This window comes from Winogradskyella tangerina (genome assembly GCF_003260205.1).
GTDB lineage: Bacteria > Bacteroidota > Bacteroidia > Flavobacteriales > Flavobacteriaceae > Winogradskyella > Winogradskyella tangerina.
In genome coordinates, this window is record NZ_QERF01000002.1 from 115,344 (window position 1) to 173,014 (window position 57,671).

A 57,671-nucleotide genomic window follows, 5' to 3' on the forward strand; every position below is an offset into this window, starting at 1 on the left:
ATTGTAGCCTTTTTAGAAGGTACATCGTATATCCTTCTTTTGTTTATTGCTACACCGTTAAAATATTTTGCTGACGATCCACAATATGTAGGGATGCTTGGCATGCCTCACGGGGTTTTATTCTTAGCTTATATAGCAATGGCGATATTTATCAGTAAGGACATGAAATGGTCTAATAAAACGCTATGGACCGTTTTAATTGCTGGTATTATTCCCTTTGGAACATTTTATGTTGATAAAAAATATTTAAAGAACGCCCATGCATAATTTAAGACATACGATTTATGATTGGTTGATCGAAAATGGCATTGCTGCAGACACTGCAAAATACCTGAATATGATCATACTTTTGGTCGGGTTATTGCTCATTGCATTTATTGTAGACTATGTCACTAAACGTCTACTCTGGAAATTTTCTTCAAGTTTAGCTAAGCGCACAAAAACTAATTTTGACGATATCCTGATCAAGAATAAGCTACCGAGAAATATTGCGCATATTATTCCGCTAATGTTGCTTATTGAATTTGTGCCTGATGTGTTTTCCGACTTTCCATACATCGAAAATATCATCGAAAAGACCTTAAAGGTTATTGCCATATTGCTGACGCTTCGCATTGTGAAGAATTTCTTGTATTCGGTGCGAGATTACTTGAAAACCTTACCACAATATAAAGACAAACCTCTGTACAGCTATATTCAGGTATTTATGATCTTCCTGTGGTTACTGGCTATTTTTTCAATATTTGCTATAATTACCAGCATAACCTTTTGGGAATTCATAACGAGTCTTGGTGCCGCATCAGCAATAATTTTGTTAGTATTTAAGGATAGTATTCTTGGATTTGTAGCGAGTATACAGGTTACCGTAAACGATATGGTACGTATTGGCGACTGGATTACTTTCGAAAAATATGGCGCTGATGGTGATGTTGTTGAAATTACTCTAGCAACTGTTAAAGTGCAGAATTGGGATAAAACCATTACAACCATTCCTACCTATGCACTTATTTCGGATTCTTTCAAGAATTGGAGAGGAATGATGAATTCTGGAGGCAGACGTATTAAGCGTTCAGTGATCATAAAAACTTCTACAATTAAATTTCTTACGGATGAAGATATAGAACGTTTCAAAAAAATTGAACTCGTTACAAATTATATGAATAACGCTTCTGAAATTATTAAGAAGCATAACGCTGAACGTGGTATAGATAAATCAGTTTTAATAAATGGTAGAAATCTGACCAATTTTGGTGTATTTAGAAAATATCTTCAAACCTACATGGATAATCATTCGGCGATTAATAAGGATATGACCTTAATGGTTAGACAGCTAGAGCCTACACCACAAGGAATACCTATGGAAATCTATGCGTTTAGTAGCGATATCAGGTGGCAGAATTATGAATTTATAATGGCAGATATTTTTGATCATGTACTTGCATCAGTAAAGTTCTTTGATCTTGAAATTTACGAATTGGCAGTTGCCACAACTGACTAATCCTTTTTATTTAACCGGTCGCTAACGTATTCTACTTTAGTTTTGCCATGAGGCTTAGGTTGCCCGTCTTCACCAAGATTTACCATTGTAATGTTATCAACGGTTAGTATGGTTTCGCGAGTCATTTTATTTCTGGCCTTACATTTCATGGTCATAGATGTCTTGCCAAATTTTATAACTTCAATACCAATTTCTACAATGTCACCTTGTTTCGCTGATGCCATGAAGTTAATTTCAGAAATGAACTTGGTTACCACTCTAGGGTTTTCAAGCTGAATAATAGTATAAAGTGCTACTTCTTCATCGATCCAAGCCAATAACTCACCTCCAAAAAGAGTACCATTAGGATTCAGGTCTTCGGGTTTTACCCATTTACGTGTATGAAATCTCATTTAAAATAATTTCTGTTGTTGCTCTGCGTTGGGTATTTTCAAATTCATACCCAATTCAGAATTTAATTGTTCTATAAAATAGTTTGAAAGCATTGGCTTGTCCTTTTGAACATCTTCATGAATAAAGAAGTTAACATGATGTATTCCGTAAGATTTCCATAGTGCAAGTCGCTCAACCCATTCATCTAATCTTTTGAAATCGCTTTGATGATTAGTCGCTACGTAGCGCACAAATACTCTAGAATTGGTGAGCCGCATGTGCATGATATCTCGTCTTCCAGGACTATCAACAATAACGTTCGATATGTTGTTCGCTTCTAAAAGTTGATACAAATCTTCAGAAATTGAATCATCACTAAACCAAGCTGTATGTCTAAATTCTGCAGCCAATGGAATTTCTTTTGGCCAGGACTTCATGAAATTCACCACACGGTCAAAATCCTTAGGCGCAAAATTTTCTGGCATCTGTAAAAAGATACATCCCAATTTTTCCTTTAGATTTATGGCGCTATAAAGAAAATTATAGACTACCGGAGCAACGTCTTCATTCAAACGTTTCCAATGACTAATCTCCTGATTTAATTTTGGGAAAAAACTAAAGTCTTGCGGTGTTTTATGATACCATTTTTCAAATTGCTCTGGTGGAAAAATTCTATAGAAAGTGGCATTAAGTTCTACTGCGTTAAACTGTCGCGAATAGTATTCTAGTTCATCTTTAATGCCTCTAGGATAAAATCCCTTTAAACTGGCTTTGTTCCAACTTGGGCAACCAATAAAAAATTGGGTAGTTTCAGAAGGATCAACTAGCAAGATTTCTTTTGTAGACGGATGATCTTCAGGTAATGTTAAATCAACAAGCTCTGGATGTTCTACTTTTCCGAATTTCACTAGATTTCTTTTACTCAAAGATAAGGTTAATAGGTCTGTTTTTCAATCTCGAATTAATGAAATGTTAATAACACCGTTAACAACATAATTACTGTTTTATCTTTGTGCCTTGGTTTATATTTAAATTTAATTCCAAGTTAATCCTAAATTCTTAACCATGGCTACACGTTCTGAGCAATTACTGGCAATTAGACCAGTAATATCTTCTGCAAAAATTTATGATTCTATGAGTCCTGACGAGTTATTTCAGAACAAAACACTTCGTCCTATAATTAAGATGCAACACGATCTTTTTATTGCTGTATTCAAAAATTATATTGGAAAACGAAAGAATGTATTCTACGAGCTAAGTCTAACCAAACAATTGGCCTATATTGATAATGCCATTCATAAAGACATGAAGTTCAGAAATTCTGTCAAAGGAATGATCATTGGGCAATTTACGGAGGAAGAATATACAATTTACATTCAAAATTCATCAGCACTGAATAAGCGTATGATGAATATTGTGAAGGAACGCCTACTTGATAGTATTCAGGCCTTTACAAATCCGCAGGTGCTTAAAGCCATGTAAACAATTTCAATCTATCAGTAGTTGAATTGCTGCTCCTTATAGTAATGACTCACCATTGAGATTCGTGGTGAGTACATCGCTCATATAATCAAAGTACGGACGCACATTTTTAAAGGCCGAATCGACGTTTTCTAAAAAGTCATTCGCTAACACTTCTTTGTCCGTGTATTTCTTAATGAAAATGAATTGCTTTTTTCTTATGAGATCGATAGCAGGATGCTCCTTATCAAAGCCTTTAGGAGCAGTTTTAAGCTCCTCGCCAACAAATTCACCCCAAGTTGATTTGAATGTCTTATCGTTTAGAATTTCACGCATTTCACTATCATCCATTTCAAATTCTTTTCTAATGCGAAACAGATCTTCTTTGTTGGGTTCCCAAAATCCGGTTGCAATAAAAGATTCATTATTTGGTTGAATATGCAAATAGTAGCCACCTCGTAGTTCTGGTTTTTTACGTGCGAAAGACCCTCCGAAATGGGTTTTATAAGGCAGTTTATTTTTTGAAAATCTGACGTCGCGATAAATTCTGAAAACTTTGGTTTTTTCGATTTGATCATGACTATTCATAAGTTCGCCTAGATAATTATAAGCTGATTTTACCTCAGATTCTATGGCTTTAAATTCAGGTTTATGTTCATTGAACCAATCTCTATTGTTGTTTTTTGAAAGCTTCTTTAAAAATGTAAGGGTTTCGGCTGGTATACGATTCGACATGTAAATTTTATTTGATATAAAAGTATAAAATTCATTGTTTCAATTTTGTTAAAATACCTTAAGGTCTTTGATGTTCACAACTCAGTTTAGAATAGTTACAAATAAACTTGTGATTTGACGGAATTTTCAGTATAATGCGGTACATTTAAAAACACACACTAATTTTATGGGTAGACCAGCAACAAGACCAACAAAGCTTAAGGATGGTTTCTATATTGAAATCAGAAACAAAGGTTCAAAATCCGGTGTAAAACTATATAGTGGCACCAAATTACAAATGCATCGTGCCATTAAAATGTACGAACGCTCGAAAGAGGTTCTTATTTTAGGTGAGTCCATAAACGGTAAGTTTGTTGATAAAGAACCTAAGCTTCATGTTGTAGAATAATACAAATACACAGTATATTAAAGGGTAAGAATTACGATTCTTACCCTTTTTTTATCGCACTATTTTAATCCTAAATTTTAACACTCTATTATTTTTTTTATACATTGTTGATTAAATCAGCAGGTAAAAACTGCAAAAACTAACTAATATTAAATCGACATTATTATGACTACAACTGCAAACAAGCCCCCAATTTGGTTTTGGATCGTTAGTGTAATTGCTCTACTTTGGAATGCCATGGGCGTACATGGATATATAAGTCAGGCCTACCAAACAGAAGCGCATACAAGTGCTTACACTCCAGAACAATTAGATGTTATGAATGGTTTACCAGCATGGTATACTGCTTTATTTGCTATTGCAGTATTTTCTGGTGCTTTAGGCTGTTTACTGCTTTTGCTAAGGAAGAAATTTGCTAAGATCTTACTTATCTTATCATTTTTAACCGCCACAGTAATGATGGTGTATTTCTTATTTATTGCTGATCTAAAAGGCGTTGATTTCAGCGCTAATAAATATATGGCCTATGCTGTCATTGCCATTGCAGCATTTTTGGTATGGTTCTCGAGAAAATCACATGCCAATGGCTGGATCAATTAAATTATAACCAACCAATCTTAAAGAAGGAATTAGTTTCGGCTGATTCCTTTTTTTTATTCAAATTTTAAAGCATGAAGAATTAGCCCTGAAGCTGGCGCGATATAATCCATAGGTTCAGTGTAATCACTTTTTAGAGTTTCTTCTATGTATTCTAAACTGATTTCACCTCGGCCGAGTTTTATAAGACAGCCAAACATTAAACGTATTTGATTGCGCATAAAACCCTTCCCTCTTATTTTGAAAACATAAGTCTGATCAGGAAAAAAATTAGCTTGATAGATATCATTATCCACAATTTCACAATAATCTATTGTTCTGGTATACTCACCGTTTTCGGTAGCTTTATAGCAATAGGCTCTAAAATTATGAGTTCCTTCAAACAGTTTGGCGCCAATTTTCATTATATCGACATCAAGAGGTTCTAGTATGGTTGTTAAAATCGGTGCACAAAAAGGATGATTCTTTTTTCCTTCAGAAAATAAGTAATGGTATTCTTTGAGTTTTGAATCTTGTATGATATTGAAATCCTTATCTACTTCAGAAATAGATAATGCTCTTATATCTTGAGGTAAATTCAGATTGAATTCCGCTAGAAAATCCTCAAAATCTGTAATAGGATTATTGTAGATAAATAATTCTAATGCTGCTTCGTTAGCTGATACCATGGCGTCTGTGCGTCCCGCGCCTAAAGTCTTAAATTTAGTATCACCTAAAATGTACTTAAGCGTTCGATCTATCATAAGATGAATAGTCTTCACGTCTGGCTGCTTTTGCCAACCGTGAAATCGATAGCCTAAATACTGAATTTTAATAAGATAATAATAGCGTTTATCAAACATAGTGGCAAGAACGCCATTTTATAGAAATTGACAAAGTAAAGGTTCGTTTTATCCCTAGTACGACCAAAATAAAAAGGCATTAATACAGATTCTATATTAATGCCTTTCGTTTATTTTATTTGATAATTCTAATTGATAATTAGCTTCTTGGAAATAATTTGAGAATTATATTCTAATCTTACGATATAAACACCGCTACTAAAGCTTGATACATCAACTGTATGCGTCGTAAAGTCTTGGTCTAAGTTGTGATTTAGAATATTTCGACCTTGAATATCATATAAACTCAAAGCAGTATCGCCTAATAGTTGACCTTTAACAACGATTTCTTTTGGGTTCGTAGAACTATAGATACTAAGATTATTTAAAGCATTATCTTCAATCGATAAGGTCGCTGGTTCAACATAAACCACATAATCTTCAGATTGCCCGTAAACTAATGATGAATAACAAGCAGAATTAATCAGATTAACTCCAGAAAATCTATCGTCTACATCAGTGATCAGTCGCATTCTTACAAAACTATCATAAGGCACTGTAGATGGATTAGTAATCGTAATTCCGGTCGTAGCACCACCAACAATATCATCATTTAGACCTTGTTGCTCAGCATCATCGTTAAAATCTCCATCGTTATTCCAATCGATCCAGAGACCAACTTGATGGAAGTTACCAGGCGCAACAGTTACATTAACAGTGTTTGTGCCATCAGCGTCTATTTCAAACAGACCAGAACAATCCTGACTACGATCTAAATTCCCGCCATCAATTCCTGTAGTTGAAGAGCCTATTGATGTTCCGTTTAATTCAACACTCATTATACCAGAAAAATTATTACCGGTAGGTGAATTAGTAGAACATACCGAGTTAGGCGCTGTGAATCCAGCAAGTGGCGCTTCATCTCCTTTTGAATTTGCGATCAAAGTTCCGTCCATTGCTGCTCTTGCTCGCGTTCTTTGGTCATTAGTTAGTCTGTCTGTACAATGGTAATAACTCATTACATTGTAAATGGTATTATTATCTACCCATGCACTTCCAGTACACGTGTTATTTGATGGACATGTACTTGTTTCACGTTGATGCGGTACCGTATCGGCACAACCATCACTATTGTTTCCAACCGTAGTATCAGCCGGACAAGCATCAGAAACACCATCGTTATTGGTGTCGTCACCTTGGAAGGTATGATAAAGATTGAAATAATGACCAACCTCATGTACTACTGTACTATTGTCACCGTTTGAATTGAGTCCCCATCCATTTGTATTACCAGGGTCATATCCAAAAACAGTAGACATCATTACTGAACCGTGAGTACTACTAACTTCACTATAAAAATAGGCGTAACCTTGAAAGCCAAAGCCACCGTTATTATTATCAAGCTCTGTTACGATCCAGATATTAAAATATTCAGTTTGTGGCCAGCTGCTTAATCCTACAATATCATTGTAGCTTGCACCATTGGAATTCAGAACGTTTACGCCGTAATTGGCATATCCTGCCAAACCTGAGGCATCAATACGATTAATTCCTGTGGTAGCATTACAATTAGGATCGCGTTGTGCTAATGCAAATTCAATTTCAAAATCTACAGGACTGTTGGGTGTAAGTCCTCTATAAAAATCATTTAAGTTATCAATACTACTTTGAATTTGAGCATCTGAAATATTCGAACCAACACCTACGGCTTCACCAAGATGTAAAACGTGAATAACCACAGGAATTGTAATAACTGTTCCATTCATTCTTGAAGCATCACTATTTTGAATTATACTCTGAATGCGGGCTTCATTTTCTTGTTCTAATTGAAGGTAATTGGGGTCTTGTTGTAATTTTGCTCTTTGTGAATCAAATCCACACTGTTGAGCGTTTGAGGAACTAAATGAAATGCAGAATAGCATTACAAGTAGGAAGGTAAAGTTTTTCATGGATAATAGGTTAATATGATTTGGTTGTGCAATATACACTTTTAAATCAAAAATCCACACTTTAACGTATAAAATTACTCTTTATCGATAAAATCTAAGAATTATGCCGTTCCTGAAGCACTGAAACTACATCATTTAACTGAAAACCTTTTGCCTTTAAAAGCATTAAATAATGGAACAAAAGATCGGCACTTTCATTCAAAAATAAATCATCGTTATCATCTTTGGCTTCAATGACGACTTCTACAGCTTCCTCACCTACCTTTTGTGCAATTTTATTGATACCCTTTTCGAACAATGAAGCCACATAAGATTTTTTTGAATCAGCATTTTCAACTCGTGAGGTGATTATATTTTCCAATTCGGTTAAGAATCCAAAAGATTGTTTATTGTCTTCATTCCAGCAGGTATCTGTTCCTGTGTGGCATGTTGGTCCGATTGGATTCACCTGAATTAATAAAGTATCTTTATCGCAATCATTTTTAATACTCACAAGTTCCAAGAAGTTGCCACTAGTTTCACCTTTAGTCCAGAGACGTTGTTTAGAACGGCTAAAGAAGGTGACTTTTTTAGTCTCGAGTGTTTTCAGATAAGCCTCATCATTCATGTAGCCTAACATTAATACCACTTTAGTCTCAACATCTTGAATAATCACTGGTACTAAACCATCTTTATTTTTATTGAAATCTATTTCCATTTTAATTTGTTTATCAATCTTAAGGAGTTTGAGAATCTATTCTAAATATTACAGTCTAACGGGAATTCCCTGTTGTTTTAGTTCTTTTTTTAAGTCTAGTATTGGTATTTCTCCAAAGTGAAATACACTAGCAGCCAAAGCCGCATCGGCCTTTCCGTCTTTAAAGGTATCAACAAAATGCTGCACAGTCCCTGCGCCACCTGAAGCAATAATTGGAATGTTGACTAATTCCGATAATCTTGCCAATGCCTCATTTGCAAAACCAGATTTTGTACCATCGTGATTCATGGAAGTAAAGAGAATTTCGCCTGCGCCACGCTCTTCAACCTCTTTTGCCCATTCAAAAAGTTTAATTTCAGTTGGAATTGTTCCTCCTGCCAAATGTACAAACCACTCACCATTGATTTCTTTAGCATCAATAGCTACCACCACACATTGGCTTCCAAATTTTTCTGATAGTTCATTGATGAGTTCAGGACGTTTTACTGCGGAAGAGTTTATAGATACCTTATCGGCACCGCAATGTAACAAATCATCAACATCTTCAACAGTTGAAATTCCACCTCCTACTGTAAATGGTATATTCACTTGTTCAGCAACTTTTAAAACCATATCGTGCATAGTTCGGCGTTTTTCTTGAGTTGCACTAATATCTAAAAACACCAATTCATCGGCACCCATTTCAGCATATTGTCTTCCTAAAGCCACTGGATCACCAGCATCCCTGAGATCAACAAAATTCACACCTTTTACGGTGCGTCCGTCTTTAATATCTAAACAAGGAACTATACGTTTTGTGAGCATAACTAATTGTTAATTATAAACTGTTCAAGTTGTTTAAGTGAGATCTTATTCTCGTAAATAGCCTTTCCAATAATAACGCCTTCGCAGCCTAACTCTTGTAACTTAGGTAATTCCTCAAGTTTTGAAATTCCACCAGAAGCAATTAGCTTCAAAGAGTCTTCGCTTTGCTCTAATTGACACAGCTTTAAAATCTTGTCGTACAAACTAAATGAAGGTCCTTGAAGCATACCATCTTTTGAAATATCTGTGCATATCACGTATGATATTCCCTTAGACTGATAATCTTTAATAAAAGGAACAACCTCTAGGTCGCTTTCCTCCTGCCAGCCAGAAATAGCGATCTTTTCATTAGTACAATCGGCACCCAAAATGATCTTTTCTGAGCCGTATTTTGAAATCCAATTTTGAAAAACTTCAGGGTTTTTAACAGCGATACTTCCTCCGGTAATCTGATGTGCACCAGATTCGAAGGCTATTCTCAGATCGTCATCAGACTTAAGTCCACCACCAAAATCGATTTTCAAATTAGTTTTGGTAGCAATGGCATCTAACACCTTGTAATTAACAATATGACTGGCCTTCGCACCATCAAGGTCAACGACATGGAGGTACTGAATTCCGGCATCTTCAAAGGCTTTGGCCACTTCAACCGGGTTTTCGTTATAGACTTTTTTCGTGTCGTAATCGCCCTTGGTGAGACGAACACATTGTCCATTTATTATATCTATTGCAGGAATGATTCTCATTTCTATAATTCTAAAAAGTTTTGTAACAAACGCTCACCAACCTTACTACTCTTTTCAGGGTGAAACTGAACACCGAAAAAATTGTCATTTTCTAAAGCAGAAGCATATTCAATCTCGTAATCCGTTGTGGCAATGGCTTCCTCACAGGTTTCAGCATAATAACTATGCACTAAATACATATAATCACCTTCATTAATACCTTTAAACAAGTCAGACTTTAGATTTCTAACAATATTCCAGCCCATTTGTGGAACTTTGACTTGGTTTGAAAAACGTTTTACATCAGCATCAAAAATGCCTAATCCTTTGGTATCGCCTTCTTCAGTATGTTTACACATCAATTGCATGCCTAAGCAAATACCAAGAACAGGTTGCTTTAATTCTGGAATAATGGTATCTAATCCACTTTCCCTCAACTTTGCCATTGCTGAGCTAGCTTCACCAACACCAGGAAAAATAACCTTATCCGCTTTTATTAAAGCGTTTGGATCATTGGTGAGAACCGCATTATATCCTAAGCGTTGAAAAGCAAATTGAATGCTTTTAATATTACCGGCACCGTAATTAACGATTTTTAAGTCCATTAGAGCATTCCTTTTGTTGATGGTAAAATCATCTTTTCTACATCTTGTTTAACCGCCATTTTAATTGCTTTGGCAAATGCCTTGAAAATAGCTTCGATCTTATGGTGCTCGTTAGTACCTTCAACCTTAATATTCAGATTACATTTAGCACCATCAGTAAACGACTTAAAAAAGTGGTAAAACATTTCGGTTGGCATTTTACCAATCATTTCGCGCTTGAATTCAGCGTCCCAAACTAACCAGTTTCTACCTCCAAAATCAATTACTACCTGAGCTAGACAATCGTCCATTGGTAAACAGAAACCATAGCGTTCAATACCTAATTTGTTACCTAATGTTTTTGCAAATACCTCACCTAGTGCTATTGCTGTATCTTCGATAGTATGATGTTCATCCACTTCGAGGTCACCATCTACTTTAATATTCAGATCCATTTGTCCATGGCGTGCAATTTGATCTAACATATGATCAAAAAATGCTATGCCTGTATCTATATTGCTCTTTCCTGTACCGTCTAAATTGAGGTCGATCTTGATTTTCGTTTCATTGGTGTTACGCTCAATAGAACCAACACGTTCTGTAGTTTTTAAAAATCGATAAATAACCTCCCAATCGTTTGATTCTAATGCAATAAAGTCTTGTAATTCAGAATTACTAACAGTTACTTCATCGGTACCTAGATTGGTGTTGTCATTTATAAAAATACCTTTTGCTCCTAAATTCTTGGCCAATTCAATATCTGTGAGTCGGTCTCCGATCACAAAAGAATTCGCCAAATCGTAATCCTCAGAGAAATACTTGGTTAATAAGCCTGTGTTAGGTTTGCGCGTAGGCGCATTGTCCTTAGCAAAAGTTCTATCAATAAATTGTTCTTGAAACACTACTCCTTCTTGTTCGAAGGTTTTGATCACAAAATTATGTACTGGCCAGAACGTGTTTTCTGGGTAGACTTCGGTACCCAAGCCATCTTGATTAGTGATCATCACGATCTCAAAATTCAATTCTTTAGCTATTTTGCTCAAATATTGAAACACCTTTGGGTAGAATTCCAGTTTTTCAAATGAATCGATTTGTTCATCCGCTGGCTCTTTGATGAGGGTTCCGTCTCTGTCTATGAATAATACAGGTTTCATGAGAGTTCTTTTAAAGTCTTAATTAGGTTTTTATTTTCAGCTTCAGTCCCAACTGTAAATCGCAGGCAATTTTCGCAAAGTGGCTGTGTGGTTCTGTTTCGTACCACAATACCCTTGTCAATCAATTCTGAATAGCGCTTAGAGGCATCATCAACGCGCACCAAAATGAAATTTGCATCTGAGGAAAATACAGTTTCAATAAAGGAAATTGAATTCAAGGCTTTTTCTAATATCTGTCTTTGCTCTAATATTTTTGAAACTTCAAGAGTTACTTCATCTGTTCGATTTAGTCGTTCTAGAGCCCTTTCTTGTGTCAGTTGATTAACATTATAAGGCGGTTTGATCTTATTCAAAATTGAAATAATAAATTCTGAAGCATAACAAACACCTAATCTTATCCCAGCTAAACCATAGGCTTTAGAAAGCGTTTGCGTAATTATAAGATTTGGAAATTCGTCTAAGCGACTCAACCAACTTTCCTGTTCAGAAAAATCAATATAAGCTTCGTCTATGACCACAATACCTCTAAAATTCTTAATCAGTTTTTCGACTTTCTGTGCTTCAAAACTATTGGCAGTTGGATTATTAGGTGAGCAAATAAACAATAACTTAGAATTGTCATTCTGAAGTGCTAGAACCTCCTCTACTTTAGGTTGAAAAGTTTTATCTAATTCAACTTTTACAATTTCAACGGCATTGAGATCCGCTAAAACACTATACATTCCGTAGGTTGGCGGTAATGTAATGACATGGTCTAAATTAGGTTCACAGAAGGCCCTGAAAATAAGATCTAAAACTTCATCACTGCCATTACCCAGTAAGATTTGTGATGTTGGCACTTTCTTAATTTCGGAAAGTTTAGTTTTTACTTTGGTCTGCTGTGGATCTGGATAACGATTCACATTGGTTTGATAGGGGTTTTCATTAGCATCAATGAACACCATATCGGCCGATGCGTCCTTATACTCATCCCTCGCAGATGAATACGCTTTTATCGTTTTAATATTTTCTCTTAAAAGATTCTCTATATTCATGATTTCAAATCTTTTAAGCGCAATGTTACTGCATTTTTGTGTGCATGAAGACCTTCAGCTTCGGCCATAAGCTCTATGGCCGGACCAATTTTCTTTATGCCTTTTGGACTTAATTTTTGAAAGGTCATGCTCTTTTGAAAGCTATCTAAATTAACACCTGAATACGCCTTTGAATACCCATTGGTTGGCAAGGTATGGTTGGTGCCCGAAGCATAATCTCCGGCACTTTCAGGCGTGTAATTTCCTATAAACACTGAACCTGCATTTCCAATATTATCTACGAAATAATCGTCATCCTTTGTTGCAACTATGAAATGTTCTGGGCCATAAGCATCAATGAGTTCTAAAGCAATTTCAAAATCTTCAACTACAATAATTCTTGAATTATTGATAGCGTCTGCGGCCATGCTTCGTCTCGGAAGTTCTTCTAATTGCCTACCAACCGCATTACTTACGTTTGCAGCAAAATCTTTTGAAGTTGTTACTAGAATCACCTGACTATCTGAGCCATGTTCTGCCTGACTTAAAAGGTCTGAAGCCACATACTCGGCATTCGCAGTCTCATCTGCCATAACTAATAACTCACTAGGACCTGCAGGCATATCTATTGCCACACCGTATTTTGTTGCAATTTGTTTTGCTACGGTGACATACTGATTTCCTGGTCCGAAAATCTTATATACTTGTGGGATCGATGCTGTGCCAAATGTGAGTCCAGCAATAGCTTGTATACCTCCAACTTTGCATATTTTGGTAACCCCACATAATTTAGCAGCGTATAATATTTCATCGGCTATTTTTCCTTCAGTATTTGGCGGAGAACATAGCACGATATCCTTGCATCCTGCAATCTTGGCTGGTATGGCCAGCATTAATACCGTTGAAAATAAAGGTGCAGTTCCGCCAGGAATATACAATCCAACTTTTTGAATTGGTCTCTTTTCTTGCCAGCATTTTACACCTTTCATGGTTTTTAAAAAAACCTTTTCAGTCTTCTGTGCCTCGTGGAACTTTTTAATATTGTTCTTTGCCAATTTTATGGCTGACTTAAGTTCTTTTGAAACTCGATTTGAAGCGGCCTCAATTTCTTCGTCGGATACTGTGATATCAGTAAGATCGACTTTATCAAACTTTGACGTGTAGGTATTTACCGCTTCATTACCTTGACTCTCAACATCTGAAAATACCGTATTCACTATAGCTTCAATATCATCAACTGTTTTGGTTGGTCTTCTCAATAGTTCTGACCAATCTTCTCGCTTAGGATTTTCTATTAGCTTCATATTACAATACCATATTTTCGATTGGACACACTAAAATACCTTCGGCACCATTCGCTTTTAATTCATCTATCACATTCCAAAAATCATTTTTATTGATCACAGAGTGCAATGAACTCCAACCTTCTTTTGCTAGTGGCAAAATCGTAGGACTGTTCATTCCTGGTAGAATGGCACAGATCTTATCGAGTTTGTCGTTAGGTGCATTTAAGAGTACATATTTATTTTCTCTACCTCGTAAAACGGATTTCAATCTAAACTGAATCTTATCAATTAGAGCCTGATTGTCTTCAGAAATCTGAGGCGAAGTCGCTAAAACGGCTTCAGATTTAAGTAGCACTTCGATCTCTTTTAATCCATTTTTGAATAAGGTACTTCCACTTGAAACAATATCACAGATACCATCGGCCAATCCTATGTTTGGCGCAATTTCAACAGATCCATTAATAATGTGAAGATTTGCAGACACACCAGAATTTTTCAAAAACTGGTTTACGGTGTTTGGATAGGATGTAGCAATACGTTTTCCTTCAAGATCTTTCAAACTCTTAGCGCTCGAAGATTTAGGAACCGCAATAGATACACGACATTTTGAAAAGCCTAATTTTTCAACTACAGTAATGTCATGTCCTTTTTCAATTAGTACATTTTCGCCTATTATGGCTGCATCTACAACACCATCGCGCAAGTATTGAGGTATATCACCATTTCGAAGATAAAATACTTCCAGAGGGAAATTTCGTGCTGAAGCTTTTAGTTGATCCTTTCCATTGTCGATAGAAATACCGATTTGTTTTAGTATCCTAAGCGAATCTTCATTTAATCGTCCAGATTTCTGAACTGCAATTTTTAAAGTACTCATTCTAGTTTTAGTTAGTTGAGAATATGCATGAGTTCCATAAAAAAACCCATTTGATATTCTCAAACGGGTTTAAAATTATATGTTGAAATTAATCAATACATCTTCACCTCGCTTGAGCGATTACCTGAAAATGATGATGTAATTGATTGTTATTCATGTCTTATTTTGATAAATAAAGTTTTGTAAAATTATTTTACAATTCCAAGTGTTTAACAAATTTTTTATTGGTTGCCTAAAATTATTGGCATTCCTGTGTCCCCAGAACCGATAATCACCACCTTACTATTAGGTGATTCAGCCAACTTATTAGTGGCTTCAATTCCTTTATCCTGAAGGATCTTATCTGTTAAAGACGCGCTTAAAATTTTGTTGGCATCTGCTTTACCTTGCGCCTCGATTCGTTGACGTTCTGCTTCTTTTTGAGCTGTAACTAAACGGAATTCATACTCAAGAGACTCTTGCTCCTGCTTTAATTTACGTTCAATAGCATCTTTAATTGTTGGTGGTAAGGTTACATCTCTAATTAAAACACTGTTTAATTGGATATATTGACTTTCAACAATTTTTTTGGTCTCTTCAAAAATTTCTGTTTGAATAGCATCACGCTTGCTTGAATACAATTGCTCTGGTGTATAACGCCCTACAACGCTTCGCGCAGCAGAACGAATTGCAGGCTGTAAAACTCTACTAAGATAGTTTTCGCCTTTTTCATTGTGCAGCTTACCTAAGTTCTTTTCATCTGGCTCGTAAAGCACAGATGCATCAAGTTTGATATCAAGTCCATTTGATGATAGAACAGACATTTTTTCTGGAATTTCTTGTTGACGAGTTTCATAATCGATCACTCTATTCCATGGTGCTATAATGTGAAAACCTGGACCAAGAGGTGGTTTCTCTGAGTCTACACCATCTTTTAAAGTTTCGTACAATACAGCCGCATGACCAGCATCTATAGTTACCGCTGATTTAAAAAGGATAATTAAAAAAATAATTATTCCTATTAAAATAGGTAGTCCTATTTTAGGTAATTTCTCCATGTTATTTTCTTTTAAATTAAACCGTTATATTTTCTAATAAACCATTCTGAAAATAGGCTTAGGGCTATGATTCCCAGCAAGTATTTCCAGTCGATCAAAGGTACGACATTTTTAGTGCTTTTTTGTATTGTAGCATAGCGATTATCGGTGATAAGATCATTAATTAGATCTGAATAATTAGAACCGAAAAACGCTTTACCTGCACTGCTACTAGCTAGGGATTGTAATTTATCGAGGTCGGCATTTAAGAATTGCTGCTCAACATTATATTCTAAGATTTCAAAACTGCCTGACGCCGCGATAGATTCAGTGTTATGCTTAACAGTGAAATCGTACGATCCGGCTGAAATACCGCTAAGGTCAACTCGGTAATTTCCATTATTCAAAAGCAATGGTACCTCTCTAACACTGTCATCTTCCTTGTTTCTGATGATTATCGTTAATGCTGCAGAATCATCAAATTCAAAATTCTTATTGAAATACTGTGCCGAAATGATCACATCGTCATTACCGTTGTAAAACGACTTATAGTCTATATTTAATCGATTGCGCTTCTTATTAGAACTTAAATACTGCACAAGCTTTCCCATAAAGTTATCGAAATCATTAAAGCTTTCCGTTTCTAAAAAAGACTGTGCTCGCCATCGCCATATGCCTTCTCCTGATAAAAAAGCGTGCTTGGAACTATTGATCTCAAAAGTTGAAAGCATCACCTGGTCTGTTAAAAACCCATTAACCGTTTTATAAAGAATAACATCATTTGGTACTAAGAATTCTGTGTTGCCAAATTCTGATTTTAACGGAGGATAATCACTAAAATCGAGATTATCGATAATAAAAGTGCTATAATTTCGATTTATGTTTGGCTGAAAGTCTTCAGTCTGATTTGTTATGACTTGATTGAAATATCCTTGCGTATTGTTGAGTAAACTCCAGTTTGTACTGGCTCCTGAAATCGTAAATGTATTTAGATTCTGCTTGCGAACCTCATTTAGAACCGAATTAAAGCTATTATTTGGCTGGTATAATATAACTAATTGATAATCATTAATTTTTGATAAATACTCTTGCGGCTTCAATATTGAAACACTTCGCTGCTCGTTGCTCTCGATTGACTTTTTTATTGCTCCAAGATCGGGATGCAAAATATCTGAGACCAGAGCTATATTGGTTTTTTGATCGATGACCTCTACTCCAAAATTCTTCGAATTGTTTACCGTATTTTTTTCGTTGTTCAGTGGAGACAACTCAACACGATAAGTTTTAACACCAACACTATTAGCTGCTAAAGTTGTTGAAATGATCTCAGAGGTTTTAGAGGCGTTAAATTGAATTGGTTTTCTAAATATAACCGAATTACCTGACCAAATTAAAAGTTCTGTATTAACGACTTCTGTGCCATTATAATTGGCGATAATTTCAACTGGAAATCTATTCTTTAGAAACACATAGCGATTTACATTAAGCTGTTTGATATTCAAATCTGAATATACTGTTGAATCCCCAAGAATTATAGGATAAATCGGTTGTTTAATTGAGTTTGAAAGGAAACTGTAATCGGAACCATATGTTTGATTGCCGTCGGTTAACATTACTATTGGCGCCGTCGTATTGGCAAATACTTCACCAAGTTGTTTTAATACTTGTGAAATATTGGATTGCCGATCGGTAAAATTCAAACTATCAAGGCTATTCACAGATCTGCCAAAACTGTAGGTTTGGATATCAAAGCGTTCATTTAAATCAGAATTATCGCGAATGGCATTAAGAGCAGTATTGGCTGTGCTATCTTGCCCTAAGTATTTTACCGATTCAGAATTATCAACAGCTACGACGAGCGTTGGTTTTTTATCGTAGTATGTATTTGATTCGAATTTTGGGTTTATAAGCAGCAGTAATATTCCAAAGATGGCTAAAGTCCGAAGAATGATTAAGCCATAGCGAAGCTTAGATTTTAGTTTCGATCTGTATATATACTGAAACAGCGCTAATGAAAGCGCTGCTATTCCAGCAATAATAATATATACGATCGTTTCTGTTTGCATTTATAATTTATGTCAACATCCCGCCGTCAACGTTTATTGTTTGTCCGGTTACATAAGCACTCATATCACTCGCTAAAAACACGCAGGCGTTTGCTATATCTTCAGGTGTACCGCCGCGTTTTAAAGGTATAGCAGCTCTCCACCCTTTTACGGTTTCTTCATCGAGCTTAGCGGTCATTTCAGTTTCAATAAAACCTGGAGCAATCACATTACTTCTAATGTTTCTCGAGCCTAATTCTAAAGCGACCGATTTAGAAAAACCTATGATTCCTGCCTTAGATGCAGCGTAGTTTGTTTGTCCGGCATTACCCTTCACACCTACTACAGAGCTCATATTGATAATTGATCCTTTACGTTGTTTAAGCATCGTACGCTGAACAGCTTTGGTCATATTAAAAACAGACTTAAGGTTAACTTCTATAACCTTATCGAAATCCTCTTCACCCATACGCATTAAAAGATTGTCTTTAGTAATCCCTGCATTATTTACGAGTATATCAATAGATCCAAACTCGGCTAACACATCTTCTGCAAGTTTCTGAGCTTCTTCAAAACTAGCTGCATTACTTTGATAGCCAACAGCTTTAACGCCTAGTTCATTTAATTCCTTTTCTAAGGCCTTTGCAGCATCTACAGACGAACTGAATGTAAAAGCTACGTTAGCACCATGCTGAGCAAAAACTTCAGCAATTCCTTTACCTATACCACGACTAGCTCCAGTAACTATGGCCGTTTTACCTTCTAATAGTTTCATAATTTATGTGTTGGTTTAGTTAGTTTATTTATTTGATTAATACTCAAATATAGCAATTACAAGTTGCAAGAAATAAAAAAACCTCACAACATTTTGTAAGGTTTTTAACAGTTTTATAGAAAGCGATTAGCCTAATACTTCTGCGACTTTCTTTCCTATTTCCGCAGGTGAATCCACAACATGAATACCACATGCTTTCATAATTTTCTTTTTAGCCTGAGCTGTATCATCACTACCACCTACGATTGCACCAGCATGCCCCATAGTTCTACCAGCCGGAGCAGTTTCTCCTGCTATAAATCCAACGATTGGCTTAGTACTTCCACTCGCCTGATACCAATTAGCAGCATCAGCTTCAAGTTGCCCACCGATTTCACCGATCATAACTACAGCTTCAGTTTCTGGGTCATTGATCAATAATTCAACAGCTTCTTTTGTAGTTGTACCAATAATTGGGTCACCACCGATACCTATAGCTGTTGTTATTCCTAATCCTTGTTTCACTACCTGATCTGCAGCTTCATAAGTTAATGTACCAGATTTTGAAACGATACCAACTTTACCTGATTTGAAAACAAAGCCTGGCATGATACCAACTTTAGCTTCACCTGGAGTGATAACTCCTGGACAGTTTGGTCCTACCAATCGGCAATCTCTATCTCTAATGTAATCTGCAGCTTTAATCATATCAGCAACAGGAATTCCTTCTGTAATGGTAATGATAACTTTAATACCTGCATCCGCAGCTTCCATAATAGCATCCGCAGCAAACGCTGGCGGTACGAATATAATAGTAGTATCAGCACCTACTTTTTCTACGGCTTCTGATACCGTATTAAATACAGGTCTATCAAGATGAGTTTGCCCACCTTTTCCTGGTGTTACGCCACCAACTACATTTGTACCATATTCGATCATTTGACCTGCATGAAATGTTCCTTCACTACCTGTGAAACCTTGTACTATGATTTTAGAATTCTTGTTAACTAAAACGCTCATGTGATAGTATTGTTTTTAATTTTTAAAAATTTCAGTGCAAAAATAAGGGATTTGATACGTATAAACGAGCCCTTTTAAATTTATTTTTTTGAATAGGAAGCCATGCTTTTTGAGTTACTTTCATCTGCTGGCTGACTGATCTCATAGCCACGGTACAACTTACCATCTTTGACTTCCCAAATTGTTGAAAAATGGCCAAGGGCAGTTTCATTTTTTGAGTCTTCTATGGCAGAGCCAAATAAAGTATGTCTGGTAACGACGGTTGAATTAGACTCAATCAAATGGGTGAATTCGAATCTTAAGTTTTCGAAGGCTTTTCGAGTTTCAGAAAAGAAGGATTCCAAGTCATTGTGATTTAAAACTCTAAATCCTTGACTGCTCGTCCAGTGCAACTCAGCATCTTCATGAAAAAATTTAGAAATGACATCAGCATCATTTGCTACATCAGAAGCATAAAATGCTTTTACAATTTCTAGTGGAGACATTTATAGATCTTTTAATTTTTCGAGGATTTCAGGAATTTTACGGATGGAAGCAATTTCTTTATACTTAGATCTGAAATCGTCGGCAGGTATTCCGAAGTAGTGCTTCCCTCCTTCTAGAGACTTACTTACACCAGCCTTGGCAGAAATGACAGTTTTTGCGCCAATCGTTATACCACTTGTTATCCCAACTTGACCCCAAATTGTAACTTCGTCTTCTACAATTACACAACCTGCAATTCCAACCTGTGAAGCAATAAGACATTTTTTGCCAATAACGGTGTCGTGCCCTATTTGCACCTGATTGTCAATTTTAGCACCTTCTTTTATAGTTGTATCGCCCGTTACTCCTCTATCGATCGTACATGCAGCACCAATATCAACATTATCTTCTATGACAACTCTACCACCAGATAACAACTGATCAAATCCTTCAGGTCGCTTTTTGTAATAAAATGCACTTGCACCTAAAATGGTTCCGGCATGGATAATCACATTATCACCTATGACTGCGTCGTCGTAGATACTAACATTTGAATGTATGACGCAATTCTTTCCGATAGTAACATTATTACCAATAAAACAATTTGGTTGAATTATGGTTCCTTCACCGATTTTCGCATCATCAGCAATAGCAACATGAGACGATTTAAACGGTTTGAAATAGGTTGTTAGTTTATTAAAATCTCTAAACGGATCATCTGATATCAGTAAAGCCTTGCCTTCAGGGCACTCAACTTCCTTATTAATAAGTATTATGGTTGCTGCAGATTGAAGTGCTTTATCATAGTATTTTGGGTGATCTACAAAGACAATATCTCCGGGTTCTACAACATGAATTTCATTCATGCCGAGCACAGGAAAGTCATCAGCACCGACATATTCAGTACTTATTATATCCGCGATCTCTTTTAAAGTATGTGGCTTTGGAAATTTCATTTATTCCTTAATACGTTCTTTATACGTACCTTTTTCTGTTTCGATTTTTATCTTATCGCCTTCATTAATAAACAAAGGAACATTAACCGTTGCACCTGTCTCTACAGTTGCAGGTTTAGTAGCGTTTGTTGCCGTATTGCCCTTAACTCCAGGTTCAGTGTGAGTTACTTCTAAAATAACACTTGCAGGCATATCGACAGAAAGTGGCATGTTGTCTTCAGTATTAATTAGAACTGTTACAACTTCACCTTCTTTCATTAAATCTGGACGGTCTAGTGCGTTTTCAGTGAGTTGAATTTGTGTGTAATCAGACTCATTCATAAAATGATAGTATTCACCATCATTGTATAAATATTGAAACTTGTGAGTTTCTACACGAACATCATCAATCTTGTGTCCGGCAGAAAAGGTATTATCTATTACCTTTCCGGTAGTAACACTTTTAAGTTTTGTTCTCACAAAAGCAGGTCCTTTACCTGGTTTAACATGAAGAAATTCAATGATTTTGTATATATCGTGGTTGTATTTTATGCATAAACCATTTCGTATATCTGAAGTACTTGCCATTATTGTGTTTTGTTTATTTATTAATTTGATTTGAAATAACCTTTCATGATACCACGATGAGAATTCTTAATGAATTGCAGAATTTCATCACGCTCAGGAGTGGCTTGCATTTCGGCTTCAATAATCTCTGAAGCTTGGGTATTATTGTAATTCTTTTGATAAAGTATTCTATAAATATCTTGAATTTCACGAATTTTCTCAGTTGTAAAACCTCTTCGTCTTAGACCAACGGAATTAATTCCAACGTATGACAAGGGTTCTCTAGCAGCCTTCACATAAGGTGGTACATCTTTACGCACCAATGAACCTCCGGTTACGAAAGCATGGTTACCAACTGAACAGAATTGATGTACAGCAGTCATCCCAGCCAAAACCACATAATCACCTACTGTGATATGGCCGGCCAATGTGCTGTTATTAGAAAAAATACAGTTATTACCAACGATGCAATCGTGTGCAATATGGCAATAAGCCATAATTAAGCAATTGTTACCGATTACGGTTTTCATTTTATCTGTAGTTCCTCTGTTGATAGTAACACATTCTCTAATGGTAACATTATCACCGATCTCTACTGTAGTATCTTCATCGTTGTATTTAAGATCTTGAGGTACGGCTGAAATTACTGCGCCAGGAAAGATGTTGCAATTCTTACCAATACGCGCACCTTCCATTATGGTCACATTACTTCCTATCCAGGTTCCTTCACCGATCTTTACATTATTATGAATGGTTGTAAATGGTTCAATTACAACATTCTTGGCGATCTTGGCGCCTGGATGTACATATGCTAAAGGTTGATTCATTGTTTACTTTACTTTTGAAATTTGTGCCATTAACTCAGCCTCAGCGCATAACTTTCCGTTGGCGTAGGCATACCCTTGCATATGGCAAATACCTCTTCTTATAGGAGTGATTAATGTACATTTAAATATTAAGGTGTCACCCGGAACGACTTTCTGTTTGAATTTCACATTGTCGATCTTCATGAAAAACGTGAGGTAATTCTCTGGATCAGGAACAGTACTCAACACCAATATTCCACCAGTCTGAGCCATGGCTTCAACAATTAAAACACCCGGCATAACTGGTGCTCCAGGGAAATGCCCTCGGAAAAACTCTTCGTTCATCGTCACATTCTTCATACCAGTTACAGAACTATCAGTGAGCTCGTAAACTTTATCAAGTAACAAGAATGGTTGTCTATGCGGAAGCATATTCATAATTTGATTTACATCCATTAATGGCGGTGCATTCAAATCTATTTGAGGTACATTATTTCGTCTTTCATTCTTAATGATCTTAGACATCTTCTTTGCAAACTGGGTGTTTACAAAATGGCCTGGTTTATTGGCAATGACTTTTCCGCGAATGCGAGTGCCTATTAATGCCAAATCACCGACAACATCCAACAGCTTATGACGTGCTGCTTCATTTGGGTGATGTAAGGTTAGATTATCTAAAATGCCATTAGGCTTAACTGCAATATTGTCTTTCTTGAAAGCTGTTCTTAAACGATCCATGGTTTCAGGAGATAGCTCTTTATCCACATAAACAATGGCATTATTCAGATCACCGCCTTTAATGAGGCCGTGTTCAAGAAGCATTTCTAATTCGTGTAAGAAACTAAATGTTCTGGCATCTGCTATTTCCGTTTTGAATTCATCTACTGAATTCATCGTAGCATTTTGCGTACCTAAAACCTTGGTACCAAAATCTACCATCGTCGTAACCTTGTAGTCATCCGAAGGCATAAGAATGATCTCACTTCCGGTAGTCTCATCTGCATAAGACACCACCTCTTTTATGACATATTCTTCTCTGAATGCCTCTTGCTCAATGATTCCGGCTTTTTCAAGTGCTTCTACAAAAAACTTTGACGACCCGTCCATTATTGGTGGCTCGGATGCATTGAGTTCAATAATGGCATTGTCAATATCTAGTCCGACTAAAGCTGCCAATACATGCTCGCACGTTTGAATGGTTACCCCATTTTTCTCAAGACAAGTTCCTCTTTGTGTATTTGTTACATAGTTGGCATCTGCTTCGATCTTAGGGTTTCCTTCTAAATCAACACGTTCAAATAGAAAACCGGAGTTCTCAACACCTGGTTTAAAAACTAAGGTGACATCCGCCCCTGTATGAAGTCCGACGCCCTTTAGCGTCACTTCTTTTTCAATGGTCTTTTGTTTTATTTCAGTTTTAACTATTGCCATCTACTTTCTTTTCAATTTCACTAATATTTTTAATGATCTTAGGTAAGTTTTTAAAGTATACATAAGATTTATTGTAATCGCCATAGGCTAAAGCTGGTGAACCTTGAAGTACTTCATTATCTTTCACATGTCTTCCGATACCCGATTGTGCCTGAATCTTAACGTTGTTGCCTATAGTAATATGCCCTACGATTCCTACTTGCCCACCAATCTGACAATTCTCTCCAATTTTGGTGGAGCCTGCAATCCCTGCTTGAGCCGCAATAACAGTATTGCGTCCTATTTCAACATTATGAGCGATCTGAATTTGGTTATCGAGTTTTACACCACGTCTTATAATAGTTGAACCTAAAGTTGCTCTATCGATTGTGGTTCCTGCACCGATGTCTACAAAATCCTCTATGATAACATTTCCTATTTGAGGGACTTTAGAGTATTCGCCTTTTTCATCTGGCTTGAATCCAAATCCATCGGCACCAATAATAGCACCTGAATTAATGACACAATTAGCACCAATAACACATTCCGAATAAATCTTTCCACCTGAAAACACAACTGTGCTATCTCCAATTACCACATTGTCTCCAATATATGAGTTGGGAAATATCTTTACATTATCCCCTAAGGTGACATTATCACCTATATAGGTGAACGCTCCGACATAAACATTTTCGCCAAGCTTGGCTGAATCAGAAATAAAACTTGGTTGTTCTATACCTGTTTTATTTAGTTTGATCTGATTGTAATATTCTAGTAGCTTAGTGAACGCCCCATAGGCATCTTCTACTTTTATGAGTGTTGTTTCTAAGGTGTCTTCAGGTTCAAAATCTGAATTAACGATAGTAATGGATGCTTTAGTGGTGTATATATAAGGCTTGTATTTTGGATTCGCTAAAAACGTTAGCGATCCTACTGTACCTTCTTCAATTTTAGCAAGCTTTGAAACTTGTGTATTTGGATCACCAACGACAGTACCTTCTAAAATACCTGCGATTTGTTCTGCTGTAAATTCCAATTAAATGATTTTAATAAATGTTGGTTTCCGCAAAAATAGAAAAAATGTATTACATTTTGTTTTTAGGATAGCACATATAATACTTCGTTACCGGTTTGCTCAGGGCTTTAAGATTTAACTGATCCGATGCTTTAACGATATCCTTTATTTTACCATTTTTTAAAAGGATATTAATGTGCTTGTTTTTATTCTGATAGGCAACATTGGTAATTTCCCCATTGAAAACAAAGTAATCCGCTTCATCCTTAGAAATTGAATATTTGGCCATTAGTGCCTCGACATGTGCAACCAGCTCTGACTTTTTTATAGGCTTGTTCTTAATTTTGATCTTTAATAAATCTCTATTAATGATCATTTCACAAAGATTACGCAATACAAAATCATCATGATATTGCCATTGCTTCATCGCTGCAACAATATCGTAATCATCAAGTTTTGAAAATATATTCAGCGTTTCCTCATTGAAGCTTTCGGCATTTACTTCAGAATTCAGAAAATAAAATAATGGTGCACTGCAATCTAATTGTACTTTATTTTGAACAAGCTCTTTCGCCCTTTTTAAGGTGCGCGTAAGTAGTTGTTCTGCAACCACTCCTGTTTTGTGCAAATACACTTGCCAATACATAAAGCGTCTTGCTACTAAAAACTTTTCAACGCTGTAAATTCCCTTTTCTTCAACTACAAGATGATCATCAACAACATTCAACATGGTGATCAATCGTTCACTATTAATATTTCCTTCGGCAACACCAGTATAAAAACTGTCGCGTTTCAGGTAGTCAGCTCTATCCATGTCTAATTGACTAGAAATAAGCTCGCACATGAATTTTCGCTGATATTCACCTTTAAAAATTGATATCGCTAACGTTAAACTTCCGTTAAACTCTTCGTTAAGTGCTTCCATAAAACGCAATGAAATCTCTTCGTGAGACACATCATTAACAAGGCTGTGCTCCATAGCATGCGAGAAAGGTCCGTGACCAATATCGTGCAAAAGGATGGCAATAAGTAAACCATTTTCTTCCTCTTCGGAAATGCTAATGCCCTTAAAACGAAGTACATTGATAGCATTTTGCATTAAGTGCATACTCCCTAAGGCATGATGGAAACGCGTGTGATGCGCTCCTGGGTAGACTAAATAGGAAAGCCCCATCTGGCTAATTCGTCGTAATCGTTGGAAGTATTTATGCTGAATAAGGTCGAAAATTAACGAATTCGGAATCGTAATAAATCCGTAAATTGGATCGTTAAATATTTTAAGTTTATTACTAGACTTCAATTAGAATAATTCATTAATTAGAAAACAAATATACATGAACAACATAAATATTCTCTGGGTAGATGACGAAATTGATTTATTGAAGCCTCATATTCTTTTTTTAGAACAGAAACAATATGATGTTACGACCTGTCAAAGTGGAACTGAAGCCTTAGAAATTATTGACGATACCAATTTTGATATCGTTTTCTTAGATGAGAATATGCCAGGTCTTACCGGACTAGAAACACTAAATGAAATTAAGGAGCGACGTGCTAATCTTCCTGTGGTTATGATCACCAAAAGTGAAGAGGAATATATTATGGAAGAAGCCATTGGGAGCAAAATCGCAGATTACCTTATTAAACCTGTAAACCCAAATCAGATCTTATTAAGTTTGAAAAAGAACTTGGATCACTCAAGATTGGTGTCTGAGAAAACGACTTCTAATTATCAGCAAGAATTTAGGAAGATTGCAATGGATCTTTCCATGGTGAACTCTTATGAAGAATGGGTAGACCTTTATCAGAAGCTTATTTATTGGGAACTCCAATTAGAGGATATTGAAGATGTTGGCATGACCGATATCCTTGAATCACAAAAGACCGAAGCTAACTTGCAATTCGGAAAATTTATAGAAAAGAATTATGCAGATTGGTTTGAGCCTAATGCTGATGCTCCAATTATGTCTCATACCCTTTTTAAAGAAAAAGTGGTCCCTGAACTAAGTGATAAGCAACCTACTTTAATGGTGGTTATTGATAATTTGCGTTACGATCAATGGAAAGCCTTTGAACCCACAGTGATCAACTACTATAAAAAAACGTCAGAACTGTCATTTTATAGTATCCTTCCAACGGCAACACAATATGCGCGTAATGCCATATTTTCTGGTCTTATGCCTGCAGATATGGAGAAACTATATCCGCAATACTGGAAAAACGACACCGATGAAGGCGGTAAAAACCTTCACGAGGATGATTTCTTAAGAGAACAAATTAAGCGATTAGGGCTTAATCATTTAAAGTACGAATATCATAAAATTACCAATCTTAGATCAGGAAAAAAACTTGTAGAGAATTTCAGAACACTAAAAGACAATGATCTTACTGTTGTAGTTTACAACTTTGTTGATATGCTATCGCATTCAAAAACTGAAATGGAAGTCGTTAAAGAGTTGGCATCAAATGATAAGGCATACCGATCATTGACACAAAGTTGGTTTAAGAATTCACCGTTACTTGAAATGATTCAGTTATCACAGCAGCTTGGCTTCAAGCTTATCCTTACTACAGATCACGGTACCATTAATGTTAAAGCACCTACTAAAGTTATTGGTGATAGAGACACAAGTCTCAACTTACGTTATAAAACGGGTCGAAGTTTAACTTATCAGGATAAGGATGTAATTGCTGTAAAGAATCCAAAATCAGTGCATTTGCCGGCGCTGACGATGAGCAGCTCCTTTATTTTCGCTAAAGGCGATTTGTTTTTGGCATATCCAAATAATTTCAACCATTATGTGAGTTACTACCGAAATACCTACCAACATGGAGGTGTTTCATTAGAAGAAATGATAATTCCATTCGTGGTTTTGGACCCTAAATAAATCCTTTAAAAGCATAAAAATCCGATGAAATGCATAATTTTCTAGGTTTTTCCAATATTAATTCCTATAATTGTAGTCTATTTTACAGTAGATTACGGTGAATATTATTGAGTTTACATACAACTTAAGAGATATTGATGCTATGGCTCATAGGGTTTTGGATCATTTAGATACTAAAACCATATTGTTCTATGGTGAAATGGGTAGTGGTAAAACAACATTCATTAATGCTTTATTGCGAGCAATGAATAGTAGTGACATAGCCACAAGTCCAACATTCTCTATTGTGAACGAATATATATTGCCAAATGATAAAATTTATCATTTTGACTTTTACCGTATCGAAAGTATAGAAGAAGCTTATAATTTTGGAGTTGAAGATTACTTCAACAGCGATCATTGGTTATTTATTGAATGGCCAGATCGCGTAAATGATTTGCTTCCAAAAGAAGCGCAATCCATCACTATTACTAGTGTGGACAATAGTACAAGATCCCTCAAATTAACTATAAACAATAAATTATTAACCGAACAGAACGCTATGACAGAACCAAAATTTTGATCTAAATTTTGATCGCATCCCACTGAAGTAAGTATTAGAGTTACGGGAAAACCGTAACTAAAACCTTCAAATTTCTCGGATTTTAACACCAATTGATTTTAGCAGGCTGCTTATACGCCATAAATTTGCTGTAATTAATTAATTAAATCCCTTGAAATTATGAAAGCTAAAAAACTAGTATTGGCAATTGCAATCTTCGGAGGAATGTTATTTACGGTTCAAGCGACTAACATTATCGACTTAGATGGACAAGCAACAACGAAAATCGAAAAGAAGAAGTTTAAAGTTCCAACCAACGGTTAAGACGAGCTTAAAACAAGGTACAATTGTCGCTATTTTATTGGCAATTATTCCTTACTTATTTTCATTATATCAAAGTGTTCCGAGAAGTAAGACTTGGAACACTTTTTTATTTACTTACGATAGTCAGGTATGGGAAGATGCGAACCTTGCAATGTGGATTCTGACAGGTAAGGCTATTCCTTTACTCATTTTATTCCTTTGGTTTTTTACAAACCGTCACTGGTGGTATCACGCGTTATTGGTACCAATCGTTATGTATATTTATCAAATTTTCAGTCTATTCAACGAAGACCAAGGAAATCTTGACGAATCACAGATCATTTACTTATTACCGATCATGGCAGTTGTAATCCCATCAATCTATTTAGTTAGAGCAAAGATCTTTAACAAAATTAATGAAGCCGATAAAACGATGGAAGAGCTCGAAAAAGAATTCATGATTAGGCCAAAATCGTTTTTTGGGAAGGTGAAACAGTATTTTTAGGACTCTTTTTTATTCATTGAGATATTATTCGTAATTTGAAGTTAGATAACTTTAGTCTTGCTTGATTCTGATTTATTATCTTGCAGCGACTAAGTCAATGCACTAACTTAATGAGTAAGTCTTTATCACCATTTACTAAAGCCCAATTATTACCACAAGAAGAAACCTTAGAGATCCTTAAACAAAAAGGTGAACTCTTCATTGGCATACCGAAAGAAACCCATTTTCAGGAAAGACGTGTCTGTTTAACACCCGATGCTGTTTCTGCTTTAACAGCTAACGGACATCGTGTATTATTAGAATCTGGCGCAGGTGAAGGCGCAAATTTTAAAGACAAAGATTACAGTGAGGCTGGTGCTGAAGTATCGAAGGATACAGCAAAGGTGTACTCCTGCCCTATAATTCTTAAAGTTGAACCACCTTCGTTAGATGAAATAGCGCTTATAAATCCGCAAACAATAATTATTTCAGCTCTTCAAATTAAGACCCAAAGTAAGGCCTATTTTGAAGCTTTGGCTAAAAAACGTGTCACTGCCCTAGCATTTGAATATATTAAAGATGAAGACGGTGCCTATCCCGCCGTGAGATCCTTGAGTGAAATCGCAGGGACAGCATCGATCTTGATTGCTTCAGAGCTATTATCAAATGTTAATGGCGGTAATGGGTTAATGATGGGTAATATTAATGGTGTACCTCCTACCGAAGTACTCATTTTAGGAGCAGGAACTGTGGGTGAATTTGCCGCCCGTTCTGCAATTGGACTGGGTGCCAATGTGAAAGTGTTCGATAGTTCTATAACCAAGCTTAGATGTATTCAGAATAATCTAGGCCGCACAATCTATACCTCGACGATGCAGCCTAAAAATCTTTTAAAGGCATTGAAACGTTGCGACGTAGCTATTGGTGCCGTAAGAGGTACTAATCGATCACCAATCGTTGTTACTGAAACTATGGTAGAACATATGAAAGTTGGTTCGGTAATAATTGATGTTAGTATCGATATGGGTGGCTGTTTTGAAACTAGCGAAGTAACAACTCACGATCATCCAACCTTCGAATATAAAGGCGTAACTCACTATTGTGTGCCTAATATTCCGGCAAGATATTCAAGAACCGCTTCAGTGTCAATAAGTAATATCTTTACTCCTTATTTATTAGAAATTGGCGAGTATGGTGGCTTAGAAAATGCCCTTCGATTTGATAGAGGTTTGAAAAATGGGTTGTATTTTTACCACGGCATTTTAACCAATAAATCAGTTGCAGAATGGTTTGGTTTAGATTATAATGATGCCAACTTACTGATATTTTAATTAGCTTATAAGTATGAAATTTACTCAGCGTCTGGCTTATTACCTCAGTGGTTTTGCCATAGGTCTTGTTATATTAATGTTTTTTCTAAACGGTAAAGACGCCTCTTGCGACTATGGCCCTAATGCCAGAACCGTAAAAAATATTAGCTCTAAGCCTATCGCCTATTCTGATGAAGTTTCAGACTTTATAACAAATTATAATTTAGACTCAACTACCGTTAAAAACCTTATAAAATTTGGTAATGTAGACTTTTCTAAGAGCAATATAGAGTTAGATTCTTGTAAGGTTTATCATATCGATAACAGCTATAAAGATAGAGCTATTGAACTGAAGGTAGAAAATTGCGATTCTTTATCGTCTATTCTGAAAATTAACTACCTCAAGTAGCGTACTACTTAATAATTAGCTTCTTTGAAATATCTCTATTGATATCAACCATTTTTACATAGTAGATGCCAGGAACCAGATTACTCACATCGATTTGTCTTGTAGCAGATACGCTAAGATTTTCGTTAGATATCATATCTGAAAATATCAGCTTTCCGGTAATATCATATAGATAAATTCTACTCAAGGCCATTGTACCCTGAAGTCTTATATTAACTTGATCTGTCGCTGGATTAGGATATACCGTAAAATCGAAATCTAATTCTGATCCATCAGTTGGTCCTGGCGGATCATTATTTTCGTCACATTCATCATCAACAAATACTATTACCGAATCCTCGTCGTAATCGAGTTCGTTGAATACGGTAACTGTATATTCGGTTGTTTCTTCAGGTGAAACCTCAATAGATTGTGTTGTTTCACCAGTACTCCATAAATATTCGTCTCCACCTGTCGCAAAAAGTGTTACAAATTCACCTTCACAAATTTCTTTATCATCACCTGCAGAGGCAATTACCGCCGGGATTACATTAACTGTTACTTGTTTCTCGTCGTAACAATCATTTATATAACCTCTTACCTCATAAGTAGTAGTTACTGTAGGACTAACAGCAATATTAGGTTGTGTTGCACCGTTGTTCCATAGGTAAGAATTAGCACCTTCAGCCGAAAGCGTTACGAAATCACCACTCATAATATCAACACTGTCACCATTTAATATAACTACGTTCGGATTAGGATCAACATACACTGTTACATCATCTGTATCCTGTTGACTACCCTGAGTAACAGTAACTGTATATGTACTTGTAGAGATTGGACTCACTGTAATACTCTGTGTGGTTGCACCAGTATTCCATAGATATGAATCTCCTGGCGTAGCAGTTAAAACGATCTCATAGTTATCATTCTCGCATACACGTTCATCTTCACCTGCAGAAACTACTAATACTTCTTCAACTGTAATGGTTACCTGAGCTTGCTCAATACAACTTCCATTTGAAGCTGTTACCGTATAAGTCGTAGTCACCGTTGGACTCACAACGATACTTTCAGTAGTTTCTCCAGTATTCCACACAATCGATTCTGCTGCAATGGTGGTAGCTGTTAAAGTAATACTATCACCATTAAGAATGGTTGTGTCTTCAGTTAAAGTCAGTTCTGGAGATGCTGTAACATCTACAATTACAGAATCTGAATCGGTATATCCGTATGCATCTTCTACGGTTACAGTATAAGTTGTCGTGTTTGATGGTGACACCTCTATTTGAGCGGTTGTTTCACCAGTATTCCAAAGGTAATTTACACCACCTGACGCTGTTAAAGTAATTACTTCACCACTACATATAAATTCATCTGATCCTGCATCAGCAACAACTTCAGGAATGATGGTTACAACAACTTGTTCTATATCTGCACAACCACCAACAGCTGTGGAAATAACTGTATATGTTGTGGTTGCTGTTGGAGTTACAGTTATTGATGATGTTGTTTCACCAGTGCTCCATAAATAGTTATCACCTCCAGTAGCTGTAAGAGTTACAGTTTCTCCCTCTAAGATCGCTACATCAGCGCTGACAGAAATATCAGGGGTTTCGTTTACTGTAACAGTTACACTATCAGTATCCGTATAACCATAGGCATCTTCTACTGTTACTGTGTATGTTGTAGTAACTGTTGGTGATACAATAATTTCTGCTGTTGTTTCACCGTTATCCCATGAGTAGGTGTTCCCACCGGTAGCTATCAAAGTAACATTCTCACCTGCACAAATAGTTACATCATTACCAGCATCGGCAACAACTTCAGGAATTACTGTTACTGTTACTTCTTGTGTATTTGAACAACCATTAGCATTGGTCGATGTTACGGTATACGTTGTTGTTACTAAAGGCGAAACTGTAATGAAAGGTGTAGTCTCTCCTGTACTCCACAAGAAATTATCGCTTCCAGAAACACCAAGCGTTGTTGAATTTCCTTCTACTAGAACAACATCGTCACTTACAATTATTGATGGTATCTCTTCTACTATTACTGTAACGTTATCAGTACTTGAACAATTATTCGAAATGGCTTCAACAGTATAGATAGTATCTTCATTAGGACTTACTTGAATCGATTCGGTAGTTTCGCCATTACTCCACAAATACGTTGTACCACCACTTGCTGTTAGTGTAACTGTTTCTCCTTCACATATAGTTTGATCATCGCCAGCCTCTGCAACTGGAATTGCATTTACAGTCACTATTACACTATCTTCATCAAAGTTACCTTCGTTGTCAAAAACTGTCACTGAATAGGTAGTAGTCGTTGTTGGACTTACTTCAATCGAAGCTGTTGTTTCTCCAGTATCCCATAAAAAGTTTGGTCCACCAGAAGCAGTCAGTGTTATGGTATCGCCCTCGCAGATATCTTGGTCTGGACCAGCATTCGCAACTGGTAAAGTGCTGAAAAAAAAAGTTAATGAAAAATTATCTACTGCTACAACATCGCCAGATGCGCCATTATTGCTATAATAGGTCACTGTAAAATTATAGGTGCCTTCTTCAACGGCATAGGGTTCAAAATCATTACCTACGTGTCCGTTTGGTAAACCTGCATAAATAGCACCGCTTTCAACCCAGATACCACTCGTTGGGCCTGTCCAGATTACTTCAACACTTTCTACATCAGGGTTATTATCTCCACCTTGAGGAATACATCTAAAATTGATATTACTACTTTCATCCGCCAGATTGATTGAATCATCACCTACGATATCTTGAATAATAATATCCGTGTCTGCGTTGAAAAGTTGGTATGTTCCGAAGAAGGTATCAACAACAGTAACTAAAGAACTGGCTGTAAATCCGCCATCATTTGCTGTGAATGTGATTGTAGCTTCGCCTTCATCAATCGCCGAAACTAAACCAGTTGCACTAACTACTGCAATAGATTCATCACTACTCGTCCAGATACCCGTTGTATCCGTTGTGTTAAGAGGAACAAAAGCTGTATTTAATTGGAAATTTTCTCCAAGATCTAAGGTTACAGCATTTGGAGTTAAACTTACTGATTCTAAAGGAATTACAACATTAGTTACTGTTATAAGTGCAGAATCACTTAATCCGCCATCGCTTGTTGTAAATGTGATTGTAGCAGTTCCTTCGGCAACAGGTGTAACTAAACCAGTGTTGTCTACAGTTGCAATAGCTTCATCACTACTGCTCCATGTGCCAGTTTGAAAAGTTGCATTATTTGGAAGAACTTGAGCCGTTAATTGAACTGTATCAGGAATATTTATTGTTGCAGTTTCAGGAGTTACGTCAACACCAGCCACATCAATGATCTGTGCTGAATTAAGATCGATCTCATTTAAGTATTCTTCAACACCTACATATCCACTTGGCCAAACATAACTTGATAGGTCATCATCAGGCTGAAACCCTCTAGAGATCTTCCAAACATCCGGCATTCCATCATTATTAGTATCAAAATCGGCAGGCCTTACATTTTCAGGGATAGTAGGATACGTTAAATTCGCCAAAGGTTCATAAAATGAACCATCGTAAGAATCATTGATGATCATATTTAAATGCTCGGTATCATAGCTATCTCGCATTATATTAATAGAACCATCAGCATTTAATGTCTGAAAAGCACCTACATTTCCGTTGATAATAAGTTCGTTGTAATAATCCTCTGCAGAATTTACTGGGAAACTCGCTCCTAGAAGTGGAAATGGATTTGCCTGAAAAAAACTAGCAGGCACAGGGTCTCCAATAGAATACCCAGATAAATTCGTTCCTGCGAATAATGCCCACATATCACTATCATCAGCCTGTGGAACTTCGCGCTGACCTACAATATAACTACCTGAACTATGTATAGTTCCTGTACTCGTGTTATTGACCTGTAATTGGTGTAGTCTGGCAATTGGCACATTATAATTAGAAAACCAACCAGGTCTGTGTAGTCCTGCTGCAGATCCTTTATAATAATTATTTATGACGTTCGTCTGACCGTCATAAGACCCAATATCTCCTAGTCTAACGAGACGCTGTTTCCAGTTGTAAACCACATTACCAATAATATCTGCTCTTCCATCTCCTTTATAATTAGGGAATCTGTGGGAGATATTACTAAATACGTTATTTATAAAGCTGAAATCACCTTCTTCACCTTTAATACCTATGATTGACCCGGTTTTACTATCCTGAAAGAAGCAATTCTGAATGGTAATATCATCCATTGTATTCACACTGGATGCAAAAGAAGCTGATTCATCATTTCCATGACTAAATGCACAATGATCTATAATGAAATCATTATTTTCCATCATCCAAACGGCATCCTGAGAATATGGCCCTCCTGGTAAGGCTGTATTAACTCTTCTAAAACTGATATAACGTATTATTACATTGTCTACATTTCTAAAACGAAATTCTGAAGTAAGTATCGTAATACCTCCTGGAGGTGCAGTCTGACCTGCGATAGTAATATTATCGAAATTTGGCCCATTAATTACATTGCTAAAACCACCTTGACCAGTAGCGTCAATAACTCCACTAACATCAAACACGATTATTCTTGGTCCTGGTGTTTGAATCGCTTCCTTTAATCCACCTGGTGCATCCCAGTCTAAAGTAGTAACATGGATTACCTGACCTCCTCTACCACCAGTTGAATAGGCTCCAGCACCTTTTGCTGATGGAAAGGCCAATTGTTGCGCACTAATTTGAAATGAAACAAAGAGTGCTAAGAAAATATATAAAAAAGTATTTTTACTAAATAACTTAGTTTTAGGGTTTGGGGCTTTCATAAAATCTTTCTTGCAATTTTTTTGCAACACAAGGCGAATCTAAAAAATAAATTTTCCAAATATTGCTAAAATACCTAATTATTCGATAAAATGCATTTATTTGTAAGTATATATTTACCTTAATGTATTATTAATCAAAAAACAACCTATATACGTACAAAAACTCCGATTAGACGTCGTATTTTAGAAAAAATGACCATTCATCGATATAAAGTGCAAAAATATCTATGAAAAAGCGCTATTTGAAAAAATTAAGGAAGCTTTTATCAACAAGTTATCATTACAGAAAACCATTACAAGAATAAAATTACCTTCTTCTAATCTTAAAGGAAAAAACAGTCATAATGGTATAAAAGAAATATTAGCAGTGTTTTGTGGAAGAATATTATTAAAATTGCATCCATGAATAGAATGCCAAATATATATTCAATCTAAATTTTTTCAAACGGAAATAATGAAGGATAACACAAGAATCTTAAAAGTTGCTATTACAATTGATAGACGATCTTTCTTTAGTTGGCAAAAGGAGGTTGTTGAGCAGATTCAAAAAACCCCTAATATTCAACTCGCTTATGCAATTAGCGACTTAAGTCAAGATCCACCTCAAAAGAATCCTTTATTCTGGAAACTTATTTCAAAATTAGACAATAAGTTATTCAATCCTCATCCATATGCATTAGTAAGTCGAGATTTTGCAAATGAATTTTCTGAATTACCAATTATTGAATTTACAGAGGACGGAACCTCAAAGCAGATTACTGAGCAAGATCTTGATGTGCTTATAGATCTAACAGATTCTGTTGCTTCTAAGAAACTTGCTAAATATGCTAAGTATGGTGTATGGTTCTTAACGCATTGTGATCTCGAAAACGTTAATAAAAAACCAATTGGGATTTGGGAGATGATACAGAAACATCCAAAATCCGTGGCCGTATTAAGATATATCAAAGACGGCATGGATTTCCCTCTAACTATAGACACAACAAGTAGTTGTACTGATATTCTCAGTTTTAAGCGTAATATCAATAGTTTACTTTGGCAATCTCACCTTCTCATTATTAATAATTTACGTCTTCTTTCTATAAATGAGGCTCTTTTTCAAAAAAAGCTAACTTCATTCGAGAGTATATTTTCAAACAAAAATATTACGGTTGAATACGAACCTCCAAAAAATGGTACCATTGTTAAATATGCCTTATCACTATATAGTAAAAAACTGATTCAGCAAATAAGAAGCATTTTTTATTTTAATCAGTGGGCACTTATTTTTTTAAATACGGAGGGTACAAAAGATCCGTTTAATTTAAGCTCGTATATTAAGATTTTACCGCCAAAGGATAGATTTTGGGCTGATCCATTTCTTATTAAAGAAAAGGACAAGTATTATTTATTCATTGAAGAATTAATCTATAAAAATAAACTAGGTCATTTATCAGTTATGGAAATTGCGGCTGATGGTAGTTATAAACAACCGAAGACCATTCTCGTTAAAGACTATCACCTCTCCTATCCCTTTGTCTTTAAGGATAACGGTGATTATTATATGATTCCTGAAACCAGCGGAAATAAGGATATTCAGTTATATAAAGCTAAAAACTTTCCTTTGGAATGGGAACTACATCAAACCTTAATGACAGATGTCGTTGCTGTAGATACCACCATTTACAAAGAAAATGATACCTATTGGATGTTTACCAGTCAAAAAAATCATAAAGGCACCTCAAAGAATGCCGAACTGTTTCTGTATTCGTCAAATACACTTAATTCAACAAATTGGAAGCCTCATCCATTAAATCCAATAGTTAGAAATATTGAAACAGCACGACCTGCAGGAGCTATTTTTCAAAAGGATGGTCAGCTATTTAGGTCATCACAGGTCTGTTCTCATCATTATGGGTATGGTTTAAATATAATTGAGATAACTCAACTTTCATCAACTGAATATGAAGAAAATGTTGAGTTAAGACTCTTGCCAAATTGGGATCAAAAGATCAATGCTGTTCATACCTTTAATAAAGCTGATGATCTTTATATAAGCGATATAAAACTTAAAAGATCACGCTTCTTATAGTTCAATTTTCATAAAAATTAAGGCATTTTAGAGCGTTCATCCTAAAAATGAGACGTTGATATAATAATGGAATCATTTTAATTTATTTTTATCATATTTGTCCAATTCATCATTGGACCCAAATCTCATGATTGTTAAGCAATTAAGAACTTTCTATAAAGCATTTAAGTTAACTCCTTCTTTTCTAATGATTAAAGTGAAAAGAGTTAACCGTGTTTGTTATACTCATATAAATCCCCTGTATTGCTGATGCGTGCTTTTAAAATAGATTACATATCTCAGAATATTAAAAAAGCCTCAAGGAATCCTTTGGTCAGAAATATGATGATCGTTGGTACGGTCACCATGATTATTAAGGCTGTCGCTTTTTACAAGGAGACCATGATTGCAGGCGCATTTGGTCTGTCTGAAATTCTAGATACGTTTTTAATAGCAATGCTAGTGCCTTCATTTATTCAGAGCATATTTATCAATTCTCTGAAAAATATTTTCATACCGAATTATATATCGGATATGAAAAGTGGCGGTCCAAAATCTAGTTTCCAATCAGTTATTTTTCTTATTGCTTTCGGAATTTGTGCTATTTCAGTACTCATAGCATTTTTATCTACAGATGTATTCATCCATTTAATATATCCTGGGCATACGCCCGAATTCTATCAACTGATAAAAGATCAATTGTTCTATGTATTACCATGTTTATTTTTATGGGGATTATCGTCCGTATTGCATGGTCTTCTTGAAATTGAGAATCGATTTCTCGTAGCAACGATACCAGATTTCTTCTCTATTTTAACAATGATTCTCTTTCTTATTTTCTTAAGAGATGAACTCGGTCATATGGTCCTTGCACTAGGAACACTCGCAGGAAGCACGCTTTCTTTTTCAATATTATTGTTTTTCACCATAAAGTATAAGGACTTGTCTTTAAGTAGGCCTGTATTAAATAGTAATGTGAAATTAATGATACGGCAATTACCAGCAAAAGTATCAGCTAGTTTCTTATCAGCCATAAATAATTATGTCGATCAATTTTTTGCAGCTCAATTAATTGCAGGTTCAATTACAGCCATTAGTTACGGTATTAGAATTCCATATTTTGGGATTGCCATTGTCACTATGGCTCTCGGAAGTGTTTTGCTACCACATTTCTCCAGAATGGTTAATGAAGACGTTAAAAGTGCTTATAAGCATCTATTTAAAACCTTAAAAGTTGTATTTATCTCATCGAGTATTTTCGTGATTATTGCCATTTTTATGTCGGATTGGTTGATTGAAGTACTTTTTGAACGCGGTAAATTTACTCATGATGACACATTGAAGGTATCACTAATTCAGAAGATCATTTTTGTACATGTACCATTCTATCTCTGTACATTAATCATAGTGAAATTCTTAACCAGTATCAATAAAAACAGCTTTATGGCATGGATCTCACTTGCAAATTTGATTATTAATCTAGTGCTCAATATAATATTTGTGAAATTCTATGGGGTATATGGTTTAGCAGTCAGTACATCCCTTGTGTTAATTATTAGTAGTTGTTTTTACTTTTGGTATACTAACAACCAATATAAAAAGTTGAAAGGATGAAAATAGATTTTTTAGTCAATTCATTGGTTGCTGGAGGCGCAGAACGTGTCCTTATTCTATTGGCAAATCATTTTGATCAGCAAGGACATGACGTTACAATTATAACTTTTAATGAACCAGAAGTGTTCTCTGCCAATTCAACTGTAAAACGTATTAAATTACATGGTGGCAAGCTTAAAAATCACACATTGAGAAGTATCAGGAATCTGATAAAACTCTATGGTAAAAAAGAAAATAGACCAGATATATTAATGCCTTTTATGACTCAAACTAATTTCATAGGAGGATTAATAGGAAAGATTTATGGTATAAAGGTCGTTTCAGCTGAACATAATAATCACGTCAGAGAGACTGATTTTATTGGTAAATTAGCACGAAAGTATATGTATAGGGTTTCGGATGCCTTAACTGTTTTAACGGCATTTGATTACGAACATTACAAGAAAAAAGGTGTTAACGTGCATATAATGCCAAATCCATGTACGTTTGAAGTATATACTGAAAATGAACGTAATAGGAAGAAAATAATTCTTACTGTTGGTGATCTTAACAGGTATTATCACAAAGGATTCGATAACTTAATTCCGCTTATTGCTCCTGTTCTGAAAAAGAACCCTGAATGGACATTGAAATTTGTTGGCGGTGGCGATGACGGAACAAAACTGTTGAAAGATTTGACCAAAGAATATCAAATTGAGGATCAGGTAGTTTTTGAAGGGTATTCAACAAGAGTTGGAGAATTGATGATCGAATCTGAAATCTATGTGATGCCATCTCGAACGGAAGGTCTTCCAATGGTACTGATTGAGGCATTTTGTAAAGGAATGGCATGTATAGCCTTCGATTGTGTTACAGGACCATCTGAAATTATTGATCACAATGTAAATGGATTACTTATTGAAGATCAGAATTTTGATGCAATGGCCGAAGGATTAGATCAACTGATGAATGATGAAGATTTGAGAATACGTCTTTCAAAAGAAGGTGTAAATTCCTTAGATAGATTCAAAATTGAAACCATTTATAAAAATTACTTAGATATTTTTGACGGTATATTAAAAAAATGAAATTAAAGGTATTAACACATATTTGCTTTCTATTACCTTTTGCTATTACGGTTTTTAATTTTCAAGTAATAGTAACAAAAACCGTTTCTTTCGTATTAGCACAGTTAATTGCGTACGGAAATCTTGCACTTATTTTTCTTGGTATTGCCCTCATAATGAAGAAAAGAGGTAGCTTTTCTAGTACCGCAAAACTTTGGATCATTTTTTACATCATGTATTTTGTGATTGCCATGGTAGCGAGTGTAATTCATTATAACCCGGCTGTAATCCTTGAAAATATAATTCCGCTTTTATATGTAATTGGATTCTATATTTATTTAAGTGTTCCTGAAAACAGAAAGGTTTTCAAAATAACCGCCATATGGGCTTTTACCTTTTCGGTATTTTTAGGTATTCATTTTTATAACACCAATTTCGATCTAGATCGTGGTGGATTTTATGCTTATATCGATAGAGCCGGAGGTGTTTATGGTGATGCAAATAATGCAGCATTAGCAGCAATTATTGCCTTTATTTTGGTTTATAAATTATACAATCCAAAAACTTTATTATTTAAAGGCATAAAGATCATTTTCTTAGCCATAATCCTGAATGGTTTGTTTATTACCTTTTCTAATACAGGCTTTATGGTTTTTATCGTCTGTTTTGTATCAATCAATTACAAATTTTTTAAAGGTCTTAGATTGGTATTAGGTGTGGCACTTATTCCAGTTCTTTGGGTCATAATGGCAAATCTCAATACCATAACTGCGGATATGAATCTTGTTGGACAACAACGCGACAAGATCAATAATCTTGTAAATATAGCCACGTTTAATACCGATAAAGTAGACGATTCAGGTCGAAATGAGTTGGTTACCAATTTGTTGCATAATTACGTTTACAAAAATCCAATATTTGGAAACGGTATTAACTTTGCCGCTTCTCAAAGAGGACATAATACAATTATTGGAGTTTGGGCTGACGCCGGAATATTTGCCTTGTTATTCTTCTTATTTATGCTTTTGCGATATTTCATTCAAGCATTTCGAAGTCCTCCCGAGATACGGTTTTTTGTACTTCCCATTTTACTTACCATGTGTATTTTTATGCTCAGTTTACAAAGTGTAATTAACCAACCATATTTGATGGCCATGTTCATCTATTTAGGCTATTTAATTGATTTTAAAGATGTATCAGAAGTGTCTAAAGAAGAGTTGACACCAGCTATCGAATAAAAATACTTTGATTAATTTACTGTTTTGATTATGTGCTGATTAAAGGAATAGATTAACTCAAAACTAGATCAATTTTTAATTTAAAATCGCAATACTGCAGATAGAAGTAATAAAATACCACTTTAAAGAATAATTTTGATTTTTTAGTTTAGTTAAAACATATTTACGGTTCGAAATTGTGAGTAATCACGATAGCGACCCAAATTTAACCATATATGCTATTTAATTCGTTAGAATTTTTTGTATTTCTTCCAATAGTCTTCGCACTATATTGGCTTATTGGTAGCAAAAACATTAAGGCGCAGAATCTTCTTATTGCCATATCCAGTTATGTCTTTTATGGTTGGTGGGATTGGCGCTTTCTCTCACTCATTTTATTTAGCTCCTTAGTTGATTATTCCATCGGAAGAGCCCTAGGTAAAACTGACGTAAAAGCCAAACGAAAAACACTATTATGGATAAGTATTGGTGTAAACCTCGGATTTTTAGGTTTTTTTAAATACTACAACTTTTTCATCGATAGTTTAGTAAATTCATTTACTTTCTTCGGTCAAGAATTAAGTATAAACACTCTTAATATTATTCTTCCGGTAGGTATTAGTTTCTATACCTTCCAGACCTTGAGTTACACCATTGATGTGTACAATAAGAAATTAGAGCCTACCAAAAACTTTGTTGGTTTTATGGCGTTTGTGAGTTTCTTTCCGCAGTTAGTTGCTGGTCCAATTGAAAGAGCCACTAACCTACTACCTCAGTTTTCAGTACAACGTAATTTTGATTATGCCAGAGCTGTAGATGGGCTGCGTCAAGTACTTTGGGGACTATTCAAAAAAGTAGTCATTGCCGATAACTGTGCTAAGTATGCCAACATGATCTTTAACAATCATACCGAATATAACGGAAGCACCTTACTATTGGGAGCATTTTTCTTTGCGTTCCAAATCTATGGGGATTTCTCAGGGTATTCTGATATTGCGATTGGAATTTCAAGATTGTTTGGCTTTAACCTAAAACGAAATTTTGCTTTTCCATACTTCTCAAGAGACATTGCCGAGTTCTGGAGACGCTGGCATATTTCACTCTCAACATGGTTTAGAGACTACTTATATATCCCACTTGGCGGAAGTCGTGGAGGTACAAAAATGAAGGTGCGCAATACCTTTATTATATTTATTGTTAGTGGTTTTTGGCATGGAGCTAACTGGACATTCATAGTCTGGGGTGCCTTAAACGCTATATATTTCCTTCCCTTATTGCTAGCCAATAAGAATAGAGTAAACACCAACCTGGTAGCTGAGGGTCGCTATTTACCAAACCTAAAAGAACTAGGCCAAATGGCCATTACCTTCTTTATTACGCTTATTGCATGGGTGTTCTTTAGAGCCGATAACGTTGGGCATGCTATTGATTATCTCGGAGGAACTTTTAACGCCTCATTATTTAGTTGGGTGGAGATTTTCCCAACTACCATATTAGCACTATTAGCCTTGTTCCTCGTAATTGAATGGCTAGGAAGAAGTTATGAATATGCTATTGAAAATTTAGACTTTATGAAACGCCCTGTACGCTGGAGTTTTTATATTGCATTAATTGTACTCATGTTTGCTTTCACTGGTGAAGAGCAAGAATTTATATATTTCCAATTCTAAGCATGAAACGATTTATAAAACATATCACCATTTTTTCCTTTCTTGCGCTAATTGCAGGAGAAATCGTTGTGCGATTAACGCATGCAATGTCTGATATTCCTCAACGTACAATTGACAACTACGGTATTCAAAAATACATTCCTAATCAAGACGGATACTGGAAAGGTGGCGACCATAAGTGGCTAATTAATGAAATGGGTTGGCCTGGAGAATTACCAGAACGTTTTGACGACCTTATATTGGTCATTGGCGATTCATATATTGAAAACTTCATGAATCCTAATGAATGTCATCAATCAGTATATTTGAAAGAGCAAATTCCCGATCATAACTTTATGGAGGCCGCACGTTCTGGTGTATCCTTGATTGAGGCTATGGAAATTCATAAGCAATTAGATTCTCTACAACCAAAGCATACCCTCATCTATGTGAATGATTTCGATTTTTTTGAGAGTATTGTCGAAGTAAAGCCTATGAGTGACATTACGCAAATGAGTCTCACAAACAACGAAATAGTATATGGTAAAATGAAGGCACCAGTGTCTAAAAAAATACTATATAATTGGAAACTCTTGTATTATTTCTATAATCGATTCCCTATTAATTTATCTTTCGGAAAAGAGAAACCCAAAAAAATAGAAAATGAAAAGTCCGATTCTTCTGAATTACAATCAAAGGATGAAGTTTTTAAACTAATAGACCATATTGCTGCCAATTATAACCTTGAAGGGAAATCTCTTGTATTTCACCCCAATTCAAATCAACTCATAATTGAAAAATGCATGGCGGCCGGATTTGATACCATAATACTCGATTCGAGCAATGATAAGGATTGGACCTTTGATTACGATAGTCACTGGACTTGCTACGGACACAAAAAAGTTGCAGAACAAGTTTCTAAAGCATTAAAAGATAATATATTACTCAATTAAAAATAATGAGTAAGCCATCCAAGATAAAGATATTATTCATTTTGCCCTCATTAAGTGCTGGCGGTGCAGAACGCGTAATATCGTTTGTTTCACAAAATATAGATGCAGAGAAATTTCACCCTAAATTATTAGTTGCCGGATTTGAAAAAGACTCTGTTTATGAGGTGACAAATGTAGATGTTGAATATTTGAATAAGCCCAGAATAATATCTGCACTTCCTTCAATTGTTAAGCAAATTAGGGCCTTTAAACCTGACATAGTGGTAAGTTCAATCGCTCATGTCAATCAGGCCATGGCTTTACTATCACCATTTTTTAGAAGAACAAAATTCATAGGACGTGAAGCCACGGTTTTAGGGAAGCGTAAAAACGAGAAAAAATCCAGAAAATGGTCTTTAGCGCATTTGCTACCTAATGGATTTGAGAAATTAGACGCTATTATTTGTCAATCCCGTGATATGGCCGACGACATGGCTGAAAATTTCAATATTTCACGTGAAAAACTTCATGTAATTAATAATCCTATTTCAAATCTTCCTAAAGTTAAAATTAAATCAGAACAAAGTGAACCAAAAAAGTTTATTACTGTAGGAAGACTAACGGAAGTTAAGGGGCATTTAAGACTTTTAGATATCCTTTCAAAATTCAAGAAGCCATTCACCTATACGATCATAGGCGACGGGCAATTGAAAGATAAAATATTTCAAAGAGCAGAAGAGTTAGGAATAATAAATCAAATAAAACATATTCCATTTACTAATAAAGTGAATGATTACTTAGCCGAACATGATGTGTTTTTACAAGGATCTTACGTAGAAGGCTTTCCTAATGCACTGCTAGAAAGCTGTGTGGTCGGAACGCCAGTATTAGCATTTGAAGCCCCAGGAGGGACAAAAGAAATTGTAGAAAACTCTGTAAATGGTTATATGGTTAAGACTGAAGACGAATATTTAAACACACTGAAAACAGATTTTAATATGAATCCTGAAGATGTCAGGGAATCCGTTTATAAGAAATTCAACAAGGAAATGATCATTCATCAATATGAGGCATTATTTCAAAACATCTTGAATAATTAATAATGAGACTTGGTATACTTATATACTCTCTATCTGGTGGTGGCGCTGAACGCGTGGTGTCTTATCTGGTTACCTATTGTATTCAGAACAATATTGATGTGCATTTGATATTAATGAATCCAGGGATTAAGTATGATATCCCTGAAGAAACTAAAATTCACTACATCGAGAAGTCAAATCCACAAGAAAGCGGTATAATTAAGGCTTTAAAAATTCCGTTCTTAGCCTATAAATATGCCAAATTGGTAAAGAAGCTCGAACTGACACATAGCCTAAGCTTTCTAACACGCCCTTCATTTGTAAATGTACTTTCAAGAAAATTCACCAAACACAATTATAAAGTTATAACTAATGAGCGTGCTTTTCCTAGCCTACAATACAGTTATAAAGGATTCCAATCGACTTTCAACAAAAAGATGATCAAATCCCTTTATAAAAAATCGGAAATGGTAATTTCTAATTCCTATGGAAATGCTGGTGATTTGGTGAATAATTTCGAAGTCCCTTCGCAAAAAATGCACGTGATTCATAACCCGATTGATTTAGAAAAGATCAATGATATAGCGCCAGTTGAGGACTTCTTTGATTCTTCAAAATTTAACATGGTCACCTTGGGGCGATTAGATATTGGAAAGAATCACACTATGTTGATCAAGGCATTACATAAGCTTCAGAATCCACAGCTTAGACTATACATTTTAGGTTCTGGTGATATGCAAGATGAACTTGAAAATCTAGTTAATAAACTTGATGTTAATTCGCAAGTAAGGTTCCTTGGATTTGATCCTAATCCCTATAAATACTTAAAGTCAGCTGATCTATTTGTGTTTGGCTCTAATCATGAAGGCTTTCCAAATGTATTATTAGAAGCCATGGCTTGTGGTCTTCCAATATTATCAACGAATTGCCAATCCGGGCCTAGTGAAATTATGGAGCTCAAGCAACCAAAGGACAATGACATAATGCTTACGGATTATGGGATTTTGACGCCTATAAAACATGTCGATTCCATGGCTAAAGGAATGGACTATTTTATTAAAAACAAACGCTTTGTTGAGGCATGCATTAAGAACGGGCAAAACCGAATTAAAGACTTCGAAAAGAACAGTATTTTAAAAGAATATATAGACTTAATTTCTTAAGTTATACTGTTTTCATACTACCTCAATAATCCTCTAAAAGGCCACAAAAAGAATACAATTAGTTTAACAAAAAATGGCTTGATCGATTTGAGGTATGCACTTAATGGTATTTTCAAAAATTTAGACGATCTAAGCATTACGTAGATCATTTTTAAAAAAAACACTGGGGCCGTGAAAAAATATTTGTTGAAGAACCAATTTAAATGTCCTATGCCGTTTAATACTGTACCATGAGCACTTCTCGAAGTCATAGGTGTATTCATAATAGAACCTTCTACATCAACATGATAAATTCTAAGAATTTTATTAGTACATTTTGTAATAAATCCACTTCGGGCAACTGTACTCCAAATTATACTTTCAGGTGTAAAGCCAATGTTTAGCATTTCAGGATTAATTTCAATATCTCTTAAAACATCGGTTTTGGTCCAACCCCACTTCTCACCTATAATCTGATTCTTTATTTTAGCTTCGAACGTATGGCAATAAAATGGATCTTCAGGAAATTCTGTACCTACTAAATTACCATGCTGATCTTCGCATAATGCTGTTACAGCGGCAACTTTTTGCTTCATATTATCGTCAAGACTTTCGTACTCATCATTAAATACTTGCAATGCATGAGGATAACACTGGTCATCACCATCGAATGTTAGTAAGAATTCGCCTTGAGCTAAACCTATCGATTGAATGAAACAACTCATTTTGTGTTTATTCACCTTGTTGTTTACATAATTAATGTTCAATGGTGAGGTCTCTACAATTTTACTAATAACCTCATGAGAATTATCTGTAGACGCATCGTTAATGACTAGCCATTCAAAATCCTTGTAGGTCTGGTTCAATAGAGATTCGTGTACTTTACCTATTGAGTTTTCACAATTAAAAACAGGAGTAAAAACAGTAAATCTGTACTTGTAGTCTCTAGGTCCCTTCGCTTTATAAACGGGCAATAAATCCTTGAAAATGAGAGTATTCATAGTAGTGAATTATAATAGATTTAAGGTTATCAAGTTGAAAAATATCTGTTCGAACGCTAATTCCCAATAAAAATAGATGAAATAATAAAAAAACAGTTAGCTGGCTTATTTTCAGAATTGAATTCCACTAAAAAACCAGGTTGATTTAAATCCAGTAATTGAAAAATTCATATAGAATATATTTAGATATTAACAACGTGAATAAATGCTTTTAATCGTCTTTATTTGGGCAGTCACTAAATATTGATGCATATTTAACCCGTTGATAATGTGTCCCAAACTCTATAAGACATTAAATTGAAACTGTAATTTTATTACTTTACAATTTTTGCCTATGAAACCTAAATTATGGTCAACTGCACTAAGTAAATTTTGTGTGCACTTTTCTCTGCAAAAATGTACGTGGTTATCTTTAAGTGAAAAAAGTAGCCTTAGATCTTGCAACGATTACTCAATTTTTTTCTTATTTATAACGGGGACTTTTATCACTGGGTATTATTATATAGGAATGCCTCAAATTAAATATATATTAGATTATGTGCGGAATTAATGGCATAATTACAAAGACCAATAAAAAAGAGAACGAAATATCTTCTCTCCTTAACAACATGAATGACCTTATCATTCATCGCGGACCAGATGAGGATGGTGTATTTTCAGAAGAAAATAAGGACTTCTCTGTTGGTATGGCTATGAGAAGACTTTCGATCATTGATTTATCCTCTGGGCAACAACCGATTTTCACAGATGATAAACAGATCGTTATCGTATTTAATGGTGAGATTTACAATTACAGACAATTAAAGGCAAAACTAGAGAACGAAGGCGTTACTTTCAATACCTCTAGTGATACAGAAGTGATTTTGAAAGCCTACGAAAAATATGGTGTGGAGTCCTTTGAATGGCTAGATGGTATGTATGGCTTCAGTATTTATGATAAAAAGATAAACAAGCTGTTTATTGCTCGTGATTTCTTCGGTGAAAAGCCCTTGTATTACATGGATACGGAGAAAGCGTTTATATGGGCCTCAGAATTGAAGTCTATCATTAAAACCATCGATTTTACGCCAAATATTTCGAAAAAAGGATTAAATCTGTATTTCAGACTTACCTACATTCCTGCACCACACACCATTTACGAAGGTATCCGCAAGCTTGAGGCAAATCATTACATAGAATATGATCTGAGTACACATCAGACACAAATTCACAAGATCAACGCTGAACCCAAACCAAAAACCGTAAATATCTCTTTTGAAGATGCTAAGGCAAAAACCAAGGATATGGTTTATAATAGTGTGGATAGTAGATCTATTGCTGATGTAGGGTTAGGTACATTTTTATCTGGAGGTGTAGATTCATCCATTATTTCTCTGTGTTTATCGCAGACAACAGATAAAAAGATCGATACCTTCTCCATCGGATTTAAAAAGGCATCCTATGACGAAACGGATAAATCGCGCGTGGTTGCGGACATGATTAACAGTAACCATCACGAATTTGTTATAGATGAAGACGACCTAAAAAATAATATCCATGATATTCTGGTAAATTTTGATGAGCCATTCTCTGATAGTGCTGCTTTACCTACTCACCTCCTATCTGAAAAGACTAGAGAGCACGTAACCGTTGCACTAACTGGTGATGGTGGTGATGAAGTTTTCGGTGGATATAACAAATACTACATTGGTAAAATGAACAAACGCTATAAGAGCATTGTTCCTAAGGCCATTCATAACTCTGTTTTAAAATTGAGTCAGAAATTCTTAGTGGATAAAGATGATGCCAGAGGACGAAAGTTTCAAGTAAATCGATTGCTTCATGCCATAAATTATGACGGTGATTTTTACTGGGACATCATCTCACTTGCTAATACAAGTAAGCAACTTTCTGAAATAATGCAGCCAGAATATTTTGAATCGAACATATTTCAAGAATACAAAGACATTATCGGCAAACAAAAGATTGAATCACTTACCGATTATAGATTAGTAGATAAAATATGTAGTCTTGAAGGTGGTATGCTAGCAAAAGTAGATAGAACCAGTATGATGACATCTCTAGAATGTAGAGCGCCATTCTTGAATAGAGAGCTCTGGGAATTCACTAACACCTTACCTGAAAGTTATTTGATGAAAGGTTGGAATAAAAAGCACATTCTAAAAGAAGCCTTTAAAGATCAGTTTCCTGATGAATTTTTAGAGAAAAGCAAGAGTGGATTTGGCAGCCCTACTGGCGATTGGCTAAGACAAAGCTTAAGAAAAGAACTTGAAAGTTATATAGAACCCGAAATGCTAAAAACGCAAGGAATTTTTAATGTTGAGGTAATTACCAAACTTGTAAAGGATCATTTAGATAGCAAGAAAGACAGCACCTTTAGGGTGTGGTCGTATTACTGCTTTCAAAAATGGTACAAATACAATTTCCTTAAACAGAACTAAACAATTATGGATAAAAAGCGAATATTAATTATAGCATCATTTGATGGATCCTTAATTAGGTTTAGAGGAGATTTTATTAAAAGTCTCATCAGTAATGGTTTTGAGGTCTTTGCTGCTGCGCCAAGTTATGCAGACCAGCATCGTAAGGAGATCGAAGAAATGGGTGCCACTCCAATTGAATTTAACCTTCAGAGAACAGGCTTAAATCCAATGAAGGATATGGACTCCATAAAAGAATTGAAGAAAATTATCAAAGACCATAATATCGATTTGGTTTTTCCATATACCGTAAAACCTGTAATCTATGGTTCTATGGCAGCTAATAGCTGTAAAGTCCCTGTTATTTCGTTGATTACGGGCTTGGGATATACCTTCACGGGTGCTTCTAAAAAAGCTAAATTGCTTCAAAAGTTTAATGAACGCTTATACAAGCTATCTATTCGAAAAAATAGAGTTATTGTATTTCAAAATAAAGATGATCATCAATTATTGGTAGACCGAAAGGTCATTTCAAAAGATCAAAAAGTGGCCTTCGTAAGTGGATCTGGAGTTAATCTGAATCAGTTCACATTTAAAGAAAAAGATCCTAAAGATAAGGTGAGTTTCTTATTTATTGCTAGGCTGATCAAGGAAAAAGGTGTGGCTTTATACTTGGAAGCATCAAAGGTTCTGAAGGAAAAATATCCTGAGGCTGAATTCCATTTGATTGGTGCAACCGAAACCTCGCCCTCTGCTATCAGCGAAGAAGAATTAAAGGAATTGCACGAGAAAGGAACGATCATTTTTCATGGTAAACAGAAAAATGTTGAAGAGCATTTACATAAAACATCAGTATTTGTATTACCAAGCTATTATCGCGAAGGTTTACCCAGAACAACCTTAGAAGCTTGTGCTTGTGGAAATCCTATAATCACTACAGATTCTGTAGGATGTAGAGAATCTGTAAAAGAAGGTTATAATGGCTTTTTAATTGAACCAAAAAATCTTGAAGCTCTAGTTAAAGCCATGGAATATTTCATTCTAAATCCTCAAAAGGTGAAAGAAATGGGTAAAAATAGTAGAACGTACGCCGAAGAGCGCTTCGATGTGAATATAATTAATAGAGATTTAGTTAATATCATAAATCAAGAATTGAATTGAGATTGATTCAAGAACATACAGATAAATTAATCATTGCCTTGGTCTTATTACTGATCACTGGCATTGTCAGCACTTATCTCAATTTAGGCGCTATATCTGTTGTTGCTAGTGTCGTATTACCTTTATTATTTGTTCTGAATGTATTGGTGGCAATTTATGCCATCTTTAAGCGAAGGTATATCTACTGTATTGGTATAATCGCCTTCTTGTTTTGCTTTAAATTCTTTTTTCAAATTTCCTCAAATGAAACCGCTGAGGATTCTATAAGCCTATTATCGTATAACGTTAGATCTTTCGACAATGAAGATAAAGCTGTAGCAGGTGGTATTTTAAGGTTTATTGATTCTATAAATCCAGATATTTTATTGCTGCAAGAATCTGCCTATAAAGTAGCAAGAAACATAGATGGTTTCGATCATCATTTCTTGGGTTTTAGAGAAGGAATTGAAAAAACCCTTTTAGATATTTATTCTAAATACCCTATCGTCAATAAAGGCTTTGTAGATTTTCCTGAATCAAAGAACAATGCGATCTATACAGATCTTAAAATAGAGAATGACACTATTAGAGTTTATAATATTCATTTGCAATCTTTCGCCTTTACCTTCGGAAATACTGATGATATATCAGGAAAATTTTCAAATACCTTAAACAAGCAGATTGAACAAGCTCAAATTATAAAGGAACATTCAGAAAATTGGAATGGTAAGGTAATTATTGGCGGTGACCTAAACGCAACGCAATTCGGGAAACCTTACCGAATAATTGCACAATCGCTTAATGATTCATTTATAAAAAAAGGGAATGGACTTGGCACTACTTTTAGTCTGAAGGGCTATCCATTACGCTTAGACTATGCCTTTACAGACAAGACATTAAACATTAATCAACATAAGAATATAAATTTAGATCTATCAGATCATCAACCCATATTAATTAAATTTAAGATTCCCAAAATATCAAGATCTTAATGTGTAAAACCTACCGTTATGAAAAGTTTATATAAAATATTTAAACGATTAGCTGACTTCTTTGCAAGTCTTATAGGTTTAATAATAATTTCTCCATTATTAATCACCCTGATTATAATTCTGGCCATTTCGAATAATGGTAAACCATTCTTTTATCAAAACCGTGCCGGATTAAAAGGAAAACCATTCACGATCATTAAGTTGAAAACCATGAATGATAAAACAGATAGTAATGGTGAGTTACTTCCTGCCGTGCAACGAATTACCAAAGTTGGTCGATTTTGTAGAAATTATTCACTAGATGAACTTCCTCAACTTATCAATGTACTTAAAGGTGACATGAGTTTAATTGGCCCAAGACCATTGTTAGTATTGTACTTAGAATATTACAATGAAGAACAAATAAAGCGTCAAGACGTTTTACCAGGAATTTCTGGTTGGGCTCAAGTAAATGGTAGAAATGCCATTAGCTGGGAAGAAAAATTCGAATACGATGTCTATTACGTAGAGAATCTGTCGTTTTCATTAGATATGAAAATTCTATTCAAAACCATTGAAAAAGTAATTGCACCTAAAGACATCAATAATTCAGAAGAGATGGATATGCCTAGATTTACAGGTACTAAAAATTAATCTTTAACTATAACTTTCCCCAAATGTTTTTCAAAATTAAAGAAGGGAAATCTAGTACAACTAAAGTTTCCCGATCTGCACCTCAAAAGATAACTGAAATTACAGATAAGCAACAATGGAAATCTATACTACGAAAAATAAGTAGTCATGATTTTTATCATACCTACGATTATCATGTCATTTCTGCAAATGAAAATGAGCAACCCATTTTATTGGTTTATCAGGATGGTCAAAATTTAATTGCGCTACCTCTGATCCTAAGAAATATCGAGAATACAAATTATTCTGATTTCACCTCTGTTTATGGGTATTGCGGACCAATAACGAATATCAAGGACACCTCTTTTAATTTCTTAAACTTTCAATTATGCTTGAAGGATTATCTTAAACAAAAAGGAGTTGTTTCGCTATTTAGTCGACTGCATCCATTTTTAAACCAAAATCCTATAATTGAAGGACTCGGTAATGTTGAAGAACTAGGCAAGGTTATAAATATTGATGTTTCTAAAACCATTGAAGAATCTAGAGCTGTCTATTCAAAGTCTAATAAAAATCAAATCAATAAATTAAGACGAAAATGTGAAGTCGTATTAGCAAAGACCGAAGAAGAAATTTTAGAGTTTGTTGATATTTATCACGAAAATATGCGTCGTCTAAATGCTAAAGAACATTATTTTTTCGATAAAGAATACTTCTTGAACTTTCTAAAAGTTGAAGATTTTCAAACCGACATTATTCTGATTAGAGATATCGAAACGAAAAAGTTTATCGCTGGTTCAATGTTTGTAAAAACTGGTAAAATTGTTCAATTTCATTTATCCGGAACAAGAACTGAATTTTTGAAACTACATCCTTCAAAATTATTCTTAGATGAGATGCGCCTTAGAGCAACTGAGGAAGGCTATACATTTTTTAATCTTGGTGGAGGTTTAGCGGGTGAAGAAGATTCACTTTTCGATTTTAAAGCTTCATTTTCTAAAGATTTTAGGCTTTTCAAAGTATGGAAATGCGTTGTGGATGAGGAGGCTTACAATCAATTATCCTCAGGAAAGGAAGAATCAAACTTCTTCCCTAAGTATCGAGAGTTCATCAAATAATATTTACCTCCTTAAAAGACGCAATAAAATTGTGTGGTAAATAATTTTCTGAAACTTGTGAGGCTAGAGCTACGTGAATATTCTGCCCATTATCAATAAGGCCAATGGTTTTCCAACCTAATGAATTAGGTGTCACAAAGTCTTTTTTAATATTATCCGCAATGTAGTAATACTGCTTTGCTGATAAGGCATCTTCTACAAGTTTAAAATTGCGTTCATTTGGTTTTTCACTACCTATGGCTTCAGAAATAACAGTTTTGCTTAAGTAATTCGTAATTCCTAATGCTTCTAATTTTGCTGATTGGGTTTTGACTCTACCGTCGGTAATAAGTGCAATTCTTCCTTCTTTTTTAAGTATCGCCTTGAAAAGATCAAGTACGCCTTCAAACAAGGTAATATTAGGTTTATGGTTACGGTACAACTGAACCAAATCTTGCTTTTTAACTCCATAGCTATCCGACAGGTACTGAAATACATCCTTACCCATTCGGTACATGGCAAACATTTCCCGGTATAAATTCTTGCTGTTATCTGGATCAATTTGAACTGAGATATCTCGATACGCTGATTTCAAATAATCAATTTCGTTGTAGAGCGTATCGTCCAGATCAAAAACGATGACCGTATGTTTATCAATCTTTATATCCATGTACTAATATCTCATCGTCGTAGCGAATCATAAGGAGATCAGATTCCCATACATCAAATTTATCCTCAATGCTTTTGCTTAACAAATATTCTTCGATAATCCATTTCGGAAAATTGGCACCTGCCAGATAAGAAAGTGGAAAACCTCCACCAAATCTCGGATTTACCTCGATTCCATAGATCTTAGATGCATCTGATTTATGAATAAAAAGCTGCAAGGTTAAACAACCAACGGCACCTTCTATGCGCTTTAAATTTTTTGTGATAAAGTCTACTAAACCGTTGCGCTTTGTAAGTGCCTTGTACACTTCGCCATCTCTAACCTCTAATCGCTTTCTTGGTACAGCACACTTTAAATCACCTTCTTTTGAATAATACAAATCGCAGGTAAATTCATCGTAATCATTATGGTCTAAATAATCTAAAAACATGAGTTTATCATTACTGAAATGATAGTCTGTTAGGTCTTCTTCAGATTCAACTATATATGTATCTACACTCCTACTGCCATCGACAGGCTTTATAAATAAAGGTAATTGATAATTAGATTTAGAATACTCCTTGGCAACAGCAATATTATGCGTTTCAAAAAACTCGTGAATAGCACGTTTATCTCTGCACTTTTTTATGAAGCTTACTTTAGAAATTACTATTTGAACGCCGATGGCTTCAAATTGAGCTTTGTGTTTCGAGAGGCTTAAAAGTTCTGTATCTATTGTAGGAATAATTAATCCTATGTCATGGTCGTCACAAAGCTTTAGAAGGCTGTTAATATACTGATGATTATCTAATCTAGGAACATCGAAATACGCATCAGCCACATGGCAGGCTGCCGACAAAACTGGTTCAGAATCCGAAGCAAACACTTTGGCTTCGGGAAAAATAGTTTTCAATTCTTTTTGAAAAGCTCTTATTAACGATACCCGTCTACCAGCTGAAGTAATTAGAATGTTCATTTTATAAAATTAAGGCTTCTAATATGGTAATCCATAATTAAGGTCCTAAATATAGCTACCGCAATAGAAAGCTAAAAAAAGAACCTATGATTGGTAAATTAATTGGATTAGGGTAACGATTTGATACAATAAACACATTTTCATTTTCAAAAGCAAATCACGAGGTCATACTCATGGCAATTCTATGGCCAACTTAAAAACCGTAAAACGGCCAATATCAATACTTTTTTATCGTAGGAAAATCTTGCAACTTAAATTATAGTAAGGTTTTGGTGACAACGTAAATATTTACCTTTTATCGTCTTTATTTGTTGAGTCTCATATTATTAATGCATCTTTAAATCGATTTAATAATCGTGTCCCAAATCCCTCTAAGGCATGAAATTGAAAAGGTAATGTCTATTACTTAACAATTTGACTTATGAAACCTAAAATATGGTTGTCTTCACCACACATGAGTGGTTTAGAACAAACTTACATAAAAGAAGCATTTGATACCAATTGGGTTGCTCCTTTAGGACCCAACGTAAATGGTTTTGAAAAAGACCTACAAGATTATCTTAAAGAAGATAGACATGTAGCAGCTCTTGCTTCCGGTACAGCAGCTCTTCATTTAAGCCTTATTCTACTTGGTGTTAGCCAGGGAGATGAAGTTATTTGCCAAAGCAAAACCTTCTCTGCTTCAGCTAATCCTATAGTATATCAAGGCGCAACACCTGTTTTTGTGGATAGTGAAACCGACACTTGGAATATGTGTCCGGATTTGCTAGAAGAAGCCATTAAGGACAGAATTTTGAAAGGCAAAACACCTAAAGCTATTATTGCGGTACACCTCTATGGAATGCCTTATAAGGCAGACGAAATTCATGCTGTAGCTAAATCCTATAATATCCCTGTGATCGAAGACAGTGCAGAATCTTTAGGAAGCCATTATAAAGGTCAAAATTGCGGAACCTTTGGAGATCTTGCCATATTATCATTTAATGGTAATAAGATCATTACAACCTCAGGAGGTGGTGCCATTGTGACAAAAACAGCTGAAGAAAAAGAAAAGGCTGTGTTCCTTTCAACACAAGCTAGAGACAATGCGCCACACTACCAACATTCGCACATTGGGTACAATTACAGAATGTCTAATATCGTTGCCGGAATTGGTAGAGGACAAATGACCATTTTAGATAGTCATGTTGCTAAGCGTCGTGCTAATCATGAGTTATATCGTAGCACCTTTGAAAATATTTCGAATATCACCTTTTTAAATGAACCCGAAGGTCATTTTTCAAACCGTTGGTTGTCTTGTATTCTGTTAGATTCCAAGGAAACTCGTGAAGGTTTAAGGTTGGCTTTAGAAAAAGAAAATATCGAATCTAGACCATTATGGAAACCTATGCACCAGCAACCAATATTTAAGGATGCACCAAGTTATTTAAATGGAGTTTCTGATGATCTTTTTGACAGAGGACTCTGTTTACCAAGTGGTTCCAATCTAAGTGATGAAGAACTCAATAGAGTTATTTCTGCTATAAATATGTATTTTGCAGTATGATAGTTAGGTTTTTAAATAAAATATCACAGCGTTATGCTTCAAAATGGTTAGTGTTACTATTTGATGTTTCCATCGTAGTAGCGACTTTCTTTTTAGCCTATCTCATACGATTTAATTTCCAGATCGATTTCGACTTTTATACCCTGGTCAAACAGCTACCATATGTTAGTGCTGTTGCAGCAATAAGTTTAGTAGCGGTTGGTACCTACAAGGGTGTTGTTAGATTTACAGGTTTTAAAGACATTGTAAATGTGATCATTGGTACTAATATTTTAGCGACCATTTTAATATGTTGTACATTTTTAAGCAGAAAATTTTTAGGTGAAGACAGCATCTTCAATATCTCAGGATCAATAATTTATATTCATTTATTATTGAATATTCTGTTCTTAATTGGTGCCAAACTTTTCATTAAATCGCTTTATAATCAAATTACACAAGATGTAAATACAACCGCCAATGTTCTCATATTTGGTGCCGGTAATTCTGGAATGCTAACCTATGATGCCATTCAGAATGATACCAAAAATGGTTTTGAAGTTGTTGGTTTTATCGATGATGATGAGCGCAAAATTGGCAAGAAGATCAATCTGCTAAAAGTATATAGCATCTCTTCTATTGATGAAGAATTCATAAAGAAATATAAGGTTGAAGACGTTATTATTTCTATTCAGAATATAGATCCTTCAAGATTATTACAGATCACTGGAAACTTGTTTTCACTTGGACTTAAAGTGAAAATTGTTCCGCCAGTTCAAAGCTGGATTGATGGTGATCTT

Annotated in this window: 53 protein-coding genes (2 of these 53 cut by a window edge); 25 read left to right on the plus strand and 28 right to left on the minus strand. The window is 35.2% G+C overall.

The genetic code is table 11. The features are described from left to right. Nucleotides 1–267, plus strand: the 3' portion of a protein-coding gene (locus tag DDY94_RS03225; RefSeq protein WP_111682607.1) for a DUF3817 domain-containing protein. 27 nt of this gene lie to the left of the window's left edge; 267 of the gene's 294 nt are visible here — the last part of the coding sequence; the start codon falls outside the window, past its left edge; its stop codon occupies nt 265–267. Then, complete coding sequence (locus tag DDY94_RS03230; protein WP_111682608.1) at nt 260–1,498, plus strand: mechanosensitive ion channel family protein; 1,239 nt, start codon at nt 260–262, stop codon at nt 1,496–1,498. Before DDY94_RS03225 ends, DDY94_RS03230 begins: the two co-directional genes overlap by 8 nt. Here DDY94_RS03230 and DDY94_RS03235 read toward each other — a convergent pair. Both DDY94_RS03235 and DDY94_RS03240 read right to left on the minus strand, forming a co-directional pair. Continuing rightward, nucleotides 1,495–1,890 (minus strand): acyl-CoA thioesterase, encoded by a 396-nt coding sequence (locus DDY94_RS03235; RefSeq protein WP_111682609.1) that lies wholly within the window; start codon nt 1,888–1,890, stop codon nt 1,495–1,497. The genes DDY94_RS03230 and DDY94_RS03235 overlap by 4 nt on opposite strands. Next, nucleotides 1,891–2,778 carry a DUF72 domain-containing protein gene (locus DDY94_RS03240; protein WP_111682610.1) on the minus strand — a complete coding sequence of 296 codons (888 nt, stop codon included), beginning with the start codon at nt 2,776–2,778 and terminating at the stop codon, nt 1,891–1,893. 157 nt (nt 2,779–2,935) lie between these two features. Between DDY94_RS03240 and DDY94_RS03245 the strand changes: the two genes are divergently transcribed. Continuing rightward, complete coding sequence (locus tag DDY94_RS03245; protein WP_111682611.1) at nt 2,936–3,352, plus strand: glyoxalase; 417 nt, start codon at nt 2,936–2,938, stop codon at nt 3,350–3,352. A gap of 36 nt (nt 3,353–3,388) precedes the next feature. Here DDY94_RS03245 and DDY94_RS03250 read toward each other — a convergent pair whose 3' ends face one another. Next, a complete protein-coding gene (locus tag DDY94_RS03250) occupies nt 3,389–4,066 on the minus strand; it encodes a DUF2461 domain-containing protein (RefSeq protein WP_111682612.1) in 678 nt (225 codons plus the stop codon). Nucleotides 4,067–4,232: 166 nt separating this feature from the next. Between DDY94_RS03250 and DDY94_RS03255 the strand changes: the two genes are divergently transcribed. Together DDY94_RS03255 and DDY94_RS03260 are read left to right on the plus strand one after the other, a co-directional pair. Continuing rightward, nucleotides 4,233–4,454: a hypothetical protein gene (locus DDY94_RS03255; protein WP_111682613.1), complete on the plus strand. Its 222-nt coding sequence runs from the start codon at nt 4,233–4,235 to the stop codon at nt 4,452–4,454. 165 nt (nt 4,455–4,619) lie between these two features. After that, nucleotides 4,620–5,054: a hypothetical protein gene (locus DDY94_RS03260; protein ID WP_111682614.1), complete on the plus strand. Its 435-nt coding sequence runs from the start codon at nt 4,620–4,622 to the stop codon at nt 5,052–5,054. A gap of 53 nt (nt 5,055–5,107) precedes the next feature. Here the strand turns inward: DDY94_RS03260 and DDY94_RS03265 are convergent, their stop codons facing one another. From DDY94_RS03265 to DDY94_RS03365, 21 genes are all read right to left on the minus strand, one after another. Beyond that, complete coding sequence (locus DDY94_RS03265) at nt 5,108–5,893, minus strand: tRNA pseudouridine synthase A (protein WP_111682615.1); 786 nt, start codon at nt 5,891–5,893, stop codon at nt 5,108–5,110. Between the two features lie 128 nt (nt 5,894–6,021). Continuing rightward, nucleotides 6,022–7,821 carry a zinc-dependent metalloprotease gene (locus DDY94_RS03270; protein ID WP_111682616.1) on the minus strand — a complete coding sequence of 600 codons (1,800 nt, stop codon included), beginning with the start codon at nt 7,819–7,821 and terminating at the stop codon, nt 6,022–6,024. Between the two features lie 94 nt (nt 7,822–7,915). Next, the gene (hisIE, locus tag DDY94_RS03275; protein WP_262627053.1) at nt 7,916–8,524 is read right to left on the minus strand and encodes a bifunctional phosphoribosyl-AMP cyclohydrolase/phosphoribosyl-ATP diphosphatase HisIE; all 609 of its coding nucleotides are present in this window, start codon (nt 8,522–8,524) and stop codon (nt 7,916–7,918) included. Between the two features lie 42 nt (nt 8,525–8,566). After that, complete coding sequence (hisF, locus tag DDY94_RS03280) at nt 8,567–9,322, minus strand: imidazole glycerol phosphate synthase subunit HisF (RefSeq protein ID WP_111682618.1); 756 nt, start codon at nt 9,320–9,322, stop codon at nt 8,567–8,569. Between the two features lie 2 nt (nt 9,323–9,324). Further along, nucleotides 9,325–10,068, minus strand: coding sequence for a 1-(5-phosphoribosyl)-5-[(5-phosphoribosylamino)methylideneamino]imidazole-4-carboxamide isomerase (hisA, locus tag DDY94_RS03285; protein ID WP_111682619.1), 744 nt, complete (start codon nt 10,066–10,068; stop codon nt 9,325–9,327). 2 nt (nt 10,069–10,070) lie between these two features. Further along, a complete protein-coding gene (gene hisH / locus DDY94_RS03290; RefSeq protein ID WP_111682620.1) occupies nt 10,071–10,652 on the minus strand; it encodes an imidazole glycerol phosphate synthase subunit HisH in 582 nt (193 codons plus the stop codon). After that, nucleotides 10,652–11,785, minus strand: coding sequence for a bifunctional histidinol-phosphatase/imidazoleglycerol-phosphate dehydratase HisB (gene hisB, locus DDY94_RS03295; RefSeq protein WP_111682621.1), 1,134 nt, complete (start codon nt 11,783–11,785; stop codon nt 10,652–10,654). Before hisB ends, hisH begins: the two co-directional genes overlap by 1 nt. Continuing rightward, nucleotides 11,782–12,819, minus strand: coding sequence for a histidinol-phosphate transaminase (hisC, locus tag DDY94_RS03300; protein WP_111682622.1), 1,038 nt, complete (start codon nt 12,817–12,819; stop codon nt 11,782–11,784). The genes hisB and hisC overlap by 4 nt, the downstream gene beginning before the upstream one ends. After that, entirely contained in the window at nt 12,816–14,102 is a 1,287-nt protein-coding gene (gene hisD / locus DDY94_RS03305) for a histidinol dehydrogenase (protein WP_111682623.1), read from the minus strand. Before hisD ends, hisC begins: the two co-directional genes overlap by 4 nt. A 1-nt stretch (nt 14,103) precedes the next feature. Continuing rightward, nucleotides 14,104–14,961 carry an ATP phosphoribosyltransferase gene (gene hisG, locus DDY94_RS03310; RefSeq protein ID WP_111682624.1) on the minus strand — a complete coding sequence of 286 codons (858 nt, stop codon included), beginning with the start codon at nt 14,959–14,961 and terminating at the stop codon, nt 14,104–14,106. Nucleotides 14,962–15,182: 221 nt separating this feature from the next. Continuing rightward, nucleotides 15,183–15,998, minus strand: a complete 816-nt coding sequence (locus DDY94_RS03315; RefSeq protein ID WP_111682625.1) for a prohibitin family protein — start codon at nt 15,996–15,998, stop codon at nt 15,183–15,185. Between the two features lie 11 nt (nt 15,999–16,009). Continuing rightward, nucleotides 16,010–18,043: a VWA domain-containing protein gene (locus DDY94_RS03320; RefSeq protein ID WP_111682626.1), complete on the minus strand. Its 2,034-nt coding sequence runs from the start codon at nt 18,041–18,043 to the stop codon at nt 16,010–16,012. 7 nt (nt 18,044–18,050) lie between these two features. Beyond that, complete coding sequence (fabG, locus tag DDY94_RS03325) at nt 18,051–18,797, minus strand: 3-oxoacyl-[acyl-carrier-protein] reductase (RefSeq protein WP_111682627.1); 747 nt, start codon at nt 18,795–18,797, stop codon at nt 18,051–18,053. Between the two features lie 126 nt (nt 18,798–18,923). Continuing rightward, a complete protein-coding gene (sucD, locus tag DDY94_RS03330; protein WP_111682628.1) occupies nt 18,924–19,796 on the minus strand; it encodes a succinate--CoA ligase subunit alpha in 873 nt (290 codons plus the stop codon). An 80-nt stretch (nt 19,797–19,876) separates the two neighbouring features. After that, nucleotides 19,877–20,281 (minus strand): nuclear transport factor 2 family protein, encoded by a 405-nt coding sequence (locus DDY94_RS03335; protein ID WP_111682629.1) that lies wholly within the window; start codon nt 20,279–20,281, stop codon nt 19,877–19,879. Then, nucleotides 20,282–21,217, minus strand: coding sequence for a UDP-3-O-(3-hydroxymyristoyl)glucosamine N-acyltransferase (locus tag DDY94_RS03340; protein WP_111682630.1), 936 nt, complete (start codon nt 21,215–21,217; stop codon nt 20,282–20,284). Then, nucleotides 21,218–21,784: an elongation factor P gene (gene efp, locus DDY94_RS03345; protein WP_111682631.1), complete on the minus strand. Its 567-nt coding sequence runs from the start codon at nt 21,782–21,784 to the stop codon at nt 21,218–21,220. A gap of 20 nt (nt 21,785–21,804) precedes the next feature. Continuing rightward, the gene (gene lpxA, locus DDY94_RS03350) at nt 21,805–22,590 is read right to left on the minus strand and encodes an acyl-ACP--UDP-N-acetylglucosamine O-acyltransferase (RefSeq protein ID WP_111682632.1); all 786 of its coding nucleotides are present in this window, start codon (nt 22,588–22,590) and stop codon (nt 21,805–21,807) included. 3 nt (nt 22,591–22,593) lie between these two features. Further along, nucleotides 22,594–24,000, minus strand: coding sequence for a bifunctional UDP-3-O-[3-hydroxymyristoyl] N-acetylglucosamine deacetylase/3-hydroxyacyl-ACP dehydratase (locus DDY94_RS03355; protein WP_111682633.1), 1,407 nt, complete (start codon nt 23,998–24,000; stop codon nt 22,594–22,596). Then, nucleotides 23,987–25,015, minus strand: coding sequence for a UDP-3-O-(3-hydroxymyristoyl)glucosamine N-acyltransferase (gene lpxD, locus DDY94_RS03360; protein WP_111682634.1), 1,029 nt, complete (start codon nt 25,013–25,015; stop codon nt 23,987–23,989). The genes DDY94_RS03355 and lpxD overlap by 14 nt, the downstream gene beginning before the upstream one ends. Before the next feature lie 49 nt (nt 25,016–25,064). Beyond that, nucleotides 25,065–26,294, minus strand: coding sequence for an HD domain-containing protein (locus DDY94_RS03365; RefSeq protein WP_111682635.1), 1,230 nt, complete (start codon nt 26,292–26,294; stop codon nt 25,065–25,067). Between the two features lie 34 nt (nt 26,295–26,328). Between DDY94_RS03365 and porX the strand changes: the two genes are divergently transcribed. From porX to DDY94_RS03390, 5 genes are all read left to right on the plus strand, one after another. Beyond that, entirely contained in the window at nt 26,329–27,882 is a 1,554-nt protein-coding gene (gene porX, locus DDY94_RS03370; RefSeq protein WP_111682636.1) for a T9SS response regulator signal transducer PorX, read from the plus strand. Nucleotides 27,883–27,979: 97 nt separating this feature from the next. Continuing rightward, nucleotides 27,980–28,444 carry a tRNA (adenosine(37)-N6)-threonylcarbamoyltransferase complex ATPase subunit type 1 TsaE gene (tsaE, locus tag DDY94_RS03375; RefSeq protein ID WP_111682637.1) on the plus strand — a complete coding sequence of 155 codons (465 nt, stop codon included), beginning with the start codon at nt 27,980–27,982 and terminating at the stop codon, nt 28,442–28,444. Between the two features lie 244 nt (nt 28,445–28,688). Then, nucleotides 28,689–29,231, plus strand: coding sequence for a hypothetical protein (locus DDY94_RS03380; RefSeq protein ID WP_111682638.1), 543 nt, complete (start codon nt 28,689–28,691; stop codon nt 29,229–29,231). 110 nt (nt 29,232–29,341) lie between these two features. Beyond that, the gene (locus tag DDY94_RS03385) at nt 29,342–30,541 is read left to right on the plus strand and encodes an alanine dehydrogenase (protein ID WP_111682639.1); all 1,200 of its coding nucleotides are present in this window, start codon (nt 29,342–29,344) and stop codon (nt 30,539–30,541) included. A 13-nt stretch (nt 30,542–30,554) separates the two neighbouring features. Continuing rightward, the gene (locus DDY94_RS03390; protein ID WP_111682640.1) at nt 30,555–30,929 is read left to right on the plus strand and encodes a hypothetical protein; all 375 of its coding nucleotides are present in this window, start codon (nt 30,555–30,557) and stop codon (nt 30,927–30,929) included. A gap of 4 nt (nt 30,930–30,933) precedes the next feature. Here DDY94_RS03390 and DDY94_RS03395 read toward each other — a convergent pair whose 3' ends face one another. Next, nucleotides 30,934–35,730, minus strand: a complete 4,797-nt coding sequence (locus DDY94_RS03395) for an Ig-like domain-containing protein (protein ID WP_111682641.1) — start codon at nt 35,728–35,730, stop codon at nt 30,934–30,936. Nucleotides 35,731–36,184: 454 nt separating this feature from the next. Here DDY94_RS03395 and DDY94_RS03400 point away from each other — a divergent pair, with 454 nt between their 5' ends. The 8 genes from DDY94_RS03400 to DDY94_RS03435 all read left to right on the plus strand — a co-directional run bounded on the left by DDY94_RS03400 (nt 36,185) and on the right by DDY94_RS03435 (nt 46,480). Continuing rightward, nucleotides 36,185–37,801 (plus strand): glucosamine inositolphosphorylceramide transferase family protein, encoded by a 1,617-nt coding sequence (locus DDY94_RS03400; protein ID WP_111682642.1) that lies wholly within the window; start codon nt 36,185–36,187, stop codon nt 37,799–37,801. A gap of 249 nt (nt 37,802–38,050) precedes the next feature. Further along, nucleotides 38,051–39,394, plus strand: coding sequence for a murein biosynthesis integral membrane protein MurJ (murJ, locus tag DDY94_RS03405; protein ID WP_111682643.1), 1,344 nt, complete (start codon nt 38,051–38,053; stop codon nt 39,392–39,394). Then, nucleotides 39,391–40,461, plus strand: a complete 1,071-nt coding sequence (locus tag DDY94_RS03410) for a glycosyltransferase family 4 protein (protein WP_111682644.1) — start codon at nt 39,391–39,393, stop codon at nt 40,459–40,461. Before murJ ends, DDY94_RS03410 begins: the two co-directional genes overlap by 4 nt. Further along, nucleotides 40,458–41,678, plus strand: a complete 1,221-nt coding sequence (locus DDY94_RS03415) for a hypothetical protein (RefSeq protein ID WP_111682645.1) — start codon at nt 40,458–40,460, stop codon at nt 41,676–41,678. The genes DDY94_RS03410 and DDY94_RS03415 overlap by 4 nt, the downstream gene beginning before the upstream one ends. Before the next feature lie 215 nt (nt 41,679–41,893). Then, complete coding sequence (locus DDY94_RS03420) at nt 41,894–43,327, plus strand: MBOAT family O-acyltransferase (RefSeq protein WP_111682646.1); 1,434 nt, start codon at nt 41,894–41,896, stop codon at nt 43,325–43,327. A 2-nt stretch (nt 43,328–43,329) separates the two neighbouring features. Continuing rightward, the gene (locus DDY94_RS03425) at nt 43,330–44,259 is read left to right on the plus strand and encodes a hypothetical protein (RefSeq protein ID WP_111682647.1); all 930 of its coding nucleotides are present in this window, start codon (nt 43,330–43,332) and stop codon (nt 44,257–44,259) included. 5 nt (nt 44,260–44,264) lie between these two features. Then, a complete protein-coding gene (locus DDY94_RS03430) occupies nt 44,265–45,338 on the plus strand; it encodes a glycosyltransferase (RefSeq protein WP_111682648.1) in 1,074 nt (357 codons plus the stop codon). Between the two features lie 2 nt (nt 45,339–45,340). Continuing rightward, a complete protein-coding gene (locus DDY94_RS03435) occupies nt 45,341–46,480 on the plus strand; it encodes a glycosyltransferase (RefSeq protein ID WP_111682649.1) in 1,140 nt (379 codons plus the stop codon). Nucleotides 46,481–46,497: 17 nt separating this feature from the next. Here DDY94_RS03435 and DDY94_RS03440 read toward each other — a convergent pair whose 3' ends face one another. After that, complete coding sequence (locus tag DDY94_RS03440) at nt 46,498–47,460, minus strand: glycosyltransferase family 2 protein (protein ID WP_111682650.1); 963 nt, start codon at nt 47,458–47,460, stop codon at nt 46,498–46,500. Between the two features lie 536 nt (nt 47,461–47,996). Here DDY94_RS03440 and asnB point away from each other — a divergent pair. From asnB to DDY94_RS03465, 5 genes are read left to right on the plus strand one after another with little or no spacing between them, the layout of a single operon-like run. Continuing rightward, nucleotides 47,997–49,901, plus strand: coding sequence for an asparagine synthase (glutamine-hydrolyzing) (asnB, locus tag DDY94_RS03445; protein WP_111682651.1), 1,905 nt, complete (start codon nt 47,997–47,999; stop codon nt 49,899–49,901). A 6-nt stretch (nt 49,902–49,907) separates the two neighbouring features. Beyond that, on the plus strand, nt 49,908–51,041 hold the full coding sequence (locus tag DDY94_RS03450) for a glycosyltransferase family 4 protein (RefSeq protein WP_111682652.1): 1,134 nt from the start codon (nt 49,908–49,910) through the stop codon (nt 51,039–51,041). After that, entirely contained in the window at nt 51,038–52,012 is a 975-nt protein-coding gene (locus DDY94_RS03455; protein ID WP_157957231.1) for an endonuclease/exonuclease/phosphatase family protein, read from the plus strand. Before DDY94_RS03450 ends, DDY94_RS03455 begins: the two co-directional genes overlap by 4 nt. An 18-nt stretch (nt 52,013–52,030) precedes the next feature. After that, nucleotides 52,031–52,645, plus strand: a complete 615-nt coding sequence (locus DDY94_RS03460; protein WP_111682654.1) for a sugar transferase — start codon at nt 52,031–52,033, stop codon at nt 52,643–52,645. Nucleotides 52,646–52,668: 23 nt separating this feature from the next. Further along, a complete protein-coding gene (locus tag DDY94_RS03465) occupies nt 52,669–53,742 on the plus strand; it encodes a GNAT family N-acetyltransferase (protein ID WP_111682655.1) in 1,074 nt (357 codons plus the stop codon). Here the strand turns inward: DDY94_RS03465 and DDY94_RS03470 are convergent. Both DDY94_RS03470 and DDY94_RS03475 read right to left on the minus strand, forming a co-directional pair. Further along, nucleotides 53,735–54,391 carry an HAD family hydrolase gene (locus DDY94_RS03470; protein ID WP_111682656.1) on the minus strand — a complete coding sequence of 219 codons (657 nt, stop codon included), beginning with the start codon at nt 54,389–54,391 and terminating at the stop codon, nt 53,735–53,737. The genes DDY94_RS03465 and DDY94_RS03470 overlap by 8 nt on opposite strands. Then, nucleotides 54,375–55,346: an ATP-grasp domain-containing protein gene (locus tag DDY94_RS03475; protein ID WP_111682657.1), complete on the minus strand. Its 972-nt coding sequence runs from the start codon at nt 55,344–55,346 to the stop codon at nt 54,375–54,377. The genes DDY94_RS03470 and DDY94_RS03475 overlap by 17 nt, the downstream gene beginning before the upstream one ends. Nucleotides 55,347–55,767: 421 nt before the next feature. Between DDY94_RS03475 and DDY94_RS03480 the strand changes: the two genes are divergently transcribed. Further along, a complete protein-coding gene (locus tag DDY94_RS03480) occupies nt 55,768–56,892 on the plus strand; it encodes a DegT/DnrJ/EryC1/StrS family aminotransferase (protein ID WP_111682658.1) in 1,125 nt (374 codons plus the stop codon). Continuing rightward, nucleotides 56,889–57,671 carry the start of a polysaccharide biosynthesis protein gene (locus tag DDY94_RS03485; protein WP_111682659.1) on the plus strand. It continues 1,125 nt past the right edge of the window, so the window shows 783 of its 1,908 coding nt (coding positions 1–783); the start codon lies at nt 56,889–56,891; the stop codon falls past the right edge of the window. The genes DDY94_RS03480 and DDY94_RS03485 overlap by 4 nt, the downstream gene beginning before the upstream one ends.

Coding starts and splice junctions, on each gene's coding strand:
- DDY94_RS03230 (WP_111682608.1), top strand. CDS start 260: ATGCATAATTTAAGACATACGATTTATGATTGGTTGATCGAAAATGGC.
- DDY94_RS03235 (WP_111682609.1), bottom strand. CDS start 1,890: ATGAGATTTCATACACGTAAATGGGTAAAACCCGAAGACCTGAATCCT.
- DDY94_RS03245 (WP_111682611.1), top strand. CDS start 2,936: ATGGCTACACGTTCTGAGCAATTACTGGCAATTAGACCAGTAATATCT.
- DDY94_RS03250 (WP_111682612.1), bottom strand. CDS start 4,066: ATGTCGAATCGTATACCAGCCGAAACCCTTACATTTTTAAAGAAGCTT.
- DDY94_RS03255 (WP_111682613.1), top strand. CDS start 4,233: ATGGGTAGACCAGCAACAAGACCAACAAAGCTTAAGGATGGTTTCTAT.
- DDY94_RS03260 (WP_111682614.1), top strand. CDS start 4,620: ATGACTACAACTGCAAACAAGCCCCCAATTTGGTTTTGGATCGTTAGT.
- DDY94_RS03265 (WP_111682615.1), bottom strand. CDS start 5,893: ATGTTTGATAAACGCTATTATTATCTTATTAAAATTCAGTATTTAGGC.
- DDY94_RS03270 (WP_111682616.1), bottom strand. CDS start 7,821: ATGAAAAACTTTACCTTCCTACTTGTAATGCTATTCTGCATTTCATTT.
- hisF (WP_111682618.1), bottom strand. CDS start 9,322: ATGCTCACAAAACGTATAGTTCCTTGTTTAGATATTAAAGACGGACGC.
- hisA (WP_111682619.1), bottom strand. CDS start 10,068: ATGAGAATCATTCCTGCAATAGATATAATAAATGGACAATGTGTTCGT.
- hisH (WP_111682620.1), bottom strand. CDS start 10,652: ATGGACTTAAAAATCGTTAATTACGGTGCCGGTAATATTAAAAGCATT.
- hisB (WP_111682621.1), bottom strand. CDS start 11,785: ATGAAACCTGTATTATTCATAGACAGAGACGGAACCCTCATCAAAGAG.
- hisC (WP_111682622.1), bottom strand. CDS start 12,819: ATGAATATAGAGAATCTTTTAAGAGAAAATATTAAAACGATAAAAGCG.
- hisD (WP_111682623.1), bottom strand. CDS start 14,102: ATGAAGCTAATAGAAAATCCTAAGCGAGAAGATTGGTCAGAACTATTG.
- hisG (WP_111682624.1), bottom strand. CDS start 14,961: ATGAGTACTTTAAAAATTGCAGTTCAGAAATCTGGACGATTAAATGAA.
- DDY94_RS03315 (WP_111682625.1), bottom strand. CDS start 15,998: ATGGAGAAATTACCTAAAATAGGACTACCTATTTTAATAGGAATAATT.
- DDY94_RS03320 (WP_111682626.1), bottom strand. CDS start 18,043: ATGCAAACAGAAACGATCGTATATATTATTATTGCTGGAATAGCAGCG.
- fabG (WP_111682627.1), bottom strand. CDS start 18,797: ATGAAACTATTAGAAGGTAAAACGGCCATAGTTACTGGAGCTAGTCGT.
- sucD (WP_111682628.1), bottom strand. CDS start 19,796: ATGAGCGTTTTAGTTAACAAGAATTCTAAAATCATAGTACAAGGTTTC.
- DDY94_RS03335 (WP_111682629.1), bottom strand. CDS start 20,281: ATGTCTCCACTAGAAATTGTAAAAGCATTTTATGCTTCTGATGTAGCA.
- DDY94_RS03340 (WP_111682630.1), bottom strand. CDS start 21,217: ATGAAATTTCCAAAGCCACATACTTTAAAAGAGATCGCGGATATAATA.
- efp (WP_111682631.1), bottom strand. CDS start 21,784: ATGGCAAGTACTTCAGATATACGAAATGGTTTATGCATAAAATACAAC.
- lpxA (WP_111682632.1), bottom strand. CDS start 22,590: ATGAATCAACCTTTAGCATATGTACATCCAGGCGCCAAGATCGCCAAG.
- DDY94_RS03355 (WP_111682633.1), bottom strand. CDS start 24,000: ATGGCAATAGTTAAAACTGAAATAAAACAAAAGACCATTGAAAAAGAA.
- porX (WP_111682636.1), top strand. CDS start 26,329: ATGAACAACATAAATATTCTCTGGGTAGATGACGAAATTGATTTATTG.
- DDY94_RS03380 (WP_111682638.1), top strand. CDS start 28,689: ATGGACAAGCAACAACGAAAATCGAAAAGAAGAAGTTTAAAGTTCCAA.
- DDY94_RS03385 (WP_111682639.1), top strand. CDS start 29,342: ATGAGTAAGTCTTTATCACCATTTACTAAAGCCCAATTATTACCACAA.
- DDY94_RS03390 (WP_111682640.1), top strand. CDS start 30,555: ATGAAATTTACTCAGCGTCTGGCTTATTACCTCAGTGGTTTTGCCATA.
- DDY94_RS03395 (WP_111682641.1), bottom strand. CDS start 35,730: ATGAAAGCCCCAAACCCTAAAACTAAGTTATTTAGTAAAAATACTTTT.
- DDY94_RS03400 (WP_111682642.1), top strand. CDS start 36,185: ATGAAGGATAACACAAGAATCTTAAAAGTTGCTATTACAATTGATAGA.
- murJ (WP_111682643.1), top strand. CDS start 38,051: ATGCGTGCTTTTAAAATAGATTACATATCTCAGAATATTAAAAAAGCC.
- DDY94_RS03410 (WP_111682644.1), top strand. CDS start 39,391: ATGAAAATAGATTTTTTAGTCAATTCATTGGTTGCTGGAGGCGCAGAA.
- DDY94_RS03415 (WP_111682645.1), top strand. CDS start 40,458: ATGAAATTAAAGGTATTAACACATATTTGCTTTCTATTACCTTTTGCT.
- DDY94_RS03420 (WP_111682646.1), top strand. CDS start 41,894: ATGCTATTTAATTCGTTAGAATTTTTTGTATTTCTTCCAATAGTCTTC.
- DDY94_RS03425 (WP_111682647.1), top strand. CDS start 43,330: ATGAAACGATTTATAAAACATATCACCATTTTTTCCTTTCTTGCGCTA.
- DDY94_RS03430 (WP_111682648.1), top strand. CDS start 44,265: ATGAGTAAGCCATCCAAGATAAAGATATTATTCATTTTGCCCTCATTA.
- DDY94_RS03435 (WP_111682649.1), top strand. CDS start 45,341: ATGAGACTTGGTATACTTATATACTCTCTATCTGGTGGTGGCGCTGAA.
- DDY94_RS03440 (WP_111682650.1), bottom strand. CDS start 47,460: ATGAATACTCTCATTTTCAAGGATTTATTGCCCGTTTATAAAGCGAAG.
- asnB (WP_111682651.1), top strand. CDS start 47,997: ATGTGCGGAATTAATGGCATAATTACAAAGACCAATAAAAAAGAGAAC.
- DDY94_RS03450 (WP_111682652.1), top strand. CDS start 49,908: ATGGATAAAAAGCGAATATTAATTATAGCATCATTTGATGGATCCTTA.
- DDY94_RS03460 (WP_111682654.1), top strand. CDS start 52,031: ATGAAAAGTTTATATAAAATATTTAAACGATTAGCTGACTTCTTTGCA.
- DDY94_RS03465 (WP_111682655.1), top strand. CDS start 52,669: ATGTTTTTCAAAATTAAAGAAGGGAAATCTAGTACAACTAAAGTTTCC.
- DDY94_RS03470 (WP_111682656.1), bottom strand. CDS start 54,391: ATGGATATAAAGATTGATAAACATACGGTCATCGTTTTTGATCTGGAC.
- DDY94_RS03475 (WP_111682657.1), bottom strand. CDS start 55,346: ATGAACATTCTAATTACTTCAGCTGGTAGACGGGTATCGTTAATAAGA.
- DDY94_RS03480 (WP_111682658.1), top strand. CDS start 55,768: ATGAAACCTAAAATATGGTTGTCTTCACCACACATGAGTGGTTTAGAA.